Source organism: Frigoribacterium sp. Leaf186 (genome assembly GCF_001423905.1).
GTDB lineage: Bacteria > Actinomycetota > Actinomycetes > Actinomycetales > Microbacteriaceae > Frigoribacterium.
In genome coordinates this window covers 259,856-315,696 of the sequence record NZ_LMPQ01000011.1, presented here as the reverse complement: position 1 = coordinate 315,696, position 55,841 = coordinate 259,856, and the positions used below count along the sequence as shown (strand labels likewise).

Sequence of the window (55,841 nt, the reverse complement as noted above, 5' to 3'; positions counted from 1 at the left end):
CCGGACGCTTGGTGTGTCGATGTCGATCGGCTCTCCCTCGACGCGTTGCTGCAAGGGGTTGCTGTAGAAGAAGCTGTGACCGTCTGGCGCAGGAGAGGTGGCGATGATGTTGAACAGGGTGCGTTCGATGAGGTCGTTGTAGCGCTGGTCTCCGGTGGCTAGGTACAAGCGCCAGCTGAACATGACTGATCCGACGCCGGCACAGGTCTCGCAATAGGCCCGGTCTGGTGAGAGTTCCCAATCATCACCGAAAGCCTCTCCGGTGTGTCGTGACCCCATGCCGCCCGTGACGTGCGTTCGGCGACGGACGGTGTGTTCCCACTGCCGTTCGAGGGTGCGGAGCAGCTTGTGGTCACCTTGCTCGACGGCGACGTCGACGGCGCCGGCGGCGAGGTAGAGGGCACGGACGGCATGGCCGTGCAGGGCCAGCGTCTCGCGGACGGGGGTGAGGTCTTGGAAGTACTCCTGCCCCATCTCGCCGCCCCTCAGCCGTCCGCTGCCGCGGCGCTCGACGAAACGCTGTGCCTGGCGGATGTATCTTTCGTCTTCGGTCAGGCGACCGAATTCGACCAGCGCCGGTTCGATGTTCGGATGCCCGCAGTACCGCTGGTCACCGGTGTCACCGAAGGTCGTGACGATGTGGTCGGCGGCGGCACGGGCGATGTCCAGGAGAAGTCCAGGCCCGTCCACGCGGGTGGCCGCGACTGCCGCTTGGAGTAGGTGGCCGTAGTCGTAGAGCTCGTGGCCCCACTCGAGGTCTGAGTAACGGGGGGCCTGCCCGGGCCTGCCGAACATCGTGTTGAGGTACCCATCGGGTTCCTGTGCAGCAGCGATGATGCGCACGAGATCATCCCGCTTAGCCCGCAGCCGGGCGTCAGCCGGTTTCCGGCCGAGCTCCCACGACATGGCCTCGATGAGCTTGTAGACGTCTGAGTCTGTGAATTCGCGACCGCGTCGACGTTCAGGCAACGTCCCGTCTGCGGCGGCGCGAAAGTTGTCGACCCAGCCGAGGCGCTCCATCCACGACCTGGAGTGCTCGATCATGACCGTGCTGTTCACGTTCTGCCAAAGCCCCCAGTAGCCGGATGGGTTTAGAGCCGACCGGTCCAGGGATGCAGGTGTCCGTTCGGTCTCCGTCGGCAGCGTGGGTGCGATGGGAGTCGTGGGTGATGTGGTGAGGGTCATGGTCAGCCTTTCAGGGCGCCGGTCATGAAGCCGCGGACGTAGAAGCGTTGGAGCACGAGGAAGAGCACCACACAGGGGATCGCGAGGACGACCACACCGGCCTCGGTGGCGCCATAGTCGATCGACCCGAGTGTCTGCTGGCGGATCGATGCGATGGCAAGCGGGAGCGGGGCCTTGTCGGGGTCGTTGATGAGGATCAGCGGTGCCACGAAGTCGTTCCAGGATGCTAGGAACACGAACAGACCGACGGTGATCATGCCGGGTGTGACCGAGGGGATCAGCACTGACCAAAGGGTGCGGGGGCTGGACGCACCGTCCATGACCGCTGCTTCCTCCAGTTCCATGGGGAGCCCCTCGAAGGCGATCCGCATCATGAACACGGCGAACGGCAGTTGGTACATGGCCAGGACAAGGGCGAGACCGATTAAGGAGTTGGACAAGCCGAGAGTGTTCAAGAGGACGTAGAGCGGAATGAGCAGCGACGCCGCGGGAACCATCAAGATGCCGAGGATGAGGATGAATAAGACGTTCTTGCCGGGGAAAGCGAAGCGGGCGAACGCGTATCCGGCGAGGGTGCTGATGAAGAGTACGAGCGCGACGGTGAGCAGTGCCACGAAGAGGCTGTTGAGGAAGTACCGTCCGAGGCCGGCTTGGAAATGCACGAGGGCTTCGTAGTTGCCGAAACCGAAGCCGTCCTGTTGGGAACTGTCGCCTTGGGGGCTGACGGATGCGTAGGCCGCCCAGGCGAGTGGTGAGACGAAGGCGAGGACGAGGAGCATCGTCAGCACCATTCGGGTGCCGGGTCCGAGTCGGTGCAGCGACCATCTGCGCATTGTTCGGGTGGTCGTCGGCACGACTGTGCCGGCGCGAGAGGGCAGGGCGGTCATGAGTGGTCCTTCTCCCTGAGGAAGACGATCTGTGCGGCGTTGAGCACGAGAAGCGCGATGAGGGTGGCGACGGAAAGCGCACCGGCCTGCCCGAGGTCAAAGCTTTGGAACGCGGCGCGGTAGATGAGCTGTACGACGGTGATGGTGGAGTTGTCGGGGCCGCCTTGGGTGAGGATGAAAAACTGGTCGAAAGCGAGCAGTGATCCGGTGACTCCGAGAACGAGCGACAGCATGATCGAGGGACGCAGCAACGGCAGAGTGATCCGGCGGAACACCTGCAGGGCGGTTGCTCCGTCCAGGCGCGCAGCTTCGTAGAGCTCGACGGGTATCGCTTGGAGGCCGACGAGCAGGATCAGCATGTAGAAGCCGGTGAAGCGCCAGACCACCAAGACCACCGTTGACCAGAAAGCTTTGGTGGGGGTGTCGACGAAAGACAGCGGCTGGTCACTCAGGCCGAGCCACTGTGCGATGCCGCTGAGGGGTCCGACGTTCGGGCTGTAGAGGCCGACGAAGAGCAACGACGCGCTGGCGACGCCCAGTGCCGAGGGCAGCAGGATCGCCGTGCGGACGAAGGTGTTCGCCCGCGACACCTCTTGCACGAACAGGGCGAGGGCCAGTGACAACACGAGCACGATGCCCGTCGCGACGACTGTGTACAGCAGCGTGAACCCGACTGCGGGCAGGAAGAGCGGGTCGGAGGCGAAGCTGAGGTAGTTTTCCGGGAAGTTCGATCCGGCGTTCCCACCGATGAGGCTCCAGTCACTGAAGGACATCACCACGACGGTGATCAAGGGAACAACGAACAACAGCACGACGAAGACGGCTGCCGGTGCCGCGTACGCCCATCCGATCAAAGCCCGGCGGTGTCGAGTGTGGAACGAACGGGTCGTCCTGACGGCTTGGGGTCGACGTCGCTGTGGCGAGTCGATGGTGGACGTAGCTGTGAGCACGGGAACTCCGAACGGGTGTGCAGGTGCGATCACGCCGAAGGGCGCGAGGGTCGGGTGGGAGGTGCCGGCCGGGGCTGGGCAGTAGTCAGCCTCGGCCAGCGGCGCTCAGTTCGTGAGCTTGGCGGTGATGGCGTCGTTGTCGGTGCTGAGGTCGGCCGCGCTGCCGAAAACCTGGTCCCGAAACAGGGACAGCCACGGACCATTGGGGTCGTTGAACGCGGCGCCGTAGTTCAGAGCTGACGGCGTCTGGCCTTGCGCGACGAGTTCGTTGATCTTCACGACCCGCGGGTCTGCCGAGGAGTAGCTGTTGTCGGCGAAGTCGGCGCGGGTGACCAGACCGCCGGTCTTGGCGATGATGTCGACCTGCGCTGCCTTGGTCTCAGTCCACTGCAGGTAGTTCCATGCCGCGTCTTGGTTCTTGCTGCTCTGCGCGATGCCAATGGCATCGCCGCCGACGAACGAGGACTCTCCTCCGTCGACACCGGGGATGCCGGAGACACCGGTGTTCTCGGGCATGGTGCCCAGGGTGGAGCCCGGCATGGGCATGAGACCGACCTTGCCGTCGGGGAACGGTGCCGTCCAAGTCGCTCCGGTCTCGTCCTTGGTTCCCGAGCCGGCGACCTTTGCCAGGTCGCGGTACGAGGCAAAGACGTCTTTTGCCTCGTCGGTGTCGAACGTCGCCTTCGTGCCGGCATCGTTCATGACGGAGCCGCCGGATGCCCAGATGGAAGGCCACATCGTGAAGGCCATGCAGCCCGGGCAGTTTCCACCGAAGTAGGTTCCACTCACGCCGGGCTCTTCCAGCGCGGAGATCTTCTCGGCGTCGGCGACCCACTCGGCGAGCGTCGTCGGGGGTGTGTTTGCATCCAGGCCGGCCTGGGTGAAGAGGTCTTTGTTGTAGAACATCACGGAAGCGTCGACGACGCTCGGCAGGACGTACTTCTTCCCTTCGTACGTGCCCGCCTGGATTTGGGCTTTGTTGAGCTGGTCGGCGTAGGGCAGGGCGTCGATGCGCTCAGTGAGGTCCGCGAACAAGCCCTTGGAGGTGTAGTTCGGCAGGTAGACGATGTCCGACGAGAAGAGGTCGGGCAGTGATCCCGAACCCGCGGAGGAGCCGACCTTGGCCTGGTAGTTGTCATCGGGGATGATCGTCAGGCTGATCTGGTTCTTGTGAGTCTCGTTGTATGCCTTGACCAGGGCCTGGCTCTGCGTCTTGGTCCCAGCCCGAGTCCACATCGTCAGCTCGGCGCCGGTGTCACTCCCGGTGGCAGACCCGGAAGAAGTGTTCGAACTGGTGTCGCTCGCGGAGCAACCGCTAAGGGCTAGACCTGCGGTTGCGGCGAGGCTGACGACGGCGACGACGAAACGGCGCCGACGGTGCGGTGAGGTGACGGGCATGCTGCCCTGCCTTTCTCTTCATTGAGGATGATCGATCTCGATCGAAAGTTTACGAAAACCTTTGCGTGACTGTAGGGCTTCTGAGGTAAGGTCGTCAAGCACCAGTTGCGAACGGAGCCGAACCTTGACGGATCAACGCCTCGGCATCAAAACGCGTCGAACGACGCTGGCAGATGTCGCCCAGCTCACCGGGGTCTCGGTCGGCACGGTGTCGAAAGCCTTGAACGATCGCGACGGCATTAGCCAAGACACCCGTGACGCCGTCCTCGCCGCGGCGGAGAAGCTTTCGTTTCGCCCGAACTCTCTCGCGCGCGGGCTGTTGTCGGGCAGGACGAACACGGTCGGACTCCTGACCAACGATCTCGAGGGACGATTCAGTCTCCCCATGCTGATGGGTGCCGAGGATGCCTTCGGAGCCCAGCAATTGTCGGTGTTCCTCTGTGATGCCCGTGGTGACGCGATCCGTGAGCAGCATTACGTCGGCAGCCTGCTCGACCGTCAAGTCGACGGCATCCTGGTCGTAGCGGATCGTGCCAATCCGAGGCCTCCCCTCACCGGGCGGATACCTGTTCCAGTGGTCTATGCCTACGGGCCCTCCTCCGACCCCGACGACGTCTCGGTCATCACGGACGACGTCGAAGGCGGCCGACACGGAGCCATGCATCTCATGGACATCGGTCGCCGGCGACTTGTCTACATCGGCGGCGATCCCACGTATCTCGCCTCATCACAGCGGGCAGACGGCGCCCTCGAGGCTTTGCGCTCTCGTGGCTTGTCGCCTGTGGTGGAGCCCGCCTTCGGGTCGTGGACCGAAGCATGGGGGCGGCAAGCGACGCTGATGATGCTCGATCGTGCTCCTGATCTGGACGGAATAATGTGCGGCAGTGATCAGATCGCCCGCGGTGCCCTCGATGTCCTTCGCGAACAGGGACGAAGTGTGCCGGGTGACATCGCGGTGATTGGATACGACAACTGGCGGCCACTTGCTGAGCAGAGCCGCCCGCAACTGTCGACGGTCGACATGAACTTCGAGGAACTCGGCAGGACGGCAGCTCGCCTTTTGTTCCGGCGGCTGGCCGGTGAGCACGTCGAGGGACTACATGTCGTGACGCCCTCGCTGGTCACTCGTTCCTCCACCGTCTCCTAGGAAGACATCAACAGCTCTCATTGACGACGCCTGTGCCGCCGCAAGATCAGCTGTCACCCGACGGGCATAGACGGTTTAAGAGAGGAGATCATCTGTCGCAGGGCCCGGAAGCAGAGCTCCCTGTCTCGGTCAGTAATTCCCGCAAGCATTTTGATCTCGATGGCTCGGACGGCCGCCGTCGCGGTCTTGAGTTGCATCCGGCCTTTCACCGTGAGTTCGGCGGGGAGGGCGCGGCCGCTCGAGGCATGCGTCGGCCTGCTGACGAGGCCGTCGCGCTGGAGAGCCTGCAGCAGGACGTTCATCGACTGCCTGGTGACAAAGGCCCCTCGAGCCAGATCGGAGTTGGTCATCCCCGGCCGCTGAGCGAGCAGTTCAAGACATGAGTAATGAGTCACCGTCATGCCCAGAGGGCGAAGGATGTCCTCCATCGCCACCCGGAGCGCCATCGAGACCTCTTTCAGTAGGTACCCCATCGATGTCTCCAGATCGATCGCATTTTTTTCTTGACTCATGTCAGTAGTCTGACATAGCCTGCTTGATGTCAGAAAACTTACATCGAAAGAGGCATCATGGCTGTCACCGGTCCCGACTTCATCTCGCTCCAGGTCCGCGATCTCGCCGCGGCACAGGCGTTCTACGAGCGCTACCTCGGCCTCGTCCAGTCCCCGTCCGGGCCCCCGCACGCGGTGGTGTTCGACACCAAGCCCATCGCCTTCGCACTTCGAGACCTTTTACCCGGAACCGATCTCGATTCCGTCTCTCAGCCCGGCATCGGCGCAGCGATCTGGCTGCACGCAACCGACGTGCAAGACATCCACGACACCCTCGTGGCGGATGGCCACCCCATCGCGTCCGCGCCGATCGACGGGCCGTTCGGGCGCACCTTTACCCTCGTCGACCTCGACGGCTACCTCATCACCCTCCACGACCGTGCCTAAGCGCAGCATCCTGGTCTTCGGAGCGACTGGTGCGCTCGGCGGGCACCTCCTCGAGGCCCTCGCCGACCGCGGCCTCCCCCGGGGGAGCGTCACCGCCGCAGGCAGAAACAAAGAGCGCCTCACCGCACTTGACGCCGCCGGGTTCCAAACGGCGGTCGTGGACATGTCAGATGCGGCGCGTGTCGCCGAGCTCGTCACACTGCATGACGAAGTCGTCTTGATCTCCGGCGGCGACCCCGACCGAGCGAGCCAGCACCAGACGGTGATCGACGCCGCCCGAGCCGCGAACACCGCTCACGTCTACTACACCAGCGGCGTGCGGGCCGACGATGACCAGTTCCCCATCAACGCAGATCACTTCGTGACCGAGAGAGCTCTCGCAACATCAGGGGTCACCCACACAATCCTTCGCAACACCTGGTACGTCGAGAACTTCCTCCAGTCCCTCGGAGGGCCCCGCCACACGGGCGTCCTGACCGCCGCCGCGGGCGGTGCCGTCGTGGCGGCGGCCACCCGGAAGGACTTGGCCGAAGCACTTGCGGTCGTGGCGACGACGGAAGGTCACGAGGGTCGGACCTACAGCCTGTCCGGCGACGTCGACTACTCCTACGACGACATCGCCGAGGCCATGTCCGAGGTCCTCGGGCGCGAAGTGGTCTACCGGCCCGTCAGCCCGGGGACCATGCGCGACCTGCTTCAGAGCAACGGCCTGGCCGCCGATGCCGCAGCGTTCATCGTCGGGCTCGACGAGACGATCGCCGCAGGCGCCTTCGCCCGGGTTGGGGACGACCTCCGCCGCCTCCTGGGACGACCTACGACCGGGTTGACCGAGGGACTGCGATCAGCATGACGTCACGGATCGCTGCGGGCAACGACCCTGCCCGCGGCACCCAGCCCGCACCGCGCTTCTGGATCAACACGGTCACCCTCGACCACGTCGAGCAAGCGGTGAGGGGCGGCTTCACCCAGGCCGAGCACGGCGCCGCCGGCAAGCTCCGGCAGCCACGACGCGGTGATCAGATGCTCTTTTACTCACCCCGCACGACCCTCGTCGACCGGACACCCGTCCGACAGTTCACCGCATGGGCCACCATCACCGCGGATGAGCCCCATCAGGCTCGCGTCTCTGACGACTTCCACCCCTGGCGACTCGCAGCAATGTTCCACCCCTGGCAGCCCGTGGACGCCAAACCGCTCGTCAACGAGCTGTCCTTCGTCGCGGACCCGAACCACTGGGGGCTTCCGTTCCGCCGCGGCCTGTTCGCCATCCCCGAGGAAGACTTCCTAACGATCACGTCCCATTCGTCGCGGGGCTGAGGCAGCGCCCGCATCGTCATCGCGGTGGCGGCAGCGTCGAGACGGCCGTACGCATCATGGTCCGCAGCCAGCGCGACGCCGGATCGGCCTCGGCCCGCTGATGCCATCGCTGTTCCACCGTTGCGCTTGGGAGGGTCGCCGGCACCTGGTAGGCACGAAGCGGAACACCTCGATCCTGGAGATGTGACGCCAATCGCGAAGGAACAAGGCACAAGAGGTCGTCCTCCAGCGCCATCAACGCACCGACTGCGTACGACGGAACGACGGCGACGACCCGGCGAGCACGACCTGTGCGTGCGAGCACCTCGTCGAGAGGTCCGTGATCGAGTCCCCTCCGCGAAGCGGAAACGTGTGGGACCGAACAGAGATCGTCGATCGAGAGGCGCTCTTGCCGCCCCAAGGCCGAAGAGGCGGACACGACCGCGACGAACACGTCGACGAACAACACCGAGGTGCACACGTCGGCAGGGCTGCCATCGAGCACGCCGACATCGAGATCGAGCGTTCCGTCTCGCAACGAGTCGACGGATTTTGAGTCCTGACCGACGAACGCCAGCTGCACGGAGGGCGCCTCAGCGGCGACAAGGCGCGTGAGCCGCGGTGCGATCACCGGGGTCAAGGCGTCGTTGATCCGCACCGAGAACGATCGACGCCACGTCGACGGACTGCCAATCGTGTCCGACCGCAGGTGGTCGATCTCTTCGAGCAGCCCTCGGACCCGGGCCCCGACACTCGTCGCGAAAGGCGTCGGGACCATGCCTCGACCCGCTCGCACCAGGATCGGGTCGTGCATGGCACCACGCAGACGCTGCATCGCCCGACTGGTGGCCGGCACGGATAGGTGCAACAACTCGGCGGCCTTCGAGACGCTGCTCGTGCGGATGAGCGCATCAAGCACTCGGAGCAGGTTCAGATCAAGCTGTTCGGCGCGCACGCCTAAATTGTGTCTGACGCAATCCGATGTTGCAAAGGTTGCGCTTCACAAAATGGAGGCCGGAAAGGAGCATGGAGACGGGCCGCCGGCCCCAAGAGCCACCGCACGAGCGGCAGCATCAGCACTCAGGAGGTCCCATGTCCAGAATTGTCCGTCCCCGCGCTTTCGGAGGACCAGAGGTCCTCATCGTCCAAGACGTCGACGTCCCCACCCCAGGCGCTGGCGAGGTCGTCGTGGAAGTTCGCGCGGTCGGCGTCAACCCACTCGATTGGAAGCTCTACAGCGGTGCCTTCCACGAGGTCGACGAGGACGAGAAGGACGCTGCGGGCCTGTCCGAGCCGCTGCCAAGCCTCGGTGTCGAGTGCGCGGGCGTCGTCGCGGCTCTCGGGTCGGACGTCGAGGGAGTCGCTGTCGGCGACGAAGTCATCGTTTATCCCGTCACAGGCGCCTACTCGGACCACGTCGTCGTGCCCGCTACGTCGCTCACGCCGAAACCCGCCGGCGTGAGCTGGGAGGAAGCGGGCGCGATGATGCTGGCCGGGCTCACCGCCATGCACACGATCGCCGCCGCCCGTGTCGTTGGCGGTGACACGGTACTCATCCACGGGGGAGCCGGAGGAGTCGGTCTCATCGCGGCCCAACTGGCCATCCATGCCGGCGCAGACGTCGTCGCGACCGCGGCGCTCCGCAATCACAATCTCTTGCGTGGACTCGGTGCAATCCCCGTGACGTACGGCGACGGCCTCGCCGACCGCGTTCGTGCGGCCGCGCCACAGGGAGTCACCGCCGCGATCGACACCGTCGGAAGCGACGAGGCACTCGAGGTGTCGCTCGAACTCGTGGGTGACCGGTCGCGCATCGCATCGATCACGGGGTCCGAGCGCCGATTCGGCGCCGGCATCAAGCTCATCGGATACGGCCCCGGGCAGGACGCCGGCACCGAGTACCGCCTCTCGGCTCGGTCCCGCCTCGCATCACTCGTGGGAGGCGGGGATGTCCGCATCGTCATTGCCCGGACCATTGCGCTGGCCGACGCGGCGGAAGCTCACCGCCTCGGCCAGGCCGGCGGCAGCACCGGAAAGATCGTCCTGCGGCCGTGAGCACCTCCAGACTCGGTGACGGCGCCCTCGCCTGCATGGCCGTTCCGAAGGTGCCCCATGTGCGAGATGCATGTGAGACACCCGCCCCTCCCCGAGCTGATGGGCTGTCGGGCATCGGTCCTGCAGTAGCGATATCTTCCGGGCACCTTTAACTAGTGCTGGCAGTGTGCGTGGTCGCGCTGCACGAGGCGGCAGGGCGAGCCTCTCGGTGCTTACCGAGCTAGACCGCATCGCCGGCTGACCGTCGGGAACGGCCTGTCGGTACGCGGCGTCGGTAGCCCGCCAGGAATGACCCAGCGACCGGCAAACGATCCCCTATCGGGCGGCTCCGCAGGTTGGCAATCCGTATATGTCCAGCAGTTGAGGCGAGTTGCGAACGACTGACGGGGGTCCGTGTCACCATGGCTGAATGGTCCCCACACTCGAGATGCTCACGATTCCCGAGATCCGCAGTCGCCTAGCCGAGCTCGAGGCACGCGCAGGCGCGTCGGCTGACGAGCTGCGCCGTCGGGCCGACCGCTACGAGCTCTCGCAGGAGGGACAAGCAATCCTTCGGAAACTTGAGGACCTGACCTACCTGCAGGAGCATGCCGAGCGCTGACTCCAGCGGCCAGGCCGATGGGAACCTTCAAGAGAAGGTCTTCGACTTCATGTTGGAGATCATGGAGATGCTCGCCGCAGTAATTCCCAACGGGCTCGTCGGCCTGGACAGCACTGTCGTCCGGACTCGCGGCGGCGGCGTTGCCGTCACCGTCGAGCCGAGCGAGGAGCTCGGCCTTCGACTGGACATCGACGGTGCCGAGACTTTCCGACTCATCGTTCAGTATCGGCTCGTTCTGAGCCCAGTGAGCCATCTCGTGTCGGTGGATCGCTCGACTTTCAAGGTGAACTTGCACGGCTCTGCGCGACCCCTCTTCACCGTCGACTACCTCCGATACAGCGGCAGCGACGTCCCGTCGGCGCACTACAACGTCCATGCCGAGCGTCAAGACATGACAGACGCGCTCATTGCTCCGGGTGGGCGACGTCGCGGCAAGATCTACCAAAAACGTGTGGCGAAGGGGGACATGCCGAGATTCGGCGATGTGCATTTCCCTACGGACGGCCATCGGTTCCGCCCCTGCCTTGAGGACGTTCTCGAGATGATGATCATCGAGTTCGGCATTGACACCGTCAACAGCGCCAGTGCAGCGCTTCACGAGGGACGCCGTCGATGGCGCGTCAGACAGCTTGCCGCTGCGGTCTCCGACGACCCCATGACAGCAGTCGCCGAATTGGATCGGCTCGGATTCGACGTCATCCCGCGTGAGGGAACGGAAGTGTCGCCCCGACTCGATCGTCTAACAGCACTTTGAGGGTGTTATCCGCCATCTAGCAGGCGTACCCGGACGTCGATCGTCTATCGGGCACCACGGTCGTTTCCGATGCGCGACCGCCGTCACTGACGGATATCGTCCTGAGCAACGAAGGAACTTCTTGGGGGTCGACCGTGAACAAGTACAGACGCATGCTCGCTTGTATTCTTGGGCCCATTGCCATCTTGTTCCTCGGCTTTACGATTTTCGCCGCCGCCACGGGCTTCGTCTCGTGGTTGCCTCCTCTAATCGCGACGATCTGCCTGATCGGCGGTGGCACGGTCATTTGGATCAGTCTTGGCAAAGCGCCCCGGTAGCGAGTCCTGCCGGTCTGCTGATCGATCCCCTACCGGGACGGTGAGGCGGGAGCAGGGGGCGCATTGCTAGCGTCGACGAATGGCTGGCATCACGTACCCGACACCGCTCCAGGCAGGAGGGCGCATTGAAGTGCCCGCTCCGTCGATGGGTGTCCCTGAAGAACTCCACGAGCGTCTCCGTGCAGCCGTAGCCTCGCTGACAGGCCAGGGTCTCGACGTGCACGTCCGAGATCACGCCACCACCGGCGGCCTCGTTCCCGCGTCCGCTGCCGACCGCGTCCAGGACCTCCACACCTCGTTCCGCTCCGGCGACGCAGTACTGCCTCCTTGGGGAGGTGAGCTAGCCATCGAGTTGCTCGACGGCATCGATTGGGCGGCCCTTGCGGACGCCCAGACCTGGTTCGTTGGCTGGTCCGACATCTCGACCCTGCTCTTGCCGCTGACCACCGTCACCGGGCTGGCCACCATGCACGGTGCGAACCTCATGGACGAGCCATGGGATCTGCCGACGGAGTGCCACCGCTGGACAGACGTGGCGAGCATGGCGGCCGGGAGCTCGTTCCAGCAACGGAGCGCACCGCGGCGCCGATCACGCCCGTGGGCCGCCTGGAGCGAGGAGCCCCTCGACCGGGACCGTGCGTACGAGACCCTGACCAGGTGGCGTGCGATCGACGGCCGAAGCGACCTCAGCATCAGTGGGCGCCTCATCGGCGGTTGCCTCGAGACCGTGTCGCTCTTGGCAGGCACACCATACGGAGACGTGCCCCGGTTCGCTCTCGAGCACGCCCCCGAAGGCACCCTTGTGTACCTCGAGGCCGCGGGGTCCGACGCGATCGGCGTACTGCGCATGCTTCGGTCCCTCCGGCTGGCCGGATGGTTCGACGCAGCCAAAGGCATCCTGATCGGGCGCACGAACAGCCCGGACACCCCGGACTTGAGTCAGGAAGATGCCGTGCGACGAGCACTAGGAGACATCGACGTCCCGGTGGTCCTCGATTTCGACACCGGCCACCAGCCCCCGCAAATGCCACTGGTCAACGGCGCTCTCGCCGACGTCACCCTGGTCGACGGCCAGGGAAGCATCACGCAGCATCTCACAGCCTGAGGCGTCCTATCGACGATCGGCTATCGGGCAGCGCTCCCGTCGAGAGCTACTGCGGAGGAGGCGGCGGAAAAACGTTGGTGAAGGCGTAGGGCACGATGACCGTCGAGATGATCAGCATGCCGATCCCGCCGACGATCATCAGCCCTGGCGACTAGGTCTGCGGGCCGATCCGGCGCCCCTGATCCTTGTAGGCCCTGCGAGCGGCGTCGGAGATGTGCTGGTGGAACACGATGAAGCAGACCCCGAAGATCGCGAACAGGGGCGCAAAGACCACGGCGGCGCTCTGCAGCTCTGTCATCGCCTCATCCTGTCCGCGAGAACGGCCACAGGCCCACTCAGGTGCGGCCGCAGGACGGGTGCGCGTCCCCGTCTCAGGCGCCGGCGCCGCCGTCGACGGGCACGATGGCACCTGTCACCGCCGAGGCGCGATCACTGAGGAAGAACCCCGCGACCTCGGCGACTTCGAGAGCGGTTGCCATGCGGCCGATGGGGCTGGCTGCGTTGTTCGCCTCGATGATCCCTGGGCTTTTCCTCTCCCATTCGTCCATCATCTCGGTCGCCGTTCCACCGGGCATCAGGCCGTTCACCCGAATTCCTTCGGCAGCCCAGGTGACCGCCGCGGTCTCCGTGATGCTGTTCAGTGCCCGCTTCATGGCCCCGTACGCCGGCAGCGGCGGCACAGCACGTCGACTGCCGATGCTCGAGGTGTTCACGATCGCGCCGCCGCCTGACTTCCGCATGAGGGCCGCCTCGGCGACCATCGCGACCCAGTGTGCGCGGAAGTTGACGGCGAATTGCTCGTCGATGTCGGCGTCAGACGTGGTGTCGAGCGGACCGGTCTCTTGCTGGTTCACGCCGCCGTTGTTGAATGCCCCGTCGAGGCGTCCGTGGAGCTCCTCGACGCGATCGATGGCCGCGCGGACGCTGGCTCGATCTGCGAGGTCCATCACGACGGTGTCAGCCGTGCCACCCTGGGTGCGGATCTCGCGGACGAGGGCGTCGAGCGCCCCAGTGCTGCGGGCTGCCAGCACGACAGATGCTCCCTCTCTCGCGAAGAGACGGCCCGCTGCGGCGCCGATACCGCGGCTGGCTCCGGTGATGAAGATGACCTTCCCGGTCAGCAGGCCGACCGGCATGTTCTCGTTGTTGTTCGTCATGTGATGAGCGTCTTCGCCTCCGGAATCCGCATCCAGGCACAAACGGTACGAGGGTCCGCGGCCTGACCGGGCGGAGAATGGCGGCATGGACAAAGGTGAGCTCGCAGCTTTTCTCCGGAGTCGCCGCGAGCGTCTCCACCCCGAAGACGTCGGCCTCTCGTCTGGGTCTCGGCGAAGGACTCCAGGTCTTCGGCGCGAGGAGGTCGCCGTCCTCGCTCACCTCTCGGCCGAGTACTACGCCCGACTCGAACAGGGCCGCGCGCCTCGGCCCTCAGCCGTCGTCCTCGCAGGCATCGCGGGCGCGCTGCGTCTCACCCCCGAAGAGTCCGACCACCTCCACCGGCTGGCCGGCACCGCCCCCACTCCGACGGGACTGCATAGTCGCGACGTACGGCCGAGCATCCTGACCCTGCTCGAACGACTCCCCCACACCGCCGGAATCGTCCTCTCGGCCACCTTCGAAGTGCTCGCCTGGAACGACCTGGCGGCAGCTCTCATGGAGGACTTCTCCCTGCTCGTTCCCCGCGATCGCAACCTCGCGAGGAAGACCTTCCTCAACGGTGGGCAGCAGTCAGAGGCGATCTACGGGATCTCCGACGAGGCCGCATTCCGGGAAGGTGTCATGACCCAACTCCGTAGCGCCCAGGCTGTCTACCCATCTGACCCGAGCGTCCGCGATCTCATCGACGACCTCCGTTCCGGCAGCGCCGAGTTCGCACAGCTCTGGGAGCGACACGACGTCCAGACACCACCTCCCCTGCAGAAGACGTTCCGTCACACACCGGCCGGGCCGATCACCGTCAACTGCGACTCCCTAGCCATCACCGAGCGGGACCAACACCTCGTGCTCTACACCGCACCAGCGGGCTCGCGAGACGCAGAAAACCTCGCCCTGCTGGAAGTCATCGGCTCCGAGCCCCTCGTCGAGCCGCGGAGCACCTGAACGGCCCATCCAAGTGGAGGCGCCACGAGATCGACGACACGCGCGGCAGAGCCTCGATTGCCGACCGTCTCATGAGACGACTCATCGAGCCAGACGGGGGAAGAGCACTTCGGCGGCGGATCGGTGCACTTCGCCCAGTCGTTCCGCATCGGGGCCGTCGTACGCGTTCGCGACCAGCGCAGCCGAGGTCGTGGCGCGATCCTCCCAGACGCCCCGCGTCCCGTCCGGAGTGTTCACTCCGGACGGGGACGGGCTGGCGTCAGTGGTCGTAGGCGACGTAGTGCAGTTGATCGTCCCGTCGTTCGTCGTGGAGCTTGACGTAGGACTGGGCGATGACATCCGGCTCCGCGTCGGGACGGCCACCTCCAATGAGCGCGGTTATCGCTACGTGGGCGACGTAGACCCCCGTGTCCTCGAGGGTGCTGTGCAGGTTCAAGGTCCAGTTCCGAAGGCCCGCAGCGGCGATGTTGATATTGCCGCGCGCAGGCGTCGGGGCCATCGGGCCGCCGCCGGTGGTCACCAGGATGGTGCCGACGCCGGCGGCGATCATGTCGGGCAGGACGGCGCCGACGGCGGTGATCGCGCCGCCGAGATAGAAGTCGATCTGCGGCTGGAGGTTCTCCATCGTCACCTCCAGGGCATCGACGGACTCCAACGTCGGATCGGCCGGCGAGAACTCGAGGACGTCGATCGGCCCGAGTGAGTCACGGATCGAGCGGAGAGCGCTCGTGATCGTTGCGGGCTGACCGACGTCGGCGGTGAAGCCCCGCGCGGTGATGCCCTCAGCGGCCAGAGTCTGGGCGAGTGCATCGAGCCGGGTCTGATCGCGCGCAACGAGGGCCACGTCGAATCCCTTCCGGCCGAAGGCGCGCGCGATCTCCAGGCCCAGGCCGGGGCCTGCTCCGATGATGGTGATGAGGGGCATGGTTCGTCCTTTCGGGCCTACCGCTGGGCCCTGGCGCACTGAAGCGGTAAGTTGAGATAGTCCTCAACTGGCGATCAGCTTAGATTGAGGCCACCCTCAATTTCCCGTGGAGTTGCCGTGACTGCTGTGCCAGGCCTGCGTCGAGACGCCCAGGCGAACCGCGAGAAGCTGCGCGCGGCCGCCGTCGCGGTGTTCTCGAGGCGAGGGTTGTCCGCGCCCTTGGAGGACATCGCCCGAGAAGCGGGCGTGAGCATCGGGACGCTCTACAACCGGGTGGGATCCCGTGAGGAGCTCATCGACGCCGTGGTGGACGACATCGCTGGCGAAAAACTCAAAGCGCTCAGGGCGCTCGTGCTAGACGAGGTCTCTCCTCGCTCCCAGTTGGAGACCTTCATCTCGGGGATGATCGATCTGCAGCTCAGTGACCCAGCCATGAACGACGCGATGCTGCGGCGGTACCCCGACGCAGTTCTCCTCATCAACGCGTGCGAGCGGTCGATGGCCTTGGGGGCGCAACTCGTGGAGGCCGCCCATGCCGACGGCGTACTCTCACGCGATTTCACCCCCGATGACTTGATGACCGTGCTCTGGATGGCAGGAACGGCCAGCCGTGATCCCGCCGCCCCTGAGGGCTGGCGCCGCATCGTGGACCGCAGTGTTTCTGCCGCTTGGGTCGCCTGACTCCGGCCAGCCCTGCCTGGCGCGACGATCAGGGGCTTCGCATTGCCGGGCTCGGCTCGATCGCCTACGGTTCTCAACTGTGCCCGCAGATCGCCGACGACCCCCGACGATCACCGACGTAGCCCGGGCAGCCGGCGTTTCTCTGCCGACGGTCTCTCGGGTCATGACCGGATCCACGCCGGTGAGCGATGGGACGACGGCTAAGGTCAGAGCGGCCATGGACGAGTTGGGCTACCGACCCAACGGTGCAGCTCGGGCGTTGGTGCATGGTCAGCAGCCGATCGTGGGCGTCATCGCGCCAGATACCGCCGCGTACGGCCGCTCTCGCATGCTGACCGAGATAGAGGACAGGGCCAGGGCCAACGGCTACGTCGTCGCCATCGCCATACTCGACCCCGCGGACGCGGACGGGGTGTCGGCTGCAGTCGAGGTCCTGCTCTCCCAGCCGATCGTCGGGGTCGTGGTCCTCGACTACAACTCGTACGACACCGTCAGGCTGCACTCGAAGCTCGGTGCGATACCGATCGCGACGGTGACGAACGGTGCTGACGCCGACGCCGACGTCGCTCACGTCCTGGTAGACGACCGTGCGGCAGCTCGCGCAGTCGTGGACCATCTGCTCGATCTCGGTCACCGCACGGTGCACTACGTCTCCGTCCCCTACTACGGCGGTCGTTCACACCCTCGCGAGCTCGGTTGGCGCGAGGCACTCGACGCGCGCGGAATCGTTCCACCCGGTCCCGTCGCGTCTGACTGGACGGTGGATTCTGCTCTGAAGGCAGGGGCTGTCCTCGCCGCGGATGCTGAGGTCACAGCGGTCTTCTGCCCGAACGACGAGATCGCCTTCTCGGTCATGCGCAGCATGCACGACGCAGGACGGCGCGTGCCCCAGGACGTCAGCGTCGCCGGGCTCGACGACCACCCGCTCGCGGCGAGCTGGGTCCCCAGCCTGACGACCTACCGTCTCGACTGGGGCTGGGCCGGCAGGTCAGCTCTCGAGCTCCTGATCGACGCAGACGTCGCGTCGATTGCCGACGCCCGACCGGCGAACATGCTGCTCCCTCGAGAGAGCACGTCTGCACCGCTGGTCTGATTCGTCTACTTGCACGATGCGTAACTGACGTTTATGGTCATGATCAACGCTTTCATGATCAACGCTTTCATGGGACGTCCGAGTCAGTTGAGAGCGCAAAGGAGCCTCGCGTGAGTGCGGAAGCCGTTCGGGCCACACAGGAACCATCGTCGGTCGCGGATGTGGTCACACCGACCGAGCGAGTCTTCGTCTGGCAGGCAGGTGCTCTCACGATGTCCTTCGGTTCTGGAGATCACCCGGTGCGCATCGTCGGCGTGGAGGCCGGGGCCGAGAACGTGGTCACCGAGGCGACGCAGCCACTGGTCGAGGCCATCATCACGGGTGACGGCCGCGCTCGGAACATGACTCGTTTCACACACACGGGCGTGGGAGCGCGCCTTCGTCTGGCCGACGTGCGCCGATCGGATGAAGACGGCGTTGCCAATCTCGAGATCGAACAGCGGGATGCTCAGACGGGTCTCGTCGTGACGGTCACCTTCACGGCGTCTCCGGACGTCGCGGGCGCCCGCGTCAGGACCTCGGTCCGGAACGACGGGCCGATGCCGGTCGTGCTCGAGGCGCTGTCCACGATCGCGATCGGTGCACTCGTCAGCCATGGAGACGACCCGCACGAGGCGCTTTTGCACACAGGATCCGGTGAGCAGCTCGCCGAGAACCGGTGGGTGGTGACGAAGGCCTGGTCACAGGCTGGCCTCGGCGACTTCCACTCCGGGGTGAACCACCAGCCGGGTCGGGGCTATACGGCAGCGTCAGGGACATCGACCTGGACGACCGCTCGTGCGCTGCCCACGGGGGTGCTCGAACACCCCGTCTCCGGACGAGCGATCGCCTGGCAGGTGGAGCACAACGGCGGTTGGCGATGGGAGCTCGTGAACCAACGCGAAGGCGAAGACGCACTTGCTCTCGTCCTGCTCGGCCCGACGGATCTCCACCATCAGTGGGCTGAGGAACTCGTGCCCGGCGCGTCGTTCGAATCAGTCCCAGCATCGTTCACCGTCAGCAGTGCTGGCGCAGAGAGCGCCGTCGCCGAATTGACCCGGCATCGTCGCTGGCTCCGGCGTGCTCAGCGAGCGGACAGCTCATCGCTCTTGGTCTTCAACGACTTCATGAACACGATCCTCGGCGACCCGACGACGGAGCGGTTGCTTCCGCTGATCACGGCTGCCGCCGCGGCCGGCGCCGAGTGCTTCTGCATCGATGCGGGCTGGTACGACGACAGCGAGGAAGGCGACTGGTGGCCGAGCGTCGGTGAGTGGCTTCCGTCGACACGACGGTTCCCCGACGGCGGACTGGCACGAGTCGCCGACACGATCCGCTCTCATGGGATGAAGGTCGGGATCTGGGTCGAGCCCGAGGTCATCGGCGTCCGCAGTCCCCTCGCCGAGACTCTTCCCGCAGAGGCCTTCATGCAACGACACGGAATCCGTGTCCGGGAGCACGACCGCTACTTCCTCGATCTTCGGCACCCCGCAGCCCGGGAACACCTCGACCAGACCTTCGATCGACTGATCGCCGACTTCGGTGTGGGGTTCTTCAAGCTGGACTACAACGTCACGCCCGGCGCGGGAACGGACCTCGACGCATTCTCCGTCGGGGCGGGGCTGCTCGCACACAACCGTGCACACCTGAGCTGGTTCGCTGGGCTCCGCTCCAGACACCCGGACGTTGTGTTCGAGAACTGCAGCTCGGGTGCCATGCGCTCGGACTTCGGGATGTTGGAGGTCTTCGACGTGCAGTCCACATCGGACCAGCAGGACTTCCGCCTCTACCCGCCCATCGCGGCCGCCGCGCCGATGCAGATGCTCCCGGAACAAGCGGCCAGCTGGGCCTACCCCCAAGCCTCCATGAGTGATGAGGAGATTGCTTTCACCTTGGTCACGGGACTGTCCGGCCGTCTCTACCTGTCGGGTTTCTTGAACAAGATGAACGAGGAGCAGTTCGCTCTCGTCGAAGAGGCGGTCAGGGTGTTCAAGTCGATGCGTTCCGACATCGCCGAAGCCGTGCCCGAGTGGCCGGGCGGCTACCCGGATTGGGACGCTCAGACGCTCTCCCTCCAGCTTCGAGCTCCTGAACGATCGCTCCTCTACGTCTGGCACCGGAGCGAGTCGACCGCCGAGACCCTCGAGCTCGACCTGGGCGGTGATGTCACACCGACCTCGCTCCGTCAGATCTACCCCGAGTCCGCAGCGGCCTGGGCCGTCTCCGGCCGCGATGACGGCCGGATCGCACTCACCCCACCTGTGCCCGGCATCTCTGCACGGGTCTACGACATCACCTCCGCCTGATCCGTCCCTACCAGAATCACCCACACCCGAAGGAAGGCAAGCAATGAAGCTTCAACTCTCCACACGTCGAACGATCGCCGCATCGCTCGGCGCAGTCGTCCTCGTCCTCGCAGCGAGTGGCTGCAGCCGTGCCGGCGCCGGCACGGACAGCGACACCATGCAGTTCTTCTTCAACATGGGCGCTGACACCCCGCAGTACAAGGTCATGGCCAAGATCGTCGACGACTTCGAGGAACAGACCGGGGACAAGATCCAGGTCACAGCCCAGTCGACGAACTACGAGAACGACATGAAGGTCAAGCTCGCGGCGAACAACGTGCCCGACCTCTTCTCGACCCACGGATGGTCGCTGTTGCGGTACAGCGATTTCCTCGTGCCCCTCACCGACCAGGCTTGGGCCGAGGACGTCAACCCCGCCCTCGACTCGGCGATGCGGGACAGCGAGGGCCAGATCTTCGCCTTCCCCGGAGAGACGGACACAGCGGGCATCTTGTACAACGAGGACGTCCTCACCGAAGCGGGCATCGACCCGAAGACACTCACCACCTGGGACGCCTTCGATGCCGCCGCTGCGAAGGTCGCCGCCACGGGCAAGACCGCGATCTACTCCAGCGGCAAGGACCAGGGACCCGCCGGCCACATGGGCGACTACCTCGCCGCGCAGACCTACAGCACAGCTGAAGGCGAGCAGATGAAAGACGGAACTTTCGTCCAGGCCCCGTTCGAGCAGATGCTGGACCGCGTGCAGCAGTGGCGTGAAGCGGGATGGTTCAACAAGGACTACTCATCCGCCTCCACCGACGACATGGCCCGCGCCCTCGCAGACGGGACCACCGGTTTCGAACTCTTCCAGACGGTCCTCCTCAGTCAGGCACTGACGCTGAACCCTGAGGCGAACCTCGGCTTCATGCCGCTTCCGACAACCGGCGACGAGAAGCCCTACCTCGTCGGCGGAGAAGGAGTCGACTCGTTCGGCGTCTCCAAGACCAGCACACACCAGGACGAGGCGCTCGCGTTCCTGGACTTCCTCGCGGAGCAGGACAACGCCGCCGCCCTCGCTGAAGCCACGGCGTCCGCCCCTGGCCTGACATCGGTCGAGGTCGATTTCGGCACGGTCGCCGACAGCTTCGACACGTACGTCACGCCGGGAACGACACCCGTGCAGCCGTACTTCGACCGTGTGTACCTGCCGAACGGCGCGTGGGACACGCTCATCGCCGTGACCGATTCGGTCATCACCGGTCAGAGCACCGTCGAGGCGGCTTCGACCCAGATGGGTCGCCAGTACAAGACCCTCTACGGTCAACAGTAATCGCCAGCACGGCGGGGACGGACACCGTCCCCGCCGTGCACGAGCCTCAGGAATCATCGTGCACAACATCACCGAAGCCTCAGCACCACCACTGCACCGACTTGCCGCCAGCCCCGCAGTCCGCGAGCGGCCCAAGCGTCCCACGAAGCGCGGGTGGGCCATGAACCTCATGTACCTCCCGGCGGCAGCTCTCCTGGTCGTCTTCGTCTTAGTCCCGCTCATCCAGGGCATCGGACTGGCCTTCACGAACTGGGACGGCTACTCCCCGACGAGAGCGTTCGTCGGGATCGCCAACTTCGCACAGCTCTTCACCGACGCGACCTTCCACACGGCGTTGCTGAACACGCTCCTGTTCGGGTTCGGGTGCACGCTGCTCCAGCAGGTCCTCGGCCTTGCCCTCGCGGTGGCACTCGACGGCCGGGGACGCATGTCCACGGTGACGCGATCGATCGTCTACCTTCCGGTTCTCGTCTCGCCGGTGGTGATGGGGTTGATGTACTACCTGCTGTTCCAGTACGACCGAGGTGCCTTGAACGACATCCTCACGGGCCTCGGACTCGGTCAGGTCGCCTGGCTGAGCAGCGGGCCCGGTGCCATCGCCATCATCATCACCGTGAACACCCTCCAGTTCGTCGGGATCTCGATGGTCATCTATCTCGCCGGCCTGCAAGGAATCAGCCTGGAAGTCTACGAAGCGGCCGCACTCGACGGCGCTTCCGGCTGGGTCCTGCTCCGCTCCATCACCATCCCGCTCCTGCAACCGGCGTTCATCTCGAGCGTCATCATCAACCTCATCGGGGGCCTCAAGCTCTTCGACGTCATCCAGGTACTCACCGGCGGAGGACCCGGCTACGCATCGAACTCGGTCTCGACCCTCATCGGACGCACCTACTTCGGTCAGCAGGCAGCCGGATACGCATCAGCGATGGGCGTCGCCCTGTTCGTGATCATCGCGATCGTCTCCGTGTTCCTCGTCCGCCGGATGAGCAGGACGGATGTGAACGCCTGATGACCGCCCACGCCACCACCTCGCCTGACTCCCGGCGTCGCACCCGCAGCGCAGCGAAGATCGGGAAGACGGCGTTCCTCGTGATCGTCGCCCTCGTGCAGATCACACCGTTCTACATCGCCGTCACGACCGCGCTGAAACCCGCCACGGACGACAGTTCACTCTGGCTGCCTCCGTTCTCCGGAGCGACCCTGGCGAACGTCTCGACGGCGTTCACGGTCGGCCGCCTGGACTGGGCACTGGAGAACAGCCTCCTCGTCACCACGGTGAGCACGTTCCTCGTGTGCCTGATCGGCGCCATGGCCGCCTACCCCCTCGCTCGACGGCTGACGCGGCTCAACCGGGCAGTCTCACTCGGCCTCCTGGGCATGCTGATCGTGCCTCCGCTCAGCATCCTCGTGCCGCTGTACACGATGCTGTCGCGTCTCGGCCTCCTGAACACGTTCGGCGGACTCATCCTCGTCCTCACGACGCTTCAGCTCCCACTCGCCGTGTTCCTCTTCACCCAGTTCATGCGCGGCCTTCCCATCTCGCTCGAAGAGGCCGCAGCCATGGACGGAGCAGGAACACTCCGCATCTTCATGCAGATCATCCTGCCGTCCCTGAAACCCGTGCTCGCAACTGTCACGATCCTCACGGCGACGAACGTGTGGAACGAGTTCGCGATGAGCTCCTACATCAGCAGCAGCACGCCCATGCGAACACTGGCTCCCGCAGTGGCAGTGTTCTTCTCGAGCCAAGGGACGAACATCGGAGCGGCAGCTGCCGCCGCTCTGATCGGGCTTGCACCCATCCTCATCGCCTACCTCTTCCTGCAGAAGTACTTCGTCAAGGGTGCCCTCGCAGGAGCAGAAAAGTGAGGCCCATCCCAATAGGGCGGCCCAGCTGGTAAATCGATGACCATCGGCGCCGGAGCACTTGGCCTGCTCATCGGCACGTCTTGACACCCATCTGACTTCCGGGGCGACGACTTCCCAGGCGTCGCCCCGGAACAGCCCACGTCATCATGGTCATGTCTGGAGCCTTCCTTCTCCACCCCTAAGACGAGCACCACATGCACCGGTGGTGCTCGTCGCCGTTTCGGGACGAGTTGACAACCGGGTCATGCAATTCGCGAGAGAGCATGGCTCAGCGAACAGCCCGGCCCGGCAAGCGATCCCCTATCGGGCGCGCCGGGCTCGTCGACGAACGAATGTAACAACAGCCACGCCAAGAGTCGAAACGAGCGCCGCAACCGCGGCTACCCGTCCCACACGCTGCGCATTGAGCGCCGACTCAAACTGCTGCTTCGTCTGGACGATCTCCGTGCCCTCAGGCACTGGCCAGGGAAAGACCGGTGTGAACCACCCGGCCTTGATGGTTGCGATAGCGCAGACGACGAGTGCTGCGACGGTCAAAACGCTGAGAACTAACGCCCATCGAGTGGGGCGAGATGGACGTGCCATGGGGTCACGGTAGCGGGCCTGCGACTCGCGACCGAGCGGCCTGCGGTGCCGCCACACCCAGACCAGTCGGCGATCGTCTCTCGGGCATGCAAATGCCTATGGTGATGAAACCGAGAAGGGGCGCTCGTACGGGACAATTGGTGCGTGCATAACCTTCCGGTACCCGGCGCCGTCATGCTCTCACTACTCCTTCTGGCCGGATGTTCCACACCGGAACCACACGCCCAGGACGACCAGTGGGCCAGCCGCATGACGCAGCTGCTCACTGACTCCTCCGGAGAAGGTGGAGCCGGAGGGCAGATCACTACGGATGACTCCGACCAAGGCACCCCTCCAGCTCAGGTCACACTCGGGAGCGTCCCCGCTGGTGACTACGACGTACTCGCTGTCTGTCGCGACGCCGATCTCGTCCACCTGAGCGTCGTCGGCCTCGCGGAGGCGCGGAAGCCCGCGATGACCTACGCCGAGGCCGACATCCCCTGCGGCGCCACGCTTCGCCTGCCTGTCGTGACCGACACCACCGGTGTCACGATCCAAGCATCCGGCCCGGTCGGCGCGCAGTGGGAGGCCACGATCGTCACACCAAACTGGCAACCCCTGGTCACGACGACGGACTGACGTCGCAACCCCAGTGCCCAGCGGCAGGACGTGCATCGCGCGCCCGATGCCCGATCCTCTACTGGGACTCCTAGAACACGGACTGGTGCGATCGGGATGATCAATCAGTCCAGGATCGCTGTGGCCTCGACCTCGACGAGCACGTCCGGCTCGAAGAGATAGTCGACCCCAATCAGAGACGCAGGCGGCATGGGCAGCGACAGACCGATTTCCTCCGCGACCTCCGTGACACCGGCCATGAAGGCCTCGATCTTCGTGGGCTGCCAGTCGGTGACATAGAAAGTCAGGCGGACGACGTCGTCGAACCCGGCGCCAGCACTGGTCAGCCCTTCGTAGGTGTTTCGGAGCGCCTGGGCGACCTGGCCGGCCAGGTCCACTGGTGCCACCGGAGTCGCGTCCACGGTCCGCGCGATCTGGCCCGACACGTGGACGTGGCGGGTGCCGGTGCCGATCGCGACGTGATGGTAGGGAACGGGCTGCATCAGGGTGCTCGGGGAGCTGAGATGGACGGTCATGAGTGTCTCCTGTCGTAGGTGGTACCTCATGGATACCTGGTGCTCTGCGGTTACTTCAACGAGACTGGGTATCGTGACGGATACCACCAGCCCCACGACGGACCGGTTCGAGATCGATGCGCCCCAGCGCGAGCTGCTCGACCAGGTGCTCGACAAGTGGTCCCTGCAGGTGCTGAACGAGCTCTGCGAACGCCCTTGTCGCTTCAGTGAGCTGCGACGGCTCATCCCGGCGGTGACGCAGAAGTCACTGACCGCGACGCTGCGCCGACTGGAGCGCAACGGCGTGGTCGAGCGGGCCGTGATGAGCACCCGCCCCGTGGCGATCGAGTACCGCATCACGCCGCTCGGCAAGACCCTGCGACCACCGGTCGACGCGATCCTCGCGTGGGCACGCGAGCACCTACCCGCCATCGAGGAGGCGCGGCACCGCTTCGACGACTAGTCACCCCCGCCGCGGCGCGTCTACTCGAACTCAGTCGTCCCCCGCGACAAGCGATCCCCTCATGCGACACAGCACCTGGACGAGTGCTCATCCTTGGCACGGCTTTGCACGCATGGCAGGGTCGCGACCATGGAGATCATCGACGATGTCGAACGCGCCGCTTGGCTAGGACCGCGGATGTACCGCGTCGGGGGCTGGGCGAGGGTCGGCTCCGTCGCTGGGTACGGTTTCGAGGCCTACGCGCGCATCCTCCACCCCCGACCCACGGGAGACGGCCCCTGGGAACACCGCCGATGGTCTGACGTCGCCACCGCGGCCGGCAAAGTGATGCACCCTCTCGTCCAGTGGGAGCGGCTACTTGACCTCGATGAGCCACGGGGTGGAACCAGCGACGTCGGGTACCTCGACCTGCAAGTTCTGGCAGCCCTCGCACCGCTGCTGATGTGCCAGACCGCGACACCGGACGACGCCCTTGCGGCGTACTGGGTCGGCGGCACAGGCCAGAGCCTCGTCGGCCGATCGGTGACCATCGATCGGTACGACTACGCCTTGGCCCAGACCGACACCGCGGAGCTCGCAGAGCCCGGCTGGGGTCCACGCATCGGCTTCCGAATCGACGAGCCACCGCAGTTGCTCTGGCCGGAGGACCACGCCTGGGTACTCACCACCGAGATCGATTGGGACTCCACGATCGTCGCCGGCTCCCAACTACTCATCGACTCGATCCTCCCCGACGACCGCTTCGAGGCCTACCAGGTCGTCGAGGACTCCGACCTCTCCTGGAACGGCGACACCATCAACCGACGCACGAACTCGAGCCCCGTACGACCATCGGCTATCGGGCATTCGACCCGAACTTGCTGTCCAGGGCGCCTAGTCGAGAAGTACGACGAATCCCGGGCCGAGCTCAGCTTGCAGGTCTCGAGCCAACCGAGCCGCCCACCGGTAGTGGCTAGGAGACTGACGCATCTCGTGGGTGTGCCACCACTCGGTCCAGTCGTAGAGCTGCTGCGTCAGTCGTGCAGAAAGCCCGTACTCCTCTGGCGAGTAGGTAGTTCGCGCCTCATCATTGAGCAGAATGTTCTCGCGAAGCGGCCACTACTGACCCTCGAAGAGGACGAGGGACACCTCTCTTTGCATGAGACCCAGTGTGCCGGACGCCGATCCTCTATCGGGCAGTGCACGAGTGTTCCGCGCGGCACGAAATGATGGTGGCATGTCCACCCCCGAGCAACTCGTGCCGACCGTCCGTCGTGCGGATCTCACCGGAAGTGACGCAGCGCAGGTAGGAAAGCTCATCGCCGACTACCTCATCCAGACCGAGCGGGAAAAGGCCGAGCACCTAGACGGCGCCCACGGTCCGACGCCATTGCCTGAGAAGTACCGCCACGAGGTCGACGACCCTTACTCCGCGTATGCCTCTGCCGACGTGTACGTGGCCGAGTTGCAAGGCCACCTAGTCGGCGTCGCTGTGGTCCACAGCGACCAGGACGCGGACGAACTGAAGAGAGTGTGGGTCGATCCAGCTGCTCGCGGAACTGGCGCAGGATCTGCGCTCCTCAACGCAGCGCTGACACGTGACGAGCAGCGCCCGCTCCGGCTGACAGTGTGGAGGTGGCGGGATGACGCGATCAGGCTCTACTCCCGACGAGGGTTTCAAGCCGTTGCCTCATGGGACCCGCGTCCTGACCTGATCTGCATGGAACGACGAACCTGACCCGACGTCGCTAGCATCCCAGGCACGGATCGTCTATTGGGACGTTCTCAAACCGGCATCTGCACGACTGCCCGTGCTGTCCCTAGGCTGCCGACATGGAAGAGCACTCGCCGACGGAGTATGACGACGTCGGCGGCACTCGCCCCGAAGCGACCAGATGTGTTCCGACGGACCCGTCCGAACCCTTCATCCTCATCAGGTACTGGGCCGAGCAAGGCAAACCCGACAGTAACCACCCAGACCCACATGACCTCGTCGACCCTGACCAACCCCGAGATGAACGATTTGCCGTAGTCGACTACCTCACTCGCGGTCTGGTAGCCCGGGCCTACATGGGCCGGTCGAGGTGTCGCATATGCGGCACCCCCAAGAACGGAAACCTCGAGCTCACGGACGGAACCTTCCTCTGGCCCGCGGGCCTGGCCCATTACGTCCGCGACCACGACGTCAGACTTCCCACAGCATTCGTCGAGCACATCCTCCAACAGGACGACCATCTCTCGAGTCGGAGGGATGACCGTGGCCAGTGGTGGCGGCGCAACGCCCATCTCGTCGGCCTTCGCGAAGTCTTTCCATCCGATAAAGAAGACGACCCCGACGACCAGCCTCAACACACTGACACCCACGCCTAGTCAGATGCGTGCCCGGCGGCCCAGCCCACTGCGACGACTCGAGGCCGTCCGCTGAACGAGCGTCTATCGGGACGGATGAGGGCTGGTGCCCACGAGAGCTGAAGGCTGATGCCTTCCACAGGGTCGGACCTTGTCAACCCCGGCCGCCATGCACTTAGCTCAGCCCGTCCCCTTCCTCGTCCTCTTCTTCGTGTTGATTGGCATCGCAGCAGCAGTCGCCGTCTCATTGCTAGTCGTGATCTTGCGTGGCCAAAGAATCACGGCGGGACAGTTCAGACTGATTCTCATCTGCTGTCCAATCTGGGTCGTCTTGGCCCTGACGAGTATGTTTCTGGCCATCTTCCTGCCCTGACGAGCGTGCATCGCCCGACGCGGCGCGTGCCACTCACCCATCGGCTAACGGGCAGGCGCTCGCGCCGCACCCGAAAGCAGACACGCAGTGGACCAGAATCGAGGCATGGTTGACCCTCTATTTGACGCATGGCCCGAGCTGTCACAACTCGTTGCAGCCTCGCCCCTGAACGTCACAGTCTGCCCACCCAAGGCGGACTCATCCACCGCGGCAACGCTGGGACTCGGTACAGGTTCTTATCTTGGCGCGCTCGCTCGTAACACCTCTGGCGTCATCGTCGACGACGGGTGGCTGCGCCTCCTCGGGGGAAGCTCCACCGACGAAGGCCTGCCCGGCCTTGACCAGGCCAGTGCCGGCACCACGGGGCTGCTCGTTGTCGCGTACGACGTCCTCGGCGGGGTGTTCGCGTTGGACGGGGGTGCCCTCGGCACAGGCAACGGCTCCGTCCACCATTTCCCGGTCGACTCGTTGGTTTGGGAAGACCTCGAGCTGGGCCATGCCGCCTTCGTGACCTGGATGCTCGAAGGCGCGACTGTGGACTTCTACGAGCCCCTCCGGTGGGCGGGGTGGCAGAACGACATCGCGCCCCTCCCACCGAGGCAGGGCCTGTCTCTCTACCCCTTCCCGTTCTCGGTAGAGGGCAAGGACCTCAGCAAGGTCAGCAAGCGAGCCGTGCCCATGTCGGAATTGCTCGGCATGTACAACGACATTGCCACTCAGCTCGGAACCGATCGTGGCGTGCCCGCCACGTGGTCCTGAGTCGTTCGCTTCGAGCGGAGACCGATCCTCTATCGGGCAGCGGGCTCATGCACCCTTCATATATACGAAGGCCGGCAGAAAGCTAGCGCGACAAATCACCCGGGTCGTGAAGCAATCTGGGACTTGATGTTGGAGGCGGGCGGCGAGTAGTGCCGACGATTCGCCAGACTCACGAGCTTGAGGGCAGGCAGGGCGAGGAGCGGAGTTAGGTCGCCGTCCGAGACGTTCGTCGAGCCGTGCAGGAACAACCGTTCGAGGCGTCGAAGCCGCACAAGTGGCGCGAGGCTGACGAAGGTTCCCATGTCTGACAGAGTCAGCTGCGTCAAGGAAGTCGTATGCGCGATCGACTCGAGGTCCGAGACGTTAGCTGAGTACGCAAAGCTCAAGGACTCGAGAAGAGGAGTCGGGTTCCATTCGAGCTCGGTGATGTCTCGGAGGTGAGAGGCGGATGCGATCTCGAGGAACCGAAGACGGGGCAGCGCCGAGAGGCCAGTTACCGTCCCGATTCGGGGGCGATCAAGAAGCGTCAGCCTGGAAAGAGAGTGCAGGTGTGCCAAGGGGAGCAGATCTGCTTCGGTGTACAAGCCGAAACAGACCGAATCCAGGTCATCTGCGGCACCGATGGTGTCCCGTACCTGCCTCCAATCGGCGCCAAGCTCCCTCAGGCGAGGCAGCCGAGTCAGGTCGACCTCGAGCCGGGGGTCGGTCGTGATGTTCAGTTCGATCAGGGTGTCAGCGAGATCGTAGATGGGCTCATGATCAGAAGTTGTTCGAGAAAGAATGATGAGCCGCTCGAGCTCCAGGCCCGAGATAAAATCTAGGTTTCTTTCCTGGTACCCATGTGCGTAGTTGAGGACGAGCCCCGTGATGCCCCGTTTGCGCATCTCTCGCTCGTCGGCTTTGGTCCACGGCCCGACGATGTCTGCCTCGAGCCCGGCGGGTGTCGGTCGAATAGTGATCATTCCGCTGGGCCCTGGCAACGGTGATGGCGTCTCACGAAAGCCAACCTAGTGTTTTCGAGCACATCACTTGCAGTGACGGGCGTCACTACCGTTCTATTCCTAGGACGGAAAGCCCAACGCCAGGCCGTTAAAGCAGCAGACCATCCCTCATCGGCCCTCTCAAGGCAGGAGTGTCGAGGATCGAGAGGCCATCACCAGAAAGACGCCGGGAACCGTTGCTGCAGGCGCCGGAGGATGCGCAAAGTGGACTCGTCATCCAAGCCCGTGACCGTCTGCCACAAAGAGCCGGCTCCGACGATGGCCGAGGCGAACACGATCTCAGTTGCCAATAGGATGCGTCGCCAATCCTCCGGAGGCAGCGCAGCCTTCGCCTTCAGCGCAGCCGACAATCTCTCCTCCTCCTCGAAAAAACCAGCCGTGCTGGTGAACCCCATAGCGACGGCCATCGCATCCGTGAGATCAGCAGGGCCTCCCCATTGCCCGAGGCCTTGCCATAGCAACGTTCGCTCGTCATCGCTCAGCTCGAAGTGGACCGGCTCGGAGGCCGAGCCCTCATCAAACGCGTTCACGACTGCTCCCCTCGTTGAATCGCGCGGTAGACCGTCGAGCGGGCGACGCCGAATAGCTCCGCGATCTCGCTCGTGGTGTGGGCGCCTGTGCGGTGCAGCTGGACGAGGTGCTTCTCCTGCGAGGAAGTCAGTTTGGGCTTACGGCCACGGAGCTTGCCGGCGGCCTTCGCGATCGCCATGCCCTCACGGGTCCGGGCACGGATCAGGTCTGCTTCGAACTCGGCGACCATGCCGAGCACGTTGAAGAGCAGCCGGCCGACAGGGTCGGTGGGGTCGTAGACCGCTCCCCCGAGGTTCAGGGCAACGCCTTTCTTCGTCAGTTCGTCCGCGATGTCGGTCGCGTCCCGCAGTGAGCGGGCGAGACGGTCGAGCTTCGTGACCACGAGGACGTCACCGGCACGACACGCTGCCAGCGCCTCACGAAGCCCGGGGCGGGCTCGAGTCGTGCCCGAGAGTCCGTGGTCAACATGCACATGTTGATCGTCAACACCGAGTGCTGCAAGACCATCACGTTGTGCTGCGAGATCCTGTCCCGAGGTCGAGACGCGGGCGTATCCGATGAGCATCCGATGACTGTAGCGTTTGAGCCCCTTCACCGGGCATTTTTCCGGGACAGGCATACGCGAATCCGCAGGCCAGGCGGCACTTGACCTTGGGCGGCCGAAATGGGCCCGCGTAGGTGTCCCGATGAACGACCGCCTATCGGACACTGAAATCGAAACGGAGGGACCCCGGTGCACATGCGAGGTGCGGGTATTCCGACGCATGTGGCGCATTGACGGCCTGCCCATCGCGGCCGTACCGCATAGTTGGGGACGTGCCGGCACCCGAGATCATCTCCCTGGACCCAGCGGCAAAAGCGTTTTACGGCCTTCTGGCGGCCGGGATGGTCGTTGTTTTCGGTGGCACGACCATCTTCATTTCTGGGCTTGCCGGGCAAATCACTTTCGGTGTTCTGACGGGCGCGTGCATCGCCTTACTCGTTCGCCTCCTGCGTCTATCCCTCACTCTCTCTGACGACGAAGCTGTCATCCGTGGCCTGTTCCGAGCGACTCGCGTCAATCGGGAGCACGTCGAGTTGTTGCGAGAGCACGCATATCTCGAGTGGACGGATGAGCTGGGCCTCGGACACTCCACACCCGTGCTGGCCCTCATGCTGAGCTTTTTGCAGCCAACGTCTCGTCGCCCTGCGGGCAGAGGGTACGAAGTGGCGCGACGCATCGACTCGTGGATTGACGGAACTGTAAAGCGGGCCTAGCCGAAGCTAGGCCCGCCCTTTCCTGCCTGCCTACTTCTTCTTGCGATGTTGGATGACCAACACGGCGATGAAGACAATCGTGACCATGGCGACGGCGATGGGCCACCAACCATTTGCACCAGCTGCATACACGGGCTTATCCCTCCGAAATGATTGCTCCAGCCGTTTCGGCCAGAGAGTATCCCCAGTTCACGGCTGCCGTAGCTTCGCCCTTGACTATCTACGCGACCGGATGACGACCGTCATCCCACCGCACCTTCATCCACCCTCCAGTAAGACCTCGTTCCGCCGCAGAGGTGTGTACGCACGCGGGCCGTCCGACGTCAGCGCTGGTCGTCGACGACCCGGTCGAGCCACTCGGCGAGCAGACGGCGCTCCGGAGCCGTCAGCTGGTCGAGCTCGGGGGCGACGGCGCGGAACGCGACGACCGTCGACAGGTGCCCCGTCCGGTCGGCGAGGGGCGCGTCGGTGAGGATCTGCGCGAGCAGACCCTCGAGGACCGCTTCGGCGAGCCCCGGGTCGCGGTCGTCAACCGGCGTACCGAGCAGCGTCGTGATCACCCCCACCCCCGAAGCCTGGACGAGCCCGACGGCACGTTCCTCGCTGACGCGGAGGCGGCCGGCCACCGCCACCCGGTGGACGCGAGCCTCGAGCACCGCCCTGCCGCGGCGTGCGGCGGGTGAACCCGCGACGCGGCCGGGGTCGCTGAGCAGCGTGAAGAGAGCAGGGTTGTCGAGGCCGAAGGCGACCTGGCTGCGCCACCCGTCACGGAGGTCGTCGACCGGGTCGGCGTCCGTCTCGATGGCGGCCTCGACGACCGACGCCTTGGCCGCGACGAACGACGACATGACGTGCTCGGCCACGGCCTCGAGCAGGCCGTCCTTGTCGCCGAAGAGCCGGTAGATCGCCGGCGCCTGCACTCCGGCCGCCTGTGCCACGCCCCTCGTCGTGACAGCCGCAGGGCCCTCGTCGCGGAGGAGGCCCGCGGCGACCTCGACGATGCGCGTGCGGGTGTCGGGGGGAACGCTGGCGTCGGTCACGAGATCAACGATAGCGGCCTCTTGCTATCGCTGTGATTCCAGCGTTAGCATCTTGGCAGTACCGCGGATAACAGGTCCGCGATCCAGCGAGAGGCCACCCCCATGATCATCGTCACCGGCGCCACCGGCGCCCTGAACGGCTCCACCGTCGAGCACCTCCTCGAGGCGCGTCCCGCCTCCGACCTCGCCGTCGTCGTCCGCGACGCGTCGAAGGCCCGCGGGCTCGCCGACCGGGGCGTCGAGGTACGGACGGGTGACTACGCCGACCCGACGTCCCTGCCCGCCGCGTTCGCAGGAGCCGACCAGCTCCTCCTCGTCTCGTCGAACGACCCGCACGCCGACGCCGTCGCCCTGCACCGGAACGCCGTCGAGGCCGCCGCCGCCGCAGGCGTCGGCCGCGTCCTCTACACGAGCCACCAGGGCGCAGCACCCGACACACCCTTCGGGCCGGGCCGCGACCACGCTGCCACGGAGGCGCTGCTCGCGGACTCGGGACTCGCCTGGACGTCCCTGCGCAACGGCTTCTACGCCCACAGCCTGACCTGGTTGCTCGGGGACTGGCGCGAGACGGGCGTCATCACCGTCCCGGCCGACGGGCCGGTGTCGTGGACGGCCCGGGAGGACGCCGCCGAGGCCGCCGCCCGCATCCTGCTGTCCGACGACGCGTTCGACGGGCCGACGACCCTCACCGCAGCGGCCGCACCCACCTTCACCGAGATCGCCTCGATCGCGGCCGAGGTGGCAGGCCGACCGGTCGAGACCGAGGTCGTCGGCGAGGACGAGTGGCTCGCCCGAGAGGTCGCCGCGGGTCGCCCCGAGACGATGGCCCGGTTCACGCTGGGCATGTACCAGGCGGCGGCGGGCGGCTTCTTCGCCGGCACCGACCCGCTGCTCGGCGAGTTGCTGGGTCGCGAACCCCGGTCGGTGCACGACCTGCTCACCGGCGACGGCCCCGCCTGAGACGTGCCGCGCGGGCGGCGTCGACGCGCTCCCCCGCGCTCGACCGCCTGTCGGTGCTCATGAAAAGTGCATAGGCTGCACAAAGCAACTCGCCAGACGATGACGTCCATGAGGAGAACACATGCGCCCGACCGCTCCCACCCGAACCCGGAGGTCGCGACTCTTCGCGACCGCACTCGCGGCCCTCACCGCGGTGGGGGCGATCGGGTTCGCGGCGGTGCCGGCCCAGGCCGACGACGCCGCCGGCCGGGCGGTCGTGTCGGGCGAGGCGCGCTTCGAGGTGCTGTCGCCCACGCTGATCCGCACCGAGTACGCCGGTGACGGTCGGTTCACCGACCGCGGCACGTTCAACGTCGTCGGCCGCGACGACTTCGACCCCACCCCCTTCAGCCAGACCCGTGCCGACGGCTGGTTGACGATCGACACCGGGTCGATGGTCGTCCGCTACCGCGAGGGCACCGGCGCCTTCACGAGCGAGAACCTGTCCGTCGCCCTCACGACGGACGCGGGCCAGGACGTCACCGGCTCGCCGTGGACGTCCGCCGAGGTGCCCACGTGTGCCGTCGGCGTGCTCTGCGAGGCTGAGGACGCCGGGCTCGAGGGCATCGCCCCCGCAACGAACCACGCGGGCTTCACCGGGACGGCGTTCGTCGGCGGCTACGAGGCCGTGGGCAACGCGCTGCAGTTCGACACCACGGTCGAGGCGGCCGGGCCCCTCGATCTGACCTTCCGCTACGCGAACTCGCAGGGCGGCGACGGCCAGGTCACGACCCGCTCGCTGAGCGTCGTGGTCGACGACCAGCCCGGCGTGCCCGTCGACTTCGCCCCCGGCACCGGCTGGGACGACTGGCGCACCACCACGGCGAGCCTCGACCTGACGGCCGGGCCCCACAGCATCCGCGTCGTGCGGACGGCGGACGACTCCGGTCAGGTGAACGTCGACAGCTTCGCGCTCACAGCACCCGGTGCCGCCTACCCGGCACCCACGGCCACGACCGCCGGGGCCGACTGCACCTTCGGCGACGTCTGCGAGGCCGAGGACGCCGGCAAGACCGGCACCGCCACCCGGGCGACCGACCACAACGGGGCCTCCGGCGACGCCTTCGCCGCCGGCCTGTGGAGCGACGGCGCAGCCCTGACCACCCACCTGGTCGACGTGCCCGCGGAAGGCGACTACCGCCTCCAGGTCCGGTACGCCAACGGCGGCACCGGCACGCCGACCCTGTCGACCGACGCCGGCGCCGACACGGCGGCACTGCCGCCCACGAGCGGGTGGGACCACTGGGACACCGTCAGCCTGCCCGTGCACCTGGGCGAAGGCGCGAACGACGTGCGGCTCGACTGCCCGACGACCGCGGGCAACTGCAACGTCAACCTCGACACCGTCGCGGCCGTCACCGCCGACAGCCCCACCCTGGCGCCGCACGCCGCGCTCGGCGGCTACCGACGCGACCTCGACACCGCGAACGGCGACGTCGCCACGAACCCCGGCCTGCTCTACCAGGACGGCTGGTCGCTGCTCGACGACACCGACTCGGCGCTCTACGACCCGGCGGCCGACGTGGTCACCCCCCGCCCAGACCGCGCGGGCACGACCCTGCAGGACGGCTACGTCTTCGGGTACGGCTCCGACTACCGGACGGGCCTCGCCGACCTGTCGACCCTGACCGGGCCGACGAAGCTGCTGCCGCGCTGGGCGTACGGGGTCTGGTACAGCGAGTACTACGACCGGTCGCAGGCGGACTACGAGGCCATCGCCCAGGAGTTCCGCACGAGGGGTGTGCCGGTCGACGTCATGGCCATCGACACCGACTACAAGATCGGCAGCACCACGAACGTCGACGACAGCAAGTGGGACGGGTGGAGCGTCGACCCGGCCCGCATCCCCGACATGCAGGCCCTGCTCGCCGAGTGGCACGACGAGGGCATCCACAACACCCTCAACATCCACCCCTCCATCTCGGGCAGCGACCCGAAGTTCGCCCAGGCGCAGGCCACCGCCGGCGGCAAGCTCACCAAGGGTGACGGCGACCGCTGGCTCTTCGACTGGTCGGACCCCGACCAGTTGCGCGCCTACTTCGACCTCCACGCCGACACGCAGGCCCAGGGCGTCGACAACTGGTGGCTCGACTGGTGCTGCAGCGAGAACTCGCGCTACTCGGCCAACGGCGTCACCCCCGACGCGTTCATCAACCAGCAGTACGCCACCCGGACCGACGCGGCGAACGACGGTCGCGGGTTCGCGTTCTCGCGGGCGTACGGCTCGCTGACCGCCGGCGGCTACGGCAACCCGCAGCCGGTCTCGACCGGGCCGTGGGCCGACAAGCGCACCACACTGCACTTCACCGGCGACACGACGTCGTCGTGGGAGATGCTGAAGACCCAGGTCGGCTACACGCCGGGCGAGTCGGCGGCGACCGGACTCGCGTCGATCAGCCACGACATCGGCGGCCACAACGGCACCCAGTACGGCATCACCGGCGCCGAGCCCGGCACGACCCAACTGCCAGAAGACCTCTACGCGCGGTGGGTGCAGATGGGCGCCTTCCAGCCCGTCGACCGCCTGCACAGCAACCATAGCGACCGACTGCCCTGGCAGTACCCGGCCGCGGCGGACGAGTCCGCGACGCAGTTCTTGAACCTGCGCGAGGACCTGCTGCCCCTCACCTACACGCTCGCTGCCGAGGCGACCGCGAGCGGCACGCCGATCGTCCAGCCGCTGTACCTGCAGTACCCCGACCAGCAGCAGGCGTACTCCGCGGCGGGATCGGAGTACCTCTACGGACCGGACGTGCTGGTGGCACCGGTGACGACCCCGAACGGCGACGCGGGCACCGCGACGACCTCGGTGTGGTTCCCCGCCGGCAGCTCGTGGACGGACTGGTTCACGGGCACGACCTACGCCGGCGGCACCACGGCCGACGTGACGACCGACCTGACGGCGATGCCCGTCTTCGTCCGGAGCGGCGGCATCGTGCCGACCCGCTCCGAGCACGTCGCCAACGACGGCTCGGCGCCGCTCGACGCCGTGACCCTGACCGTGGCCGCCGGGGCCGACGGCGCCTTCTCGCTGTACGAGGACGCCGGCACCTCGGCCACCGCCTCGTCGAGCACGGCCGTCACGTACACGCAGCGCCCCACCGGCGGCCTGCTCGAGATCGCCCCGGCCGACGGCACCTTCGACGGCCAGGTCACCGACCGCTCGTGGACGGCGACCTTCACGAACGCGGACGAGCCGGGGAGCGTCCTCGTCGACGGCGAACCCCTCGCCGCCACGGACTGGACGTACGACGCCGCGACCCGCACGGTCTCGGTGCCCACGACCGCCCGGGCGGTCTCGGCGGGCACCACCGTCGAGTTCTCGTCGGTCGCGGCCGTCGACCCGGCGCCGGCACCGGCACCGGGTGACGGGGCGACGCCGACCACTCCCCCGACCGCGACGACGCCCGGTGCCGGCGGCGCCGGCGGCGCCGGCGACGCCGGCATCACCCCGGCAGCCGACCGTCCGACCGACCCCTCGACCGGCGGGCCCCTTGCCTTCACCGGGGCGGACGTCGTCCCCCTCGGCCTGATCGCCCTCGGCCTCGTGGCCGCCGGCGGGTTGCTGCTGTGGCGACGCCGCCGAGCGGCGGAGTGACCGCCGGCAACCCGAGGAGGCGCGGCGTCGGTCCTGCGTGACGGCCGTCGGTCAGCGGGCGGCGAGCGCCTCGACCGGGGTGACCGACGTGGCACGTCGGGCCGGGACGAGCGCGGCGACCCCGGCCAGCACGGCGGCGGTCAGGGCGAGCCCGACGAGCAGCGGCACGGGCAACGTCGGGGCGATCAACGCTCCGTCGTTGACCGAGCCGAGCAGCGCCTGGGCTCCGGCCCAGCCGTAGACGACTCCGAGCGCGACCCCGACGACGATCGCCGTCAGCGCCATCTGCGTCGCCTCGAGCAGGATCATGCGACGCACCTGACCCGCGGTCGAGCCGACCGCGCGCAGCAGCCCCAGCTCGCGCCTCCGTTGCAGCACGCTCAGCGACATGTCGTTGACCATGCCGACGGCCGCGATGACGGCCGAGAACCCGACCAGGCCGGCGACGACCAGCAGCGTCGTGCTGAAGAACTGGTCGAGCTGGGCGGCGTACGTCGGGTCCTGCTCGAGCGTGTGGACGAACGTGCGCAGCGTCTCGAGGGCGACCGACAGGGTGGTGACGAGGGTCACGCCGATCACGACGCCGATCGTGGCGCGGGTGCTGCGCTCGGGGTGGCGCACCGCGTTCTCGGCGGCGAGGCGGGCCACCTGGCTCGGGCCGAAGGCCCGGCCGACGGCGTGCAGCACGGCGGGCATGAGGGCGTGTGCTCCGACGACGACCCCGGTGAACGACAGCACCCCGCCGGCGAACGCGACCAGCACGCCCGTCGGGTCGGCCAGGCCGACGACGACGCCGGCGACGAGCAGCAGGCCCCCGCCGACGACCAGCAGGGTGGCGATCACCGTCCGCACGACGCGGCGGCTGCGGCCGGGCAGCGGAGCGTCCTGCGCGGCGTCGGTGGCCTGCAACGGCGTCACCTGCAGCACGCGGCGCGAGCCGACCCAGGCCGCGGCGACCGTGGTCAGCACGACCGCGACGGCCGGGACGAGCCCGACGACCGAGACGTACGAGTAGGCGAGGTCGGGCAGGTGGCCCTGCGCGACGAGCACCCGGACGGCGACGACGACGAGCGCGACGCCGGCCAGGATGCCGATCACGGCCCCGGCGAGGCCGACCACGAGACCCTCGCGGGCGACGGCCCGACGCTGGTCACGGGCCGACGAGCCGAGCAGCCGCAGCAGGGCGATGGTCGGCGTCCGGCCGGCGACCACGGTGGCGAAGGTGTTGCTGGTGACGATGGCCGCGACGTAGAGGGCCAGGCCGACGAAGACGGAGGCGGCGGCACCGAGCAGGCCCGTGACGGTGACGCTCGACGAGACGGCCGACGCGGCGACGACCTGCTCGACCACGTGCGTGAGGCCGAGCAGCGCGACCCCGAAGGTGGTGCCGAGGGCGGCCACGAGGATGCTCGGACGGTGCTCGAGCAGCTGGTCGCGGGCGCTCACGCGACACGCTCCAGGTCGAGCATGACGCCCGAGATCTCGGCCGCGCTGCTGCGGTCGACCTCGTGGACGATGCGACCGTCGGCGAGGAACACCACGCGGTCGGCGTAGCTGGCGGCCACCGGGTCGTGGGTCACCATGGCGATGCTCTGGCCGTGGTCGGTCGAGGCGGTGCGCAGCACGTCGAGCACGTCGCGGCCCGCCTTCGAGTCGAGGTTGCCGGTGGGCTCGTCGGCGAAGATCAGGTCGGGCCGGGTGGCCAGGGCGCGGGCGATGGCGACGCGCTGCTGCTGGCCGCCCGAGAGCTGGTGGGGCCGGTGGGTCAGTCGGGCGCCGAGGCCGAGCGTGGCGACGAGCCAGTCGATCCAGGCCCGCTCGTCGGCGGTGGCGCGACGGCCGTCGAGGCGGAACGGCAGCTCGATGTTGGCCGACACGTCGAGGGTCGGCACGAGGTTGAAGGCCTGGAACACGAAGCCGATGCGGCGACGACGCAGCAGCGTCAGCTGGGTGTCGTCGAGGCCGGTGATGTCGGTGTCGCCGAGCAGCACCGTCCCCGAGGTGGCCGAGTCGAGGCCGGCCGTGATGTGCATCAGCGTCGACTTGCCCGAACCGCTCGGGCCCATCACGGCGGTGAAGCGACCGGCCGGCAGGTCGAGCGAGACGTCGCGCAGCGCGTCGACGCGGCCGTCGCCCTGACCGAAGGACTTCGTGACGTGGCGGACGCGCGCGACGGGCGCCGCGCCTCCTCGGGTCGGGTCGGCGGGCCGGGTGGTGGGGTCGGACGAGGAGGCGCGGGTCGCGCCGGTCGCGGAGGTCGATTCGTTCATGTCATCCATCGTCGCCGGGGCCCCGGCACCGGGACATGACGCGGCCCCACGGACTCGCGCGGGGGTTATCCCCCGCGGGTGCCGGGCAGTAGGGTACGGACGAGCCGTGAGACGACGACGTCCGGGCCGACCGCGGGTGGGCTGGGCCGACCCGATGACGAGGGGGACATCGTGACCGACCGCCGAGGCCTGGGTCAGGCCGACACCGCGACCGGGGCGGGCGCGGCCCAACCGCGCGTGGCGTTCACCGCCACCCCGTTCGTGACGCTGATCGCCCTCTCGCCGATCGTCGCGATGGCGCTGACCGTCGTCGTCATGCGGGGCGCGCTCGAACAGGCCGTGCCGGGCAGGACGGGTGTCGACGCCGCCGACCTGGGCCTCGTGCAGGTCGTCTCGCTGGTGCTCTGGGTCGGCATCGTCGTGCTCGCCTGGCTCGACCACCGGACGCTTCGCGGACGAGGCCTCGAGCGACCCTTCGCCTGGGGGTGGGCCCTCCTCGGCCCGTTGGTCTACCTGATCGGTCGCAGCGTCGTCGTGCGCCGGCGGGTCGGCGGCAGCGCCGCACCGCTCTGGCTCTACCTCGGGTTGACCGTCCTCGGGTCGATCGTCGCCACGATCGTCGTCGTGTCGTCGGGGGTGCCCACGGCGTGACCGTCAAGGGGTCGGCACCGTCGACTCCCTCTGCACCTCCGACGGGACACGTCAAGGGGGTCGGGCGAGCGCTCGACAAGGGCGGCACGACGCCGTACGGTTCACCTACCGTTCGGACCGGCTCCTCGGGTCGCTGACCACGCCACGAACCACCGTCAGCCCAGACCTCGCTGATCAGGCCGCGCGACTTGCGCCCTCGAGGTCCCACCCGTTGATCTCGTGAGCGCAAGCAGTCCCATCCGACGGGGCTGCGAATCGGCGGACACCTGGTCCTCGAATCGCCAGGTGTCCGCTGACCGGACCCGACGTCCGTACAGGACCTCGTGGACACCCCTCGGGTGGCTGGTCGTACCCCGGTGAACCTGAGAACGCGTCCCGACTAGGGCGCGTAGCGTCTGCCAGGTCGAAGACGTTTCTTGCGTCTTCATTGGCCGGTGTTGCTTGCATCCCTGCCCGTGAAGCTCATGCGACAACATCGGCATCTGGGGCACGGCTGCGGACTCTTCCGCGGCCGTGCCCCTCTCTCGTCTCCGAGATCTCGCGCGACACCCTCGCGTAGCTGCGCACACTCGCCGGCTGACGCACCCCCGCGAGCGGAAACCCGAGACCCCAGGAAGCCGCCGAGACCCCGCCGCGCGCGCGGGTGTCTCGGCGATTTCCTGGGGTCTCGGCGACCACCTCCTTCATGGGTGGCTCATCGGAGGCGCAGGGGCGGGTCATCGGGACGGGCGTCAGGCTGACGGCGATCCCACGGGGCGACCGGCCCCCGGCCGATCGACCCGAGCCGACCAGCCCCGAGCCGAGAGCGTGACCATGAGCGACCGACGCCCCGCCCGCATCCCCGAACCCGACCGCACCCCCGACGGGCCCGCCTACGAGGGCCGCCTGCTCGACCGCGCCGACGACGAGGTCGTCGACCAGGGCGTCGCCTTCGACCTGCGGACGCTCGTCTCGCGCCGCAGCGTGCTGGGCCTGATCGGGCTCGGCGCGGGCAGCGTCGTCCTCGCGGCCTGCACGTCGGCCGGGGGCTCGAGCGGGACCGGCGCCTCCTCGTCCGCGACGCCGAGCGCCGGTGCCACCGACGGGGCGTCGGGCACGCTGCCCGCGGGCGAGATCCCCGACGAGACGGCCGGGCCCTACCCGGGCGACGGGTCGAACGGGGCCGACGTGCTCGAGCGGTCGGGCATCGTGCGCAGCGACATCCGGTCGAGCCTCGACGGCGGCACCACCGCGGCGGGTGTGCCGATCACCCTGAGCATGACGGTGCTCGACATGGCGAACGGCGACGTGCCGTTCACCGACGTCGCCGTCTACGTCTGGCACTGCGACGCCGCCGGCGGGTACTCGATGTACTCGGACGGCATCATCGACGAGACCTACCTGCGCGGGGTGCAGGTCGCCGACGCGACCGGCACGGTGACGTTCTCGTCGGTGTTCCCGGCCTGTTACTCGGGCCGGTGGCCGCACGTCCACTTCGAGGTCTACACCGACGTGGGGTCGATCACCGACTCGACGAACGCGATCGCCACGTCACAGCTCGCCCTGCCCGAAGACGTCTGCCGCACGGTCTACGGGCTCTCGGAGTACGACGGCTCGACGGCGAACCTCGACCGGGTCAGCCTCGCGAACGACAACGTCTTCAGCGACGACAGCGGGGCGCTGCAGCTGCCGACGGTGACCGGCGACGCGACGTCGGGCTACGCGCTGGCCCTGACCGTCCGCGTCGACACGGGCACGGCGCCCACCGCCGGTGCCGCGCCCGGTGGCGGCGGTGCCCCCGACTCGCGCTGAACCGCCGAGACCACAGGAACCCGCCGAGACCCTCGCACGCGCGCGGGTGCCTCGGCGGGTTCCTGGGGTCTGGGGGCGACGGAAGGAGGCGCGGTGCGAGACCTCCTCGCACCGCGCCTCCTCGGCGAATCCGCCGACAGCCCGCCTACTGCCGCCTACTGGTAGACGCGCACGTAGTCGACCTTCATCTGTTGCGGCAGCTGGGTGCTGCCGTCCGGGTAGCCGGGCCAGGCACCGCCGACCGCGACGTTGAGGATGAGGAAGAACGGCTTGTCGAACACCCAGGGGTCGCCGCCGGTGCTGGCCGGCGTGACCTGGTGGTAGACCTGGCCGTCGACCGACCAGGTGATCGAGCCGGGCGCCCAGTCGACCGCGAAGGTGTGGAAGTCGTCCGCGAACGACCAGCCCTGGGGGTGCTGGTACGTGCTCGTCAGCCCTTCGCCGCCCGAGTAGCCCGGGCCGTGCACGGTGCCGTGGACGCGGTGCGGCTCGAAGCCGACGTTCTCCATGACGTCGATCTCACCCGCGCTCGGCCAGCCGGCGTTCGGCAGGTCGGCGCCGAGCATCCAGAACGCCGGCCAGATGCCCTGGCCCCGCGGGATCTGGATGCGCGCCTCGACCCGGCCGTACTGCGCCGTGTACTTGTTCTGCGTGGTCAGGCGTGCCGACGTGTACGAGCCGTCGCCCTCGCGCTTCGCGGTGATGACGAGGTTGCCGTTGCCGTCGAGCGCCGAGTTCGAGCGTGAGCTGGTGTAGTTCTGCAGCTCGCCGTTGCCCCAGCCGCCCCCTCCGGTCTCGAGGTTCCAGACCGAGGGGTCGGGGGCGCTGCCCGCGCCGCCGTCGAACTCCTGCGACCAGACGATCGCCTGCTGGGCCGAGGCGTCGGCCGAAGCCGGGGCCGGTGCGGCGGCGACCGTGGTCGCGGCCAGTGCTGCGGCGGCGGCCAGGCCGACGCCGGTCAGGATGCGTCTCTTCACGGGTCTCTCCGTTCTCGTCGTGCGGGCGGTGCGTGTGGTGGTGCTCGTGGTCGTCGCGCGTGCGGTGGTGTGCGCGGTCGCGCGTGCGGCCGTCTCGTCGCGTGCGGTCACGGGTACGTCACCACCCGGCTCGGGACGGTGTTGCCCGCGGGCGTGGGCACCGAGGCGCCGACGCCGTTGATGACGCTCGAGATCGTGCCGACGTCGCCGAGCGAGACCGTGAAGACGCCGTGGGCCTTGACGCCCGAGGTGCGGGGCACCTCGAACGCCTGCGCCAGTCGCACCTGCGGGTTGGCGTTGAAGAACGAGTACACGCCGCCACCCCAGATCTCGTGGCTGGTCACCCCGTCGGCGACCTTGTAGGCCGCCCACCCCTCGCCGGTCGGGCTCTGCCACGAGGCATTGTCCGGCACGTCGTAGGGCAGCTCGTTCTGGAAGAAGATCGTGCGGCCGCGCTCGCCGTTCCAGATCACCTGGTACTGCTGGTAGTGCTCGACGAACAGGCCGGTGGCGAGCACGTCGTCACCGTTCACCTCGACGCCGGTCGCGCCGCGGTTGACCGTCCAGCCGGTGGGGGCACCGCCGTGGTCGGCACGCCAGGCCCAGATGTGGTCGACGATCGTGTCGTCCGAGTTCACCTGCAGCGTGGTCGTCGCGTTGCCTTGGATGCTCGAGCCGACGCGGAAGTACACGTCCTGCACGCTCTGCGGGTTCGCCGCGTGGTCGACGTGCGAGCCGGTCGTGCCGAGGCGCATCAGCTGGTCGCTGTTCTGCGTGCCGGCGTCGACGACGAGACCCGAGACGTTCACCCCGGCCACGTCCGCCGTGGTCAGCACGGCGTTGCCGCTGGTCGGCACGAGCGTCGGGAACCCGATGCCGGTGACGACGGTGTCGGCCCGCGTGACCTCGATCGCCTGGTCGAGCGAGTAGGTGCCCGGCGTGAAGAACAGGTTCAGTCCCTGCGCCAGCGCACCGTTGAGGGTCGCCGCCGAGTCGCCGGGGTGGGCGACGTAGAAGTCGCGCATCGGAAGGTCGCTGCCGGCCGTGTCGGGCCAGGTGACGCCGGACGAGTCACGTTGCAGCGACGGCACGAACACGTGGTAGTCGCCCGAGTCGTCGACGTAGAGGTACGGCTTCTCGCGCGTGACCGGGGTCGTGGCGAGGGTCGTGTAGCTCTTCGCGAAGTCGTTCGCGGGGGCACCCTGCACGCCCGAGAAGGTCATGTTCCAGTTGCCGCCCTGCCACGACCCGAGGGTCGAGTCGCGGGTGTACCACTGCTGCTGCGAGCCCGAGGTGACGGTGCCGTCGACCTTGCTGTCGGCGATGTACCCGCCGGACGAGTAGCCCCGGCCGCCGTCCTGGTTCGACGGGCCCATGGTCAGGTCGCCCCTGATGTGCACGCGGCGCATGGGCGCGGCCTGCGACACGGCCCAGCGGTCGACGCCCGACTCGGGTTCGACGGCCAGGTTCTCGACCGAGCGCCAGAAGTTCTGGGTCGCGTTCTTCTCGTCACCGTAGTTCCAGCCCGAGTCGACGTTGACGGCGCCCTGGATCGTGACGTCGTCGGGGTTCTTGCCGAGCCCCTGCAGCGCCGTGTAGAAGCCGAGGTTGGCGAAGACCCGGCCGTAGGTGCCGGGCTCGAACAAGAAGGCGTGGCGCTGGTCGCCGAACTGCGCCGTGGGGTTGCGCAGCTGCGCGTCGAAGGCCGCGTCGATGTCGGCCTGGATGGTCGAGGCCGGCACGCTCGGGTCGTACACGGTCACGTTAGGGCCGAAGTCCGGCCGGTCGCTCGTCGCCACCGCGGCCGTGCCCCCGGCTGCCGCCTGTGCCGCGAGGGCCGGCAGGACCGCCCCCACGACGCTCGCCGCGACCCCCGCCGCGATCACTGTCCTCATCCGTCTGTTCATGATCTTCTCGTCTCCGGTGGCGTCGTTGCCACCCGTTCGGACGGTACGCCCGCATCGCAGGCGAAACAAGACCCCCCTGTCCATCACGCGAACGGGGGGTACGAGAAAAGTGCGGAGACTGCAGGAGGCGCGGTGCCGGTCGCCCCGGCACCGCGCCTCCTCGGGCCCCTCGGTTCCCGGCGCCAGGCCGTGGCGCTCTCGTGGAGGACTCCGCCCTCGTGTTCCGTCCGTACCCGCGGACCGCGGGTCGGGGGACAACTCGATCACGGTCTCATCACGACGACGCCCACGGGGAACTCCGCCCCTGGGCCGACGCGACCGTGCTGTCTACAGTCGAGCGACCGCGCTCGCCCGACGCGCGGCACCACTCGTCCCGGGGGAACAATGTCCAGATCACGCCGTCTCGGCGCCGCCACCGCCCTGCCCGCCGCCGCGCTCGCCGCGGCGCTCGTCCTCGCGCCGACCACGGCCTTCGCCGCCGACGGTGACCCCGCGGCCGTGGACGGCGCCGCGTCGACGGGGTCCGTCCCCGCCGCAGAGGCCGCGCCGACCGAGACCGGCCCGGCCACGGAGACGCCCGCCGCGGACGAGCCTGCCGCCCCCGCGGCCGACACCGACGAGGTCGTCGCCTCCGACGGAGACGCGACCGGCGCCTCCGGGTCATCCGCGGGTACCGACGGTGACGCGACCGGGCACGACACGACGCCCGTCGGCGTGGTCCCCGTCGAGACCGCCGCACCCGCCGAGGTCGCGCCGGCGGACGAGGAGCCCGTCGCCGACGGACCCCGCGTGTCCTCCTTCGACGGGGCCGTCCGTCCCGGCCAGGGGACCGACGTCTACGCCGAGGGCTTCACGCCCGGCGACCTCGTCCACGTCACCGTCGTGGGTGCCGACCCGGCGGACGACGTCGTGTCCCCCCTGCGCCCCCGCTTCGACGAGGACGGCCTGGCGCAACTGACGGTCCTGCTGCCGGAGGACTTCCCCGCTGGCGTCGTCGTCACGGTGACCATCTCGGACGATCACGACCGTTCGGCCTCGACCGACCTCGAGGTCCTCGAGTTCGTCCCGGCCCCTCGGCTCGAGGTACCCGACGGCGCCACGGCAGGCGTCGTCACCGTGACCGGCGACGGTGGCATCCCCGGGGGCTACGCCCTCGTCGAGGTGTTCGACGGCGACACCCCGCTGACCGACCAGTTCACCGGCGACCCCGCCCACGACGAGCAGCTCGGAACCGAGCCCGCCGCCCCGGTCGACAGCCCGGCGATCGACGTCGACGTCGATCCCGTCCCGTACGAGACCTCGGGCTACGCGTCCGCGGCGGTGTCCGTCGACTCGTCCGGTCGGTTCTCGGCACGCTTCGTCCTGCCCGCGGGCGACTTCGCGACGGACGCGTTCACCATCGACGCCGACCTGACGAACCAGAGCGACTTCTCCGGTGCGCTGGCGTTCTCGGTCGCCCCCGCCGTGACCGTCCCCGTCGCCACGACCCCGGTCTCGGCGGCCCCGACCGCGCTGCCGGTGCGTCCGGTCGCCGCCGTGACCCCCGCTCGCTCGTCGTCGCTCGCCTACACCGGCTCGGACCCCTCGGGAGCGCTCGGCTGGGCCGCCGCGTCCGTGCTCGCGGGGGCAGGCGCACTCGTCGCCGGACGCCTGCGGCTGCGGCTGCGTCGCCGCTGAGCCGACCCGCGTCGGCCCGCCACGCCGCCACATCGCCACGAAGTACACAGCCCGCCACGAGATCCCGTGGCGGGCTGTGTACTTCGTGGCGGCACAGGTCGGGGCGGCGTGGACCAGGCCGGCGGCGGTCGTGGCGGCGCCGGACGGCGTCAGGGCGCGGGTTCGCCGGGAGCCGGTGGGTCGCGGACGACCTGCTCTGCCCCGGCCTTGTCGAGCATCCCCGGGAAGTTGAACCGCGCGAACTTCCCCGTCGGGTCGTGCGGGCTCACCGGACGCGCGATCGAGGAGGCGCGGATCACCTCGATGAGCAGGTCGCGTCGGGCGTCGTCGAGCACGGGCGTCGCCCGCTCGCGCAGCAGGACGGAGACCGACGGGCGGCGACCACGCGCGAGCTTCAGCAGCAGCCCGGCCTCGTCGTCGTTCGGCACCGGGACGAGTTCTGCCCGGGTGATCTCGGCGAAGGGGACGACCCGCCGCCCGATGCGCAACCGCCGACCCCCCAGGTCGACGGCGAAGGGTGCGTTCAGCCAGAGCACGACGTTCCAGACGACGGCGGCGATCGTCGCCCAGAGCACGAACCAGATCGGCACGGCGATGAGGCCGAAGAGGTCGACCGGCGAGTCGCCCGCCGACTTCGAGAAGAAGGCGCTGGCCGTCCCGAGCAGCACGGTCGCCGGCATCGCCACGCGCATGAGGCGCACGAGCAGACGCAGCTTCGGCTCGTCGTCGAAGACGACCCAGGTCTCGTCGGGCATGCCGTCACCGTACCGGGCCGGCGCCCCCGGCTGCCCCGAGCGCCCGTCCCCTCCCCCGGAGTAGACAGTCCCTCATGGACAAGGCCGCCCTCGACCCACCCCGGTCCGCCTCGGAGAAGGCGCTGCAGTCCCGTCAGCTGTTCCAGGTGGCCCTGCAAGTCCTGCTGGTCGTGCTCTTCGTCGCCCAGCTGAGTTTCCGGGCCGAGACCGGAGGCCACGACGGCATCTGGTTCGTGATGCTCGCCTTCGTCGTCGCGTTGGCGGCGGCCGACGCCGTCCTGGTGGTGCGCCTCCTGGCCGTCACGTCGTGGCGGAGGCTCCCCGTCCGACCGGACGAGCGCCTCCTCTGGGGCACGTTCGCCGAGCGCGTGCTGCCGTCAGGAGGCGCGGCGTACCCCGGTCGCTTCGCCCTGTCCACGACGCGGTTGCGCTACCTGCCCGACCCGATCTCGCGCCTCCGTGGAGCGGTGGCCGAGGAATGGCCCGCCGCGGCCCTGCACGACGTCCGCGTCACCCCGGTCGACGCGCGCCGTCGCCGACGCGGCGGGCGCTGGGTGATGGTCGACGTCGAGGGCGGCGACCCGATCACGCTGATGTCGGCCGAGGCGCACCTCGTGGCGGACGAGCTGTTCGAGGCCCTGAGCGTCGCCACGCCGGCACCCCGCGACTGACGCCCGCTGCCGGACCCCTCAGGCGAGCCGCGCCTCCAGGCCGGCCCGCACGTCGGGCCACTCCGACCGGACGATCGAGAAGTAGGCCGTGTCGCCGACCGATCCGTCGGCGGCGACCCGGTGCGACCGCAGCACGCCCTCGGGCACGGCGCCCAGCCGCCGGATGGCCGACGCGCTGCGGAGGTTCCGCGCGTCGCAGCGCAGCGCCACCCGGTTCAGCCCGAGGGCGTCGAACGCGTGCGTGAGCAGCAGCAGCTTCGTGGCGGGGTTCGTCCGTCCGCCCCAGAACGCCCGGCCGTACCAGGTGCTGCCGATCTCGACCCGGCCCTGCGCCGGCACGAGGTCGTAGAGCGTCGTCGTGCCGCGCACCTCGCCGTCGTCCGCGCCGCGCACGGTGAAAGCGAGAGTCGTCGGGTTCGCGAGCTGCGCCTCCACGTGCCGGGCGTAGGCCGCGACGCTCGCCGGTCGGGGGCTGATCATGCCCGCCCACAACTCGTCGTCGGTCAGCGGCCACAACGCGGCCGCGTCGTCGACCTCGAGCGGGTCGAGGCGCACGCCGCCGCCGGCCAGCCGCACGTCGTGGATCACCGGACTCCGCCTCGCGCACTCATGGCCACCACCCTACGAAGGGCCGCGACCGCGACGCCACCCGCGCGCTTCGTCCCTCACGTCTCGCGTCTCGCGTCTCGCGTCTCGCGACTCGCGTCTCGCACCGCCCCGCACATCCGCTACGGTGATCGCGCGGTCGCCCACGAACTGGGGGCCGCGGCACGACCCCACCGTGCCGCACCATCGTCAGACGCGTCCGACCCGACGGGCCCGCCCGAGGAGACAGCCATGAGCACCCACAGCACCCCCAGCCGCCTGCGCGAGGACGACGTCGACGGCGTCGTCTGGGACGCCGCCCAGGAGGCGCGCCTCGCGTCCGCCCCCGCCCGCACCTCGACGGCTGCGGCGACCCTGCCGACCCCGGGCCCCGCCGCGGTCTGACCCGGCGCCCCCGCGCTTGCGCCCGCGCCCACCAGAACGCAAAACACCGTCGAGTGGACAAGGCACCGCCGCAGAACGCGGTGTGCCGTCCACTCGACGGTGTCGTGGCTCGGTCGACTACGGGCGTTCGGCGTCGGCTCGCTCGTCACGCTCTCGCGCGTCGACCCCCTCAAGCGGCGCGACCGGAGCCCCGGTCGCCACCGCCCCGGCGGTCGCCGCCTCTGAGGCCGCCCCGGCCCCGCGCCGCCCGGCACGCCCGGCGCCGCGACCGTGTGCGGCCCGCTCGGCGGCCTCGAGCTGCTCCGCCTCGTCGCCCGAGAGCGCCTCGCCGCGCGACACCATGCCCGCCACGTCCGACAGCGTGATCTGCGGCAGGAACAGCGACAGCACGAACGCCACCGCGATGAACGGGATCAGGTAGGCGAAGACCGGCGCCAGCGAGTCGGCGTACGCCTCGACGACCAGGCGGCGGATCTGCTCGGGCAGCTGGTTCAGCGTCGCGGGGTCGAGGGTCGCCGTCGCCTGTGAGGCGTCGCCCGCCGAGGCCCCGGCACCCGTGAAGACGTCCGTCAGGTTCGAGGTGAGCCGGCTCGTGAAGAGCGCGCCGAAGATGGCGACGCCGAGCGCGGCACCGACCTCGCGGAAGTAGTTGTTCGTGCTGGTGGCGGTGCCGACGTTCTGGGCGTCGACGGAGTTCTGCACGACGAGCACCACGACCTGCATGATCAGGCCGAGGCCGGCGCCGAACAGGAAGAGGAACACGCAGATCAGCCAGAGCGGGGTGTCGGCCGTCAGGGTGGTGAACAGTGCCATGGCGATGCCGGTGAGGATGGTGCCGACCACCGGGAACACCTTGTACTTGCCCGTCTTGGTGATCAGGTTGCCCGACACGATCGAGGTGCCGATCAGCCCGACCATCATCGGCAGCAGCAGCAGGCCCGACACCGCTGCCGAGGCGCCGGACGACATCTGCAAGAAGGTCGGGACGAACGCGATGGCCGAGAACATGCCGATGCCGAGCACGAAGCCGACGGCCGTCGCGAGGACGAACACCTTGTTGCGGAAGAACGACAACGGGATGATCGGGTCGTCGGCGCGCGACTCGACGAGCACGAACAGCGACGCGGCGATCACGACGCCGGCACCCCAGAGCCACGTCTCGGGCGCACCCCAGCCGTGCTCGTCCTGGCCGCCGAACTCGGTGAAGAAGATGAGGCAGGTGGTCGCGGCCGACAGCAGCACGACCCCGAGCACGTCGATCCGCTTCGTGGCCTTCTTGCTGGGCAGCGTGAGGGCGGCCCAGGTGATGACGAACGCCGCGATGCCGACGGGGATGTTGATGTAGAACGCCCACTGCCAGGTGAGGTGGTCGACGAAGAACCCGCCGAGCAGCGGGCCGCCGATCGCCGACAGGCCGAAGACCGCACCGAGCGGGCCGAGGTACTTGCCGCGCTCGGAGGCGGGCACGATGTCGGCGATGATGGCCTGCGACAGGATCATCAGACCGCCGCCGCCGAGGCCCTGGATCGCGCGGAAGACCACGAACATCCAGAAGTCGCTCGCGAAGGCGCATCCGATGCTGGCCAGCGTGAAGATCGCGATCGCGACGAGGAACAGGTTGCGGCGCCCGAGCACGTCGCCGAACTTGCCGTAGATCGGCATGACGATGGTGGTCGCGAGCAGGTAGGCCGTGGTGATCCAGGCCTGGTGCTCGACGCCGCCGAGCTCGCCGACGATGGTCGGCATGGCCGTCGACACGATCGTCTGGTCGAGGCTCGAGAGCAGCATGCCCGAGATCAGGGCTCCGAAGATGATCCAGATGCGTCTCTTCGTCAGGAGGAAGGGCGCGTCGGCCTTCGCCGTGGTGGTGGTCGTCATGGCTGGGTCACAGCGCCTTTCGGTCGTGGTCGGACGAGGGTGTCGGGGCGGCAGGGGGGGTCGGCGGGGCGGAGCGAGCCGCGGCGGAGGGAGCCGCGACGGTGCTCGCGACGAACAGCTCGCGGGCGATCGCCAGCTGGGTGTCGAGGACGGCGTCGAACCGCTCGTCGGCCCGGCCGTCGACCGAGAAGAACCGTTCGAAGGCGCGCTGGACGAGGCCGGTGAGCAGGGTCACGGCGACGTCGATGCGCGGGTCGCCCTCGTCGAGCTCTTCGTGCGAGGCGACGGCGGCCATCACGCGCCGCCGCTGCTCGTCGCCCTGTCGCATCATCGCGCCGAACAGGCGGGGCTCGCGGTCGAGGGCCGCCTTGAAGTCGGCGGCCTGCCCGCGGGTGAGGCCCACGTTCTCGACCCGCTCGACCACGAGGGCGCCCAGGTCGTCGAAGACCGTGGCGAGAGCCGGGAGGCGCGGGTCACGTCGCGAGGACGCGTACGCGTCGAGCGCCTCGTCGTCGTCGTCCAGCGCGACGCCGACGACGACGTCCTCCTTCGACGCGAAGTGGTTGAAGAAGGTGCGGCGCGAGATGCCCACCGAGGCACAGAGCTCTTCGAGGGTGAAGCCCGAGAGCCCGTGTTCGGCGGTCATCCGGCGGGCCGCGGCGGTCAGGTCGAAGCGGGTGCGGTGCCGACGCTGGGCGGTCTTGCCGGTGGCGATGGCCATCGCGCGCCTCCTCGGTCTCGTCGCGGTTCGTGGTCGGCGACGTCGCCGGGGCCGGATGGCCGAGATCGATGATTGCACTCCGGGGGCTTGAGTGCAATCTTGCCACCTGTGAACCTGCCGAGCGGTGGGGCTGCCTGGGGGCTACGCGGCAGAACGGTCAAGGTCCGCTGGGAACGCCGTCGGTGGGCGGCACCCGTTGCCTACGCTGGCCCGATGAGTGCACCGAGAGCCCGCCGCGTCTGCCTGTCGGTCGCCGGTTTCGCCCTCGTGGCGATCGGTCTGGCCGTGCTGGCGTTCACCTTCGACTGGGACGCCCCGACGATGTTCGGCCTGCCCGCGGGCCTCGCCGGCTTCTCGCTGATGATCGCGGGCGCGATCGTCGCCGAGGTCGGATTCCGCGGCGCGGTCAAGGCCAGGAGGCGCGAGGTCGCGATCCGCAGGCGCGCCCACGTCACCGACCTCGAGCGCACCTCGTAGCGGTCGGCGTCAGACCGTCGGGTCAACCGTCGATCCGATAGCGCCCCAGGTAGACGGCCAGGTCGTCGTAGTCGAGGTCAGGCACCGGATCGTCGCCGACGACCGACCGGGTGATGGTGACGGCATCAGCGACGGACCGGACCCCGAGGTCGTCGAGCAGGTGCTGGATGTCGGCCTCGTCGGTGACGCGGGCCGCTCGCAGCTTGTAGGCCAGGAGGTGGCGACTGGACGCGACGCGCACGGTCAGACCGCCCGTCACGAAGGTCACCGCACCGGCGTCGTCCTCCGAGCCGACGGCGAAGCCAGCACCCTTCACGTTCATCCAGTCGGAAGGAAGGTCGTAGTCGAGCGCCATCGCGCTGACGACGTCGACGAGCTCGGCCCAGTCGCGTGACACCACGTCGATGTCTTCTGTGCTGCGATCCCGGAGGCGGGTGAGCGCCAGGGCGGAGCCGCCGAAGACGTAGACCGAGGCACGTCGCCCGACCGCCTCGAGACGGGCGCCGAGTTCGTCGAGCAGTTCACGGATGTCGTCCTCGACGAAGGCCGTCACGCCCGCTCCAGATCTTCTTGGGTGAGGACGAGGCCCCGATCGGCGAAGTCCCGCGGCGTGCGGGAGCGCCGCCTGGCTTCGTCCGTCGGATCGGGGTGCGCCGCCGCCGACCGGACGACCCAGGACGGATCGAGGGGATCGACCGAGGTCCATTCGGGCACGGGCAGCCCCCGGCCGCGAGAGGAGTGCGCCGTCAAGGCCGCCAACAGGGCGTCGAGCCGCACGTCACCCGTGCCGCCCGGCGCGCGCAGGTAGTCCCCGAGCGCCTCGGGGTCGTCCACGACGCGGAACGAGGCATCGGCTTGCAGGATCACCCGCAGAGCCCAGTCGAAGTCACCGTCGCGAAGCGCGAGTCGAGCCTCGTCGGCCGCCGAGCGGGCGCTCGGCCGACCGAGCTGAGCCATGGTCGTCCGCGCACGGGGCGTACGCTCGCGCCACGACCGCCGGGCCGACGAGAGGACGCCTGCGGCGCGGCGGCGTTCGAGCCCGCGCGACCGTTCGAACGAGCGGGCGACCTCGACCAGTTCATGACGCGTCGTGGCCAGCGACAACGTACGAGCGAGTTCGTCGGTCGTCGACGAGGCGATCAGCGATCGAGCCGATGAGAGCGTCCGGCGGCTGGCCGGCGGGCGACCGGTCGTGCCCGTGAGCTCGGCGAGGGCGACGTCAGCGAGCAGGTGGCCGGGCCGCCCCGCGGCGGGCCTCGCGCCCGCTCGTGAGTCCACGGCATCGTCTGAGAGCACGAACCGCCCCCCGACGCGACGAGCCGGAAGCACGCCGGAGGCCGCGAGTTCTCGCACTCGTCGAGGACTGATGCCCAGACGTCGAGCGGCTTCGGTGGTCGACATCATGCGCAAGAAACCCTCCTGTTCGGGAGGTATTTTTGCACGGAACGCCGAGCTCGTCCAGCCGTGCGCCGAGGTCGTGACGCGCTGGGACGAGTCGCCGGATGCCGACACACCATCGACCGATCGTCGGCCGCACCTGCGTCAGCCCGAGACGGGGTCGGCGTCAGACCGTCATCCACTTGATCGCCGGGTAGAGCACCCGGGCGATCTTGCGGGGGCAGGGGAACGAGGTGCGCGTGCCGTCGTGCTCGGCCAGGGTGATCACGGGCTGGTCGGCGCCCGGCGCGTAGTCGACCGTGGCCAGCGAGTCGGCCGCGATCTCGCGCGTGGTGGGCCGGCCGGCGGTGTCACGCAGGACGTAGACGAGACGGTCGTCGTGCACCTGCATGCCGTGCTGCGCGTCGCCTGACGTCCAGGTCACCGAGAGTCTCACGAGGCGACCCTAGCGGTTCGCGGGCGGGCACGGCTCGACCCGACGCCGGGACGAGGAGGCGCGGCCGCGCCCGTCACGCGACGAGCGACCCGAGGGCGGTGCCCAGGTCGCGGAAGACCGCCTCGGCGACGGGCCTGCGCGAGGCGGGCAGCGCCTCCTCGACGGCCCGGCCGTAGAGGGCTCCGGCGTCGTTGACGCCCGCCGCGCCGTCGGCGGTCAGGGCGAGCACGAAGCTGCGACGGTCGGTCGGGTGCTGCAGTCGCGTCACGAGGCCGGCGGACTCCAGGCGGTCGGCGAGGGCCGTCATCGCCCCCGACGAGAGCCCGAGCGCCTCGCCCACCTTCTTGGGCGGGGTGTCGCCCTGGATCGACAGGTGCACGAGGGCGAGGAAGTCGGTCGAGCCGACGCCGATGCGCTTGGCCAGCTGGTCGTTCGCGAACGCGATCTGCGACTGCAGGTGCTGCAGCGCGATGAGCACGGTGGCGATGTCGCCGCTCTGGGGCGCGACGGGCGCCGAGGCCGTGGGTGAGGGGGTCATGGGGTCTCCGGGGGTTCGGGTGCCACCGCGATCGGGTCCGGGCCTGCGTCAGCGACACGTGTCGCTTTGATGGCAAGCAACTCGACCAGCGAGTAGTTCGACGAACGTAACATCCCGTGCCGTGACCGACAAGACCCCCGGACGGGCCGGAAGCTGGGCACCCCGGAGGGTACGGGCGGGCTCGTGAGGCGAGTAAACTCGCGGCGGACTCGCCGGGCGGGTCCGGCCAACCGGGGTCGACGACGATCCGACGACACGATCGACATCGCAGGAGCACCCCCATGACCGCAGACACCCGTCCCCACGTCGTCATCGTCGGCGGCGGCTTCGCCGGCATCGCGGCGATGAAGTCCTTGCGCGACGCCGACGTCCGCATCACCCTGATCGACCGTCACGTCTACAACATGTTCCAGCCGCTCATGTACCAGGTCGCGACCGGCGGCCTCAACGCCGGCGACGTCACGTACTTCTTGCGGAGCCTGCGCTCGAAGCAGTCCAACGCCGAGTTCCGCCACGGCCTGCTCACCACCGTGCGCGCCGACGACCGCATCATCACCCTGCGCGACGGCGAGGAGATCGCCTACGACGCGCTCGTGCTCGCCAACGGCGTCAACACGAGCTACTTCGGCACGAAGGGCGCCTACGAGTACGCCTACTCGATGTACTCCCGCTCGCAGGCCCTGCGCATCCGCGACGAGCTGTTCACCCAGCTCGAGAACGCGGCGGCCTCGCAGGGCAGCGGCGAGGTGCGCGTGGTGATCGTCGGTGGCGGCGCCACCGGAGTCGAGATGGCGGGTGCCCTGGCCGAACTGCGCGACCAGGCCCTCAAGGACGCCTACCCCGAGATCGACGCCTCGAGCATCACGATCACCCTCGTGCACCGCAGCGCCGAGCTGCTCAAGCCGTTCTCCCCCCGCCTCCGCAAGTACGCGGCCAAGGTGCTGCGCAAGCGCGGCGTCGACCTCCGCCTCGACACCGGCGTCGAAGAGGTGCGCCCCGACGGCGTCGTCACCGCGGAAGGCGAGTTCGTCCCGGCCGAGCTGGTCGTCTGGGCGACCGGCGTCGCCGCCCACGCCGAGGTCGCGGGGTGGGGCGTGCCGCAGACCCACGGCGGCCGCATCCAGGTCAACGACGACCTCACGGTGAAGGGCCTCGACCGCATCTTCGCGGCGGGCGACATCGCCGCCACCGACGACGCCCTCGCCCAGCTGGCGCAGCCGGCGATCCAGGGCGGCGAGCACATCGGCGAGCAGATCGTGCGGATGCTCGCGGGCAAGAAGCTCACGAACTTCAAGTACCACGACAAGGGCACGATGGCGACAGTCGGCACCAACGCCGCCGTCGTGCAGCTGCCGAGCGGCATGACGATGACCGGGCCGGTCGCCTGGCTGCTCTGGGTGTTCGTGCACATCACGAGCCTGCTCGGCAACGGCAACCGCCTGTCGACCCTGACGCACTTCTTCGTGCGCTACCTCTGGGCCCTGCGCAAGCGGGCGATCCCGATCGTCGGCGACGTGCGCCCGGTCCGCCCGAACGGCGACCGCGCCCCCGAGCAGTGGCAGACCGAGAAGGTCGAGTAGCAGGCCGGCCCCGCTGGGTCGGTGGCGGCTCCCGTGAGGTGAGCTGCGCCTCCTGGTCGACCGCGGGCACACGCGAAGAACCCCGTTCACGAAGCCGAACCCCGTTTTGTCGGGGTTCATCTTCGTGAACGGGGTTCGAGGCCGTTCCGAGCCGGGCCGGCGGAGCCGGCCAGACGGGTG

58 protein-coding genes and 1 pseudogene (1 of these 59 cut by a window edge) are annotated in these 55,841 nt (G+C 68.1%); 31 read left to right on the top strand and 28 right to left on the bottom strand.

The annotated features are described in order from the left end of the window. From ASG05_RS13040 to ASG05_RS13025, 4 genes are all read right to left on the bottom strand, one after another. Positions 1-1,185: the 5' portion of a glycoside hydrolase family 127 protein gene (locus ASG05_RS13040; protein WP_056261561.1), read on the bottom strand. It extends 738 nt beyond the left edge of the window; only the first 1,185 of its 1,923 coding nucleotides appear in the window; the start codon lies at positions 1,183-1,185; the stop codon falls past the left edge of the window. A gap of 2 nt (positions 1,186-1,187) precedes the next feature. Next, the gene (locus ASG05_RS13035) at positions 1,188-2,072 is read right to left on the bottom strand and encodes a carbohydrate ABC transporter permease (protein WP_200936852.1); all 885 of its coding nucleotides are present in this window, start codon (positions 2,070-2,072) and stop codon (positions 1,188-1,190) included. Beyond that, the gene (locus ASG05_RS13030) at positions 2,069-2,863 is read right to left on the bottom strand and encodes a carbohydrate ABC transporter permease (protein WP_235491513.1); all 795 of its coding nucleotides are present in this window, start codon (positions 2,861-2,863) and stop codon (positions 2,069-2,071) included. The genes ASG05_RS13035 and ASG05_RS13030 overlap by 4 nt, the downstream gene beginning before the upstream one ends. Positions 2,864-3,127: 264 nt before the next feature. Next, the gene (locus ASG05_RS13025) at positions 3,128-4,420 is read right to left on the bottom strand and encodes an ABC transporter substrate-binding protein (RefSeq protein ID WP_056261551.1); all 1,293 of its coding nucleotides are present in this window, start codon (positions 4,418-4,420) and stop codon (positions 3,128-3,130) included. A gap of 124 nt (positions 4,421-4,544) precedes the next feature. Here ASG05_RS13025 and ASG05_RS13020 point away from each other — a divergent pair, with 124 nt between their 5' ends. Further along, positions 4,545-5,567: a LacI family DNA-binding transcriptional regulator gene (locus tag ASG05_RS13020; protein ID WP_056261547.1), complete on the top strand. Its 1,023-nt coding sequence runs from the start codon at positions 4,545-4,547 to the stop codon at positions 5,565-5,567. A gap of 53 nt (positions 5,568-5,620) precedes the next feature. On the opposite strand, the gene ASG05_RS13015 is transcribed toward ASG05_RS13020, so the two are convergent. Further along, positions 5,621-6,079, bottom strand: coding sequence for a MarR family winged helix-turn-helix transcriptional regulator (locus tag ASG05_RS13015; RefSeq protein WP_056261543.1), 459 nt, complete (start codon positions 6,077-6,079; stop codon positions 5,621-5,623). Between the two features lie 57 nt (positions 6,080-6,136). Between ASG05_RS13015 and ASG05_RS13010 the strand changes: the two genes are divergently transcribed. The 3 genes from ASG05_RS13010 to ASG05_RS13000 are packed head-to-tail and all read left to right on the top strand — an operon-like array spanning position 6,137 to position 7,822. Then, positions 6,137-6,505 carry a VOC family protein gene (locus tag ASG05_RS13010; RefSeq protein WP_056261539.1) on the top strand — a complete coding sequence of 123 codons (369 nt, stop codon included), beginning with the start codon at positions 6,137-6,139 and terminating at the stop codon, positions 6,503-6,505. Then, positions 6,402-7,355, top strand: a complete 954-nt coding sequence (locus ASG05_RS13005) for an NAD(P)H-binding protein (RefSeq protein ID WP_082486782.1) — start codon at positions 6,402-6,404, stop codon at positions 7,353-7,355. The genes ASG05_RS13010 and ASG05_RS13005 overlap by 104 nt, the downstream gene beginning before the upstream one ends. Beyond that, positions 7,352-7,822, top strand: a complete 471-nt coding sequence (locus ASG05_RS13000; protein ID WP_056261531.1) for an EVE domain-containing protein — start codon at positions 7,352-7,354, stop codon at positions 7,820-7,822. Before ASG05_RS13005 ends, ASG05_RS13000 begins: the two co-directional genes overlap by 4 nt. A 16-nt stretch (positions 7,823-7,838) precedes the next feature. Here the strand turns inward: ASG05_RS13000 and ASG05_RS12995 are convergent, their stop codons facing one another. Beyond that, positions 7,839-8,756, bottom strand: coding sequence for a LysR family transcriptional regulator (locus ASG05_RS12995; protein WP_056261528.1), 918 nt, complete (start codon positions 8,754-8,756; stop codon positions 7,839-7,841). Positions 8,757-8,893: 137 nt separating this feature from the next. Here ASG05_RS12995 and ASG05_RS12990 point away from each other — a divergent pair, with 137 nt between their 5' ends. The 5 genes from ASG05_RS12990 (at position 8,894) to ASG05_RS12975 (ending at position 12,633) form a co-directional block, all read left to right on the top strand. Then, entirely contained in the window at positions 8,894-9,856 is a 963-nt protein-coding gene (locus ASG05_RS12990) for an NADP-dependent oxidoreductase (RefSeq protein WP_056261523.1), read from the top strand. A 409-nt stretch (positions 9,857-10,265) separates the two neighbouring features. Continuing rightward, positions 10,266-10,457, top strand: coding sequence for a hypothetical protein (locus ASG05_RS12985; protein ID WP_056228998.1), 192 nt, complete (start codon positions 10,266-10,268; stop codon positions 10,455-10,457). Continuing rightward, positions 10,444-11,211 (top strand): hypothetical protein, encoded by a 768-nt coding sequence (locus tag ASG05_RS12980; RefSeq protein ID WP_056261519.1) that lies wholly within the window; start codon positions 10,444-10,446, stop codon positions 11,209-11,211. Before ASG05_RS12985 ends, ASG05_RS12980 begins: the two co-directional genes overlap by 14 nt. 134 nt (positions 11,212-11,345) lie before the next feature. After that, positions 11,346-11,528, top strand: a complete 183-nt coding sequence (locus ASG05_RS16465) for a hypothetical protein (protein WP_157490234.1) — start codon at positions 11,346-11,348, stop codon at positions 11,526-11,528. 79 nt (positions 11,529-11,607) lie between these two features. Further along, on the top strand, positions 11,608-12,633 hold the full coding sequence (locus ASG05_RS12975) for a S66 peptidase family protein (protein ID WP_082486781.1): 1,026 nt from the start codon (positions 11,608-11,610) through the stop codon (positions 12,631-12,633). A gap of 151 nt (positions 12,634-12,784) precedes the next feature. On the opposite strand, the gene ASG05_RS16460 is transcribed toward ASG05_RS12975, so the two are convergent. Then, complete coding sequence (locus ASG05_RS16460; protein ID WP_157490233.1) at positions 12,785-12,931, bottom strand: hypothetical protein; 147 nt, start codon at positions 12,929-12,931, stop codon at positions 12,785-12,787. A gap of 73 nt (positions 12,932-13,004) precedes the next feature. Then, a complete protein-coding gene (locus ASG05_RS12970) occupies positions 13,005-13,790 on the bottom strand; it encodes an SDR family NAD(P)-dependent oxidoreductase (RefSeq protein WP_056261513.1) in 786 nt (261 codons plus the stop codon). Between the two features lie 85 nt (positions 13,791-13,875). Here ASG05_RS12970 and ASG05_RS12965 point away from each other — a divergent pair, with 85 nt between their 5' ends. Then, a complete protein-coding gene (locus tag ASG05_RS12965) occupies positions 13,876-14,733 on the top strand; it encodes a helix-turn-helix transcriptional regulator (protein WP_056261509.1) in 858 nt (285 codons plus the stop codon). A gap of 259 nt (positions 14,734-14,992) precedes the next feature. Here the strand turns inward: ASG05_RS12965 and ASG05_RS12960 are convergent, their stop codons facing one another. Further along, positions 14,993-15,658, bottom strand: coding sequence for an SDR family oxidoreductase (locus ASG05_RS12960; RefSeq protein WP_056261506.1), 666 nt, complete (start codon positions 15,656-15,658; stop codon positions 14,993-14,995). 117 nt (positions 15,659-15,775) lie between these two features. Here ASG05_RS12960 and ASG05_RS12955 point away from each other — a divergent pair, with 117 nt between their 5' ends. From ASG05_RS12955 to ASG05_RS12925, 7 genes are all read left to right on the top strand, one after another. Further along, positions 15,776-16,339 carry a TetR/AcrR family transcriptional regulator gene (locus ASG05_RS12955; RefSeq protein WP_056261503.1) on the top strand — a complete coding sequence of 188 codons (564 nt, stop codon included), beginning with the start codon at positions 15,776-15,778 and terminating at the stop codon, positions 16,337-16,339. Further along, positions 16,269-17,432 (top strand): LacI family DNA-binding transcriptional regulator, encoded by a 1,164-nt coding sequence (locus ASG05_RS12950; RefSeq protein ID WP_082486780.1) that lies wholly within the window; start codon positions 16,269-16,271, stop codon positions 17,430-17,432. The genes ASG05_RS12955 and ASG05_RS12950 overlap by 71 nt, the downstream gene beginning before the upstream one ends. Positions 17,433-17,542: 110 nt before the next feature. Continuing rightward, the gene (locus tag ASG05_RS12945; protein ID WP_200936850.1) at positions 17,543-19,717 is read left to right on the top strand and encodes a glycoside hydrolase family 36 protein; all 2,175 of its coding nucleotides are present in this window, start codon (positions 17,543-17,545) and stop codon (positions 19,715-19,717) included. Between the two features lie 43 nt (positions 19,718-19,760). Beyond that, positions 19,761-21,029, top strand: a complete 1,269-nt coding sequence (locus ASG05_RS12940) for an ABC transporter substrate-binding protein (protein WP_056261493.1) — start codon at positions 19,761-19,763, stop codon at positions 21,027-21,029. A 160-nt stretch (positions 21,030-21,189) separates the two neighbouring features. Next, positions 21,190-22,038, top strand: coding sequence for a carbohydrate ABC transporter permease (locus tag ASG05_RS12935; protein WP_056261490.1), 849 nt, complete (start codon positions 21,190-21,192; stop codon positions 22,036-22,038). Continuing rightward, the gene (locus ASG05_RS12930) at positions 22,038-22,898 is read left to right on the top strand and encodes a carbohydrate ABC transporter permease (RefSeq protein ID WP_082486778.1); all 861 of its coding nucleotides are present in this window, start codon (positions 22,038-22,040) and stop codon (positions 22,896-22,898) included. The genes ASG05_RS12935 and ASG05_RS12930 overlap by 1 nt, the downstream gene beginning before the upstream one ends. Before the next feature lie 834 nt (positions 22,899-23,732). Continuing rightward, complete coding sequence (locus tag ASG05_RS12925) at positions 23,733-24,101, top strand: hypothetical protein (protein WP_056261487.1); 369 nt, start codon at positions 23,733-23,735, stop codon at positions 24,099-24,101. 104 nt (positions 24,102-24,205) lie between these two features. Here ASG05_RS12925 and ASG05_RS12920 read toward each other — a convergent pair whose 3' ends face one another. After that, complete coding sequence (locus ASG05_RS12920) at positions 24,206-24,616, bottom strand: Rid family hydrolase (RefSeq protein WP_056261728.1); 411 nt, start codon at positions 24,614-24,616, stop codon at positions 24,206-24,208. 73 nt (positions 24,617-24,689) lie between these two features. Between ASG05_RS12920 and ASG05_RS12915 the strand changes: the two genes are divergently transcribed. From ASG05_RS12915 to ASG05_RS12905, 3 genes are all read left to right on the top strand, one after another. Beyond that, entirely contained in the window at positions 24,690-25,058 is a 369-nt protein-coding gene (locus ASG05_RS12915) for a helix-turn-helix domain-containing protein (protein WP_056261483.1), read from the top strand. A 129-nt stretch (positions 25,059-25,187) separates the two neighbouring features. Continuing rightward, on the top strand, positions 25,188-26,267 hold the full coding sequence (locus ASG05_RS12910; protein WP_157490232.1) for a hypothetical protein: 1,080 nt from the start codon (positions 25,188-25,190) through the stop codon (positions 26,265-26,267). Positions 26,268-26,274: 7 nt separating this feature from the next. After that, positions 26,275-26,775: a GNAT family N-acetyltransferase gene (locus tag ASG05_RS12905; RefSeq protein ID WP_055974430.1), complete on the top strand. Its 501-nt coding sequence runs from the start codon at positions 26,275-26,277 to the stop codon at positions 26,773-26,775. A 47-nt stretch (positions 26,776-26,822) separates the two neighbouring features. Here the strand turns inward: ASG05_RS12905 and ASG05_RS16455 are convergent, their stop codons facing one another. Beyond that, a complete protein-coding gene (locus ASG05_RS16455) occupies positions 26,823-27,389 on the bottom strand; it encodes a hypothetical protein (protein ID WP_056261478.1) in 567 nt (188 codons plus the stop codon). Positions 27,390-27,864: 475 nt separating this feature from the next. Between ASG05_RS16455 and ASG05_RS12890 the strand changes: the two genes are divergently transcribed. Then, entirely contained in the window at positions 27,865-28,518 is a 654-nt protein-coding gene (locus ASG05_RS12890; RefSeq protein ID WP_056261469.1) for a DUF2625 family protein, read from the top strand. A 95-nt stretch (positions 28,519-28,613) separates the two neighbouring features. Here ASG05_RS12890 and ASG05_RS12885 read toward each other — a convergent pair whose 3' ends face one another. The 3 genes from ASG05_RS12885 to ASG05_RS12875 form a co-directional block, all read right to left on the bottom strand. Further along, complete coding sequence (locus tag ASG05_RS12885) at positions 28,614-29,480, bottom strand: hypothetical protein (protein ID WP_157490231.1); 867 nt, start codon at positions 29,478-29,480, stop codon at positions 28,614-28,616. Between the two features lie 191 nt (positions 29,481-29,671). After that, positions 29,672-30,049 carry a hypothetical protein gene (locus ASG05_RS12880; protein WP_056261463.1) on the bottom strand — a complete coding sequence of 126 codons (378 nt, stop codon included), beginning with the start codon at positions 30,047-30,049 and terminating at the stop codon, positions 29,672-29,674. Next, positions 30,046-30,615: a recombinase family protein gene (locus ASG05_RS12875; protein ID WP_056261460.1), complete on the bottom strand. Its 570-nt coding sequence runs from the start codon at positions 30,613-30,615 to the stop codon at positions 30,046-30,048. Before ASG05_RS12875 ends, ASG05_RS12880 begins: the two co-directional genes overlap by 4 nt. 251 nt (positions 30,616-30,866) lie before the next feature. On the opposite strand from ASG05_RS12875, the gene ASG05_RS12870 reads away from it, so the two are divergent. Continuing rightward, positions 30,867-31,307: a hypothetical protein gene (locus tag ASG05_RS12870; RefSeq protein WP_056261457.1), complete on the top strand. Its 441-nt coding sequence runs from the start codon at positions 30,867-30,869 to the stop codon at positions 31,305-31,307. A gap of 323 nt (positions 31,308-31,630) precedes the next feature. Here the strand turns inward: ASG05_RS12870 and ASG05_RS12865 are convergent, their stop codons facing one another. Beyond that, positions 31,631-32,347, bottom strand: coding sequence for a TetR/AcrR family transcriptional regulator (locus tag ASG05_RS12865; RefSeq protein WP_056261454.1), 717 nt, complete (start codon positions 32,345-32,347; stop codon positions 31,631-31,633). A 102-nt stretch (positions 32,348-32,449) separates the two neighbouring features. Between ASG05_RS12865 and ASG05_RS12860 the strand changes: the two genes are divergently transcribed. Both ASG05_RS12860 and ASG05_RS12855 read left to right on the top strand, forming a co-directional pair. Next, the gene (locus ASG05_RS12860; RefSeq protein ID WP_056261450.1) at positions 32,450-33,307 is read left to right on the top strand and encodes an NAD(P)H-binding protein; all 858 of its coding nucleotides are present in this window, start codon (positions 32,450-32,452) and stop codon (positions 33,305-33,307) included. 121 nt (positions 33,308-33,428) lie between these two features. Then, positions 33,429-36,944 carry a TIM-barrel domain-containing protein gene (locus ASG05_RS12855; protein WP_082486775.1) on the top strand — a complete coding sequence of 1,172 codons (3,516 nt, stop codon included), beginning with the start codon at positions 33,429-33,431 and terminating at the stop codon, positions 36,942-36,944. A gap of 51 nt (positions 36,945-36,995) precedes the next feature. Here ASG05_RS12855 and ASG05_RS12850 read toward each other — a convergent pair whose 3' ends face one another. Together ASG05_RS12850 and ASG05_RS12845 are read right to left on the bottom strand one after the other, a co-directional pair. Further along, positions 36,996-38,390 (bottom strand): ABC transporter permease, encoded by a 1,395-nt coding sequence (locus ASG05_RS12850; protein WP_056261447.1) that lies wholly within the window; start codon positions 38,388-38,390, stop codon positions 36,996-36,998. Then, positions 38,387-39,214, bottom strand: coding sequence for an ABC transporter ATP-binding protein (locus tag ASG05_RS12845; RefSeq protein ID WP_082486774.1), 828 nt, complete (start codon positions 39,212-39,214; stop codon positions 38,387-38,389). The genes ASG05_RS12850 and ASG05_RS12845 overlap by 4 nt, the downstream gene beginning before the upstream one ends. 171 nt (positions 39,215-39,385) lie before the next feature. Here ASG05_RS12845 and ASG05_RS12840 point away from each other — a divergent pair, with 171 nt between their 5' ends. Both ASG05_RS12840 and ASG05_RS12835 read left to right on the top strand, forming a co-directional pair. Then, complete coding sequence (locus ASG05_RS12840; RefSeq protein ID WP_056261445.1) at positions 39,386-39,865, top strand: hypothetical protein; 480 nt, start codon at positions 39,386-39,388, stop codon at positions 39,863-39,865. Between the two features lie 813 nt (positions 39,866-40,678). Then, complete coding sequence (locus ASG05_RS12835) at positions 40,679-41,656, top strand: intradiol ring-cleavage dioxygenase (RefSeq protein ID WP_056261720.1); 978 nt, start codon at positions 40,679-40,681, stop codon at positions 41,654-41,656. 155 nt (positions 41,657-41,811) lie between these two features. On the opposite strand, the gene ASG05_RS12830 is transcribed toward ASG05_RS12835, so the two are convergent. Then, positions 41,812-42,633, bottom strand: a complete 822-nt coding sequence (locus tag ASG05_RS12830) for a family 16 glycosylhydrolase (RefSeq protein WP_200936848.1) — start codon at positions 42,631-42,633, stop codon at positions 41,812-41,814. A gap of 107 nt (positions 42,634-42,740) precedes the next feature. After that, a complete protein-coding gene (locus ASG05_RS12825) occupies positions 42,741-44,528 on the bottom strand; it encodes a hypothetical protein (protein WP_082486773.1) in 1,788 nt (595 codons plus the stop codon). A gap of 396 nt (positions 44,529-44,924) precedes the next feature. On the opposite strand from ASG05_RS12825, the gene ASG05_RS12820 reads away from it, so the two are divergent. After that, positions 44,925-46,217 (top strand): hypothetical protein, encoded by a 1,293-nt coding sequence (locus tag ASG05_RS12820; protein WP_056261439.1) that lies wholly within the window; start codon positions 44,925-44,927, stop codon positions 46,215-46,217. Positions 46,218-46,366: 149 nt separating this feature from the next. Here ASG05_RS12820 and ASG05_RS12815 read toward each other — a convergent pair whose 3' ends face one another. Further along, positions 46,367-46,972: a hypothetical protein gene (locus ASG05_RS12815; RefSeq protein WP_056261437.1), complete on the bottom strand. Its 606-nt coding sequence runs from the start codon at positions 46,970-46,972 to the stop codon at positions 46,367-46,369. 74 nt (positions 46,973-47,046) lie between these two features. On the opposite strand from ASG05_RS12815, the gene ASG05_RS12810 reads away from it, so the two are divergent. After that, positions 47,047-47,643 (top strand): hypothetical protein, encoded by a 597-nt coding sequence (locus ASG05_RS12810; RefSeq protein WP_056261433.1) that lies wholly within the window; start codon positions 47,047-47,049, stop codon positions 47,641-47,643. An 18-nt stretch (positions 47,644-47,661) separates the two neighbouring features. Here ASG05_RS12810 and ASG05_RS12805 read toward each other — a convergent pair whose 3' ends face one another. Beyond that, the gene (locus tag ASG05_RS12805) at positions 47,662-48,231 is read right to left on the bottom strand and encodes a GNAT family N-acetyltransferase (protein ID WP_056261431.1); all 570 of its coding nucleotides are present in this window, start codon (positions 48,229-48,231) and stop codon (positions 47,662-47,664) included. Between the two features lie 249 nt (positions 48,232-48,480). Here ASG05_RS12805 and ASG05_RS16450 point away from each other — a divergent pair, with 249 nt between their 5' ends. Further along, positions 48,481-48,633 carry a hypothetical protein gene (locus ASG05_RS16450; RefSeq protein WP_157490230.1) on the top strand — a complete coding sequence of 51 codons (153 nt, stop codon included), beginning with the start codon at positions 48,481-48,483 and terminating at the stop codon, positions 48,631-48,633. Between the two features lie 117 nt (positions 48,634-48,750). Here ASG05_RS16450 and ASG05_RS12800 read toward each other — a convergent pair whose 3' ends face one another. Then, positions 48,751-50,511, bottom strand: coding sequence for an MDR family MFS transporter (locus tag ASG05_RS12800; protein ID WP_082486772.1), 1,761 nt, complete (start codon positions 50,509-50,511; stop codon positions 48,751-48,753). A 7-nt stretch (positions 50,512-50,518) separates the two neighbouring features. After that, entirely contained in the window at positions 50,519-51,232 is a 714-nt protein-coding gene (locus tag ASG05_RS16750; RefSeq protein WP_056261428.1) for a TetR/AcrR family transcriptional regulator, read from the bottom strand. A gap of 213 nt (positions 51,233-51,445) precedes the next feature. Between ASG05_RS16750 and ASG05_RS12790 the strand changes: the two genes are divergently transcribed. Continuing rightward, positions 51,446-51,709 carry a hypothetical protein gene (locus tag ASG05_RS12790; RefSeq protein ID WP_056261424.1) on the top strand — a complete coding sequence of 88 codons (264 nt, stop codon included), beginning with the start codon at positions 51,446-51,448 and terminating at the stop codon, positions 51,707-51,709. Between the two features lie 22 nt (positions 51,710-51,731). On the opposite strand, the gene ASG05_RS12785 is transcribed toward ASG05_RS12790, so the two are convergent. From ASG05_RS12785 to ASG05_RS12770, 5 genes and pseudogenes are all read right to left on the bottom strand, one after another. Further along, entirely contained in the window at positions 51,732-52,262 is a 531-nt protein-coding gene (locus tag ASG05_RS12785; RefSeq protein WP_056261421.1) for a DUF6036 family nucleotidyltransferase, read from the bottom strand. Then, positions 52,259-52,987 (bottom strand): hypothetical protein, encoded by a 729-nt coding sequence (locus ASG05_RS12780; RefSeq protein WP_235491511.1) that lies wholly within the window; start codon positions 52,985-52,987, stop codon positions 52,259-52,261. Before ASG05_RS12780 ends, ASG05_RS12785 begins: the two co-directional genes overlap by 4 nt. A 6-nt stretch (positions 52,988-52,993) precedes the next feature. Then, positions 52,994-53,110: pseudogene (locus tag ASG05_RS17060) on the bottom strand (helix-turn-helix domain-containing protein); the annotation flags it as partial. A 163-nt stretch (positions 53,111-53,273) separates the two neighbouring features. Further along, positions 53,274-53,543, bottom strand: coding sequence for a hypothetical protein (locus ASG05_RS12775; RefSeq protein WP_056261415.1), 270 nt, complete (start codon positions 53,541-53,543; stop codon positions 53,274-53,276). A gap of 73 nt (positions 53,544-53,616) precedes the next feature. After that, positions 53,617-54,081 carry a MarR family winged helix-turn-helix transcriptional regulator gene (locus tag ASG05_RS12770; RefSeq protein ID WP_056261412.1) on the bottom strand — a complete coding sequence of 155 codons (465 nt, stop codon included), beginning with the start codon at positions 54,079-54,081 and terminating at the stop codon, positions 53,617-53,619. A gap of 281 nt (positions 54,082-54,362) precedes the next feature. Between ASG05_RS12770 and ASG05_RS12765 the strand changes: the two genes are divergently transcribed. Then, positions 54,363-55,661, top strand: a complete 1,299-nt coding sequence (locus ASG05_RS12765; protein WP_056261409.1) for an NAD(P)/FAD-dependent oxidoreductase — start codon at positions 54,363-54,365, stop codon at positions 55,659-55,661. The last annotated feature ends 180 nt before the right edge of the window (positions 55,662-55,841 follow it).

Excerpts from the sequence above, each read along its gene's own strand:
- ASG05_RS13035 (WP_200936852.1), bottom strand. The coding sequence starts at position 2,072 with ATGACCGCCCTGCCCTCTCGCGCCGGCACAGTCGTGCCGACGACCACC.
- ASG05_RS13025 (WP_056261551.1), bottom strand. The coding sequence starts at position 4,420 with ATGCCCGTCACCTCACCGCACCGTCGGCGCCGTTTCGTCGTCGCCGTC.
- ASG05_RS13015 (WP_056261543.1), bottom strand. The coding sequence starts at position 6,079 with ATGAGTCAAGAAAAAAATGCGATCGATCTGGAGACATCGATGGGGTAC.
- ASG05_RS13010 (WP_056261539.1), top strand. The coding sequence starts at position 6,137 with ATGGCTGTCACCGGTCCCGACTTCATCTCGCTCCAGGTCCGCGATCTC.
- ASG05_RS13005 (WP_082486782.1), top strand. The coding sequence starts at position 6,402 with ATGGCCACCCCATCGCGTCCGCGCCGATCGACGGGCCGTTCGGGCGCA.
- ASG05_RS13000 (WP_056261531.1), top strand. The coding sequence starts at position 7,352 with ATGACGTCACGGATCGCTGCGGGCAACGACCCTGCCCGCGGCACCCAG.
- ASG05_RS12990 (WP_056261523.1), top strand. The coding sequence starts at position 8,894 with ATGTCCAGAATTGTCCGTCCCCGCGCTTTCGGAGGACCAGAGGTCCTC.
- ASG05_RS12985 (WP_056228998.1), top strand. The coding sequence starts at position 10,266 with ATGGTCCCCACACTCGAGATGCTCACGATTCCCGAGATCCGCAGTCGC.
- ASG05_RS12980 (WP_056261519.1), top strand. The coding sequence starts at position 10,444 with ATGCCGAGCGCTGACTCCAGCGGCCAGGCCGATGGGAACCTTCAAGAG.
- ASG05_RS12975 (WP_082486781.1), top strand. The coding sequence starts at position 11,608 with ATGGCTGGCATCACGTACCCGACACCGCTCCAGGCAGGAGGGCGCATT.
- ASG05_RS16460 (WP_157490233.1), bottom strand. The coding sequence starts at position 12,931 with ATGACAGAGCTGCAGAGCGCCGCCGTGGTCTTTGCGCCCCTGTTCGCG.
- ASG05_RS12970 (WP_056261513.1), bottom strand. The coding sequence starts at position 13,790 with ATGACGAACAACAACGAGAACATGCCGGTCGGCCTGCTGACCGGGAAG.
- ASG05_RS12965 (WP_056261509.1), top strand. The coding sequence starts at position 13,876 with ATGGACAAAGGTGAGCTCGCAGCTTTTCTCCGGAGTCGCCGCGAGCGT.
- ASG05_RS12960 (WP_056261506.1), bottom strand. The coding sequence starts at position 15,658 with ATGCCCCTCATCACCATCATCGGAGCAGGCCCCGGCCTGGGCCTGGAG.
- ASG05_RS12940 (WP_056261493.1), top strand. The coding sequence starts at position 19,761 with ATGAAGCTTCAACTCTCCACACGTCGAACGATCGCCGCATCGCTCGGC.
- ASG05_RS12935 (WP_056261490.1), top strand. The coding sequence starts at position 21,190 with ATGAACCTCATGTACCTCCCGGCGGCAGCTCTCCTGGTCGTCTTCGTC.
- ASG05_RS12930 (WP_082486778.1), top strand. The coding sequence starts at position 22,038 with ATGACCGCCCACGCCACCACCTCGCCTGACTCCCGGCGTCGCACCCGC.
- ASG05_RS12925 (WP_056261487.1), top strand. The coding sequence starts at position 23,733 with ATGACGCAGCTGCTCACTGACTCCTCCGGAGAAGGTGGAGCCGGAGGG.
- ASG05_RS12920 (WP_056261728.1), bottom strand. The coding sequence starts at position 24,616 with ATGACCGTCCATCTCAGCTCCCCGAGCACCCTGATGCAGCCCGTTCCC.
- ASG05_RS12910 (WP_157490232.1), top strand. The coding sequence starts at position 25,188 with ATGGAGATCATCGACGATGTCGAACGCGCCGCTTGGCTAGGACCGCGG.
- ASG05_RS12905 (WP_055974430.1), top strand. The coding sequence starts at position 26,275 with ATGTCCACCCCCGAGCAACTCGTGCCGACCGTCCGTCGTGCGGATCTC.
- ASG05_RS12890 (WP_056261469.1), top strand. The coding sequence starts at position 27,865 with ATGGTTGACCCTCTATTTGACGCATGGCCCGAGCTGTCACAACTCGTT.
- ASG05_RS12885 (WP_157490231.1), bottom strand. The coding sequence starts at position 29,480 with ATGATCACTATTCGACCGACACCCGCCGGGCTCGAGGCAGACATCGTC.
- ASG05_RS12875 (WP_056261460.1), bottom strand. The coding sequence starts at position 30,615 with ATGCTCATCGGATACGCCCGCGTCTCGACCTCGGGACAGGATCTCGCA.
- ASG05_RS12860 (WP_056261450.1), top strand. The coding sequence starts at position 32,450 with ATGATCATCGTCACCGGCGCCACCGGCGCCCTGAACGGCTCCACCGTC.
- ASG05_RS12855 (WP_082486775.1), top strand. The coding sequence starts at position 33,429 with ATGCGCCCGACCGCTCCCACCCGAACCCGGAGGTCGCGACTCTTCGCG.
- ASG05_RS12845 (WP_082486774.1), bottom strand. The coding sequence starts at position 39,214 with ATGAACGAATCGACCTCCGCGACCGGCGCGACCCGCGCCTCCTCGTCC.
- ASG05_RS12835 (WP_056261720.1), top strand. The coding sequence starts at position 40,679 with ATGAGCGACCGACGCCCCGCCCGCATCCCCGAACCCGACCGCACCCCC.
- ASG05_RS12825 (WP_082486773.1), bottom strand. The coding sequence starts at position 44,528 with ATGAGGACAGTGATCGCGGCGGGGGTCGCGGCGAGCGTCGTGGGGGCG.
- ASG05_RS12820 (WP_056261439.1), top strand. The coding sequence starts at position 44,925 with ATGTCCAGATCACGCCGTCTCGGCGCCGCCACCGCCCTGCCCGCCGCC.
- ASG05_RS12815 (WP_056261437.1), bottom strand. The coding sequence starts at position 46,972 with ATGCCCGACGAGACCTGGGTCGTCTTCGACGACGAGCCGAAGCTGCGT.
- ASG05_RS12810 (WP_056261433.1), top strand. The coding sequence starts at position 47,047 with ATGGACAAGGCCGCCCTCGACCCACCCCGGTCCGCCTCGGAGAAGGCG.
- ASG05_RS16450 (WP_157490230.1), top strand. The coding sequence starts at position 48,481 with ATGAGCACCCACAGCACCCCCAGCCGCCTGCGCGAGGACGACGTCGAC.
- ASG05_RS12800 (WP_082486772.1), bottom strand. The coding sequence starts at position 50,511 with ATGACGACCACCACCACGGCGAAGGCCGACGCGCCCTTCCTCCTGACG.
- ASG05_RS16750 (WP_056261428.1), bottom strand. The coding sequence starts at position 51,232 with ATGGCCATCGCCACCGGCAAGACCGCCCAGCGTCGGCACCGCACCCGC.
- ASG05_RS12790 (WP_056261424.1), top strand. The coding sequence starts at position 51,446 with ATGAGTGCACCGAGAGCCCGCCGCGTCTGCCTGTCGGTCGCCGGTTTC.
- ASG05_RS12770 (WP_056261412.1), bottom strand. The coding sequence starts at position 54,081 with ATGACCCCCTCACCCACGGCCTCGGCGCCCGTCGCGCCCCAGAGCGGC.
- ASG05_RS12765 (WP_056261409.1), top strand. The coding sequence starts at position 54,363 with ATGACCGCAGACACCCGTCCCCACGTCGTCATCGTCGGCGGCGGCTTC.